This window comes from Planotetraspora mira, assembly GCF_016863275.1.
GTDB lineage: Bacteria > Actinomycetota > Actinomycetes > Streptosporangiales > Streptosporangiaceae > Planotetraspora > Planotetraspora mira.
The window spans coordinates 225306-282405 of record NZ_BOOO01000019.1; the positions used below are offsets into that span (position 1 = coordinate 225306).

Below are 57100 nucleotides of genomic sequence, written 5' to 3' on the forward strand. Positions count from 1 at the left end.
GAGACCACGGCGGCCTGGGGCCCAGGGAGATAGGCCGTGTGGTGCGTCTTGATGTAGCCCACGGTCCGTGGCAGGTGGGTGCGACCGCGGAGCGGCCCGTCGACGAGCAGCAGGTCGTCCTCACCGGCGTCATCGGCTCGGGCGCGAACCGAGAGATCCACTTCGAGCTCGGTGAGCCGCTGCTGAAGAGCGAGGGAGAGTCCCTCCATGGAGTCGTCGGCCGCGGTCTCCACTCGATAGATGCCGGCGGTCGTCTTGATGTCCGACGCGTACGGCGAGGCGGTGAACAGAGATCGGCGCACCTCGACGGCGGCGAGCGTCGCGGGCGCGGCCCCGCCGGGAGCGCAGCGGACGATCCCGGCGGCATAGGAGGCGGCGACGCCCGGCGAGGGCGGAGCGACGCCCGCGTCGTGGCTCCAGACGCGGGCGTCGATGCGGCGGACGCCGTCGGCTATCGACATCACCGCGGGTGGCGCGGCGTCGGGGGCGGGACTGACGGGACGCCAGTCGGCGGCGGGGAGCTCGACGTCCAGGTCGAGCTCAGCGCTCGTCGCGCCCAGTTCGGCGAGCGCGTCGGCGGCCAGTGCCGCCGAGTACCCGGGGTCCCACGCGTCGACGGTGAACCCGCCGTGTCCGATCGCGATGCTCACTGCGCCGCCTTCGTCAGATGCGAGCCCTTGGCGTCCCGGGTGATCTCGAAGCGGACCGGCACTCTGTCCGCGAGCGCGGGCACGTGCGTGACCACCCCGACCATCCGCTCTCCACCTGTGGCCAGGCGTTCCAGCGTGGTGGCGACGGTGTCCAGCGTGGCAGGGTCAAGGGTGCCGAACCCCTCGTCGAGAAAGATCGAGTCCAGGCTGCGGGCGGCGGCCGCGGACAGTCCCGCCACCTGGCTCGACAAAGCCAGCGCGAGGGCCAGCGCGGCTTGGAACGTCTCCCCACCGGACAACGTGCGAGCGCTGCGCCGCATCCCCGCCTCGCCGTAGTCGATGACCTCGATGTCGCTCTTGGGGCTGACCGCCAGCTCGTATTGGCCGTCGGTCAGGTCCCGCAGGGTGTCGGAGGCAGTGGCGACCAGCAGCTCCAGCGCTTCGGAGCACAGCCACCGTTCGAAGGCGTCGGCACGCAGCCGGAGCGCGAGTTCGTGGGCGACTCTCGCCTCCTGTTCCTTCGCGGCCGCGAACTCGGCCAGCTGCCTGGCGCGTTCGCGGTTCTCCCTCACCCGGTCCAGCTGCGCCGCCGCCTGGGTGACGGCGGCGGTCACGAACTCGCCGATCGCGCTGGGTGTGACCTCACCGGAAACGGCGACGTCGTGCTCCGCCAGCCGCCGGAGGAGCTCGGCCCGCTCCCCGTCCAGCCGCCGGCCTCCCTCGTCGATCTCCCCGTCCTGTACGGCCAGGGCGTCCCGCTCTCGGACGACGACCTCACCACGCCAGGCGAGCAGTTCGGCCCACGCGCGCCCGAGATCCTTTCGATCCAGGGGCGGCGCGCCGAACGCCACGACGGTGTCGCGAGCCGCGTCCAGGTCACGCCACGAAAGGTCGGCCCTGTTCCGCAGGTCTCCTGCGCGCCGCTCGGCCTCGGCCAGTTTCGCCCGGAACTCCCGTGTGCTCTTCCTGCACGCGGCGGCCCGGAGCTCTGCCTTCTGGCAGGCGACCAGGCGCTCCTCGAGGTCGGCCCGGTCTCCCGTGGCCTGCGGGGACTCCGCCAGCCGTTCACCGCAGATCTGCACCTGCTTCGCGGCGTGGTGGGCGTCGTTCTCGGCCTGACGGTGCCGGGAGGAGACCTCGGCCGCGCGCTTCTTGCGGACCTGAACCTCCTGCTCCGCCGTATGAAGATCGGACAGGGCGGCATGCCGGGGGATGTCGGTGACGGGGCTCAGACAGGTGGGACACGGCTCCCCGACGACCAACTTCTCGGCGAGCGCCGCGGCGGCGTGGGCATCACGCGATTCGTCCCGGCCGCGCTCGGCCGCCGCCAGCGCCGCGTCAGCCTGCTCGGCCTCGCCGGCGAGCCGTTCCAGCGCGGTCTGCGCCTCCTGTGCCTCCGCTTCGGCCTGCGCGAGGTCGGCTTCCCTCCGTGCCTGCTCCTCAAGGGCGGCCAGCGCGGCGGCGAGGGCCGCCCTGTCTCCCAGAGCGGTCAGTTCCTCGTCGGCACGCTGTTCCTCGGCCTCCAGCCGCCCGATCTCGATGCCGAGCGCGGCGATCCCCTTCTCCGCCTCGCGCTGCTCCCCCGCCAAGGTCGGGACGTCGTCGGGCATGCGGAGGCCGGTGAGCGCGGCCAGCCTTTCGGCGATCGCGTCCCTGTCGCGGATCTTCCTCTGCAGGGATTCCTCCTGGTCGCGCAGCGTGCCGAGGTCGCCCTGGATACGGTCACGCAGAGCGCGCAGCGCGGCGAGCCGCCGGGCGGCGGCGCGCTCGTCGTCCTCACCTGCGCCGCTGAGACCGGAGAGCTCGTTGCGAGCGAACTCCGCGGCCTGCTTCGCCAGGTCCTCCTCACGCCCGGCACGCTTCTGGATACGCTCGTAGACCTCTGCGTCGAGCAACTGGACCAGCAGGTCCTGCCGCTCGCGGGGCCGGGCATGCAGGAATTCCGCGAACTTGCCCTGCGGGAGCACCACGCACTGCGTGAAGAACTTGTACTCGAGACCCGTGATCTTCTGAACCTCGTCGCTGACCGCTTCGCCCTCGGCGACCGGGCGCACGACCGCGTCCATGATCTCGGCGAGCTCGGCGGTCGAAGGCACGCCGGGGTCGAGTTCGTCGAGCCTGGCCTCCTTGGTGTGCACCGTGCCCTTGGCGTCACGCCGGAGAGACCGCGCCACGGCATGGCGGCGGCCGGAGGACTCGAAGACCAGCACGACCTTGCCGTAGACAGCCGAAGGCGAGAGCGCATGGGCGATGACGTTCTCCTTGCCCCAGCGCGGGACGGTTCCGTACAAGGCGAAGCAGATCGCGTCGATGATCGTGCTCTTGCCCGCTCCCGTGGGCCCGACCAGCGCGAAGTAGTCCACGTCGGCGAAGTCGACCGTGACCGCCTCGCGGAAGCTGCCGAAATTGTCCAGGTGAAGCCGCAGAGGGCGCATCAGCTCGTCACCTCGTCATACAGCCGGTCGAACAGGGCGGCGACCTCGCCATCGTCCCTGCCGGTGTCCGCCAGGTAGTCGCGGAACAACTCGCGTGGACTGCGCGGGGACCCGTTGCCCGCGCTCCCTCTGCGCTGCGGACGCGTCGGGCGGAAGCGCTCGTCGATGTCGACGTCCAGGGCATTCGGCAGGATCTCCCGCACCGCCTCGGCGAGCCCGGGCCGGGGCCTCTCCTCAACGATCACGCGCAGCCAGGTCTCGCCCAACTCGTCCGCCATCTCCTCGAGCTTCTCCAGCGACCCGTTCACCGTGGCCAGGGCGCGGGCCGAGTCGACGACGACATCGCGGACCACCGCCGGACGGCTCGGTTCCACCGTGACGAGCAGCGCCCCCGGACTGTTCCGCTCCTCCCCGAAGTCGACCGCGAGGGGAGAACCGCTGTACCAGATCGGGCACGCCCCGGGAATCTGCTGACGCCGGTGGAGATGCCCCAGCGCGACGTACTGCGTCGACGCCGGGAAGGCGGTGGCCTCGAAGTAATAAGAGAAGATCGACTGAGCCTCGCGCTCGCCGCCGCCGAGTTTCCCGCCGGGCAGCGTGCCGTGTGTCGTGACCAGGTTGACGGTGTCGGCGGAGAAGTCCCTGGTGAGGGCGCCGATCAACATGGCGATCCGTTCGGCGTAGTCGCGATTGTGTTCCGCGGCGGTACCCGAGAGCACCTCGGCCGCGCGGACCACGTAGCGGCGTGACAGGAACGGCAGGACGGCCAACTGGACCGGCTCACCGGAGCGTGCCGTGAACGAGAGAGTTCCGCCCTGGCCGGGCCGCCGGAAGGTGCCGACGACGTGGATGCCCAACGCCCCCAGCACGGGCCGGTAGACATCGAACAGATGAGGGTTGTCATGATTCCCGGCGAGCACGACCACATCGCGCCCCTCTTCACGCAACTCCATCAGCGTGGGCATCACCAGGGACTGTGCCTCCGGCGTGGGCGCGGAGGTGTCGAAGACGTCGCCGGCCACGATGACCGCGTCGACGTCCTCTTCTCGAGCCACCTCGACGAGTTCACGCAGCACAGCACGGTGTTCGTCGATCCGGGGTCGGCCCTTGAGCACCTTGCCGACATGCCAGTCGGCGGTGTGCAGGATTTTCATCCGGCTCCTTCAGAAGGGGGGAATGTCGTCGTCGGCCCCGGGCAGCCCCGCGAAGGGGTCGGCGACCGTACGACGGGCGGCGGTGCTCGGGGCAGGGCCTGCCTCGGATGGCCGCGTCGCCCATGCGGGGAACGGAAAGGTGACCGCGAGGGGCACCGGGATTTCGGGCTGGGCGACGAACATCGTGCCCGGCTTGGCGATGGTGGCACGTTCCCGGGAGATCGCCGGCAGCCAGCCGTACTCGGGACGCGATGCCTCGGCGGGGTCGAGCCGGCCCGCCACCCGGACGGCGCAGTTCGCGACGATGCGCCGCTCGACCTCCGAGGCCGTCTGCTGGGCGCCGATGAGGATCACTCCCAGGGAGCGGCCACGCTCGGCCACGTCGAGCAGGATCTCCTTGATCGGTGAGTCGCCCTCGCGCGGCGCGTACTTGTTCAGTTCGTCGAGCACGACGAACAGCAGGGGGCGAGCGGTGCCGCTGCTCTCCTTGCGGGCGAACTCGCCACGCAGGACCACGCCGACGACGAACCGCTGCGCCCTCTCGGGCAGGTTGTGCAGATCAACGATCGAAACCTGCGCGTCCGAGGTGCTGATCGAGTGTGGCCGGCCGGAAGGCAGTTCCCCGCGAACGATCGGCGCCAGCGCGCGCACCGCGCCGCGGAGACGGCGCAGGAACGCGTTCACCGTTCCGAGCGGCACCTGCGCGCCCGCCCACGTCGCACGCGTTCCGTCGTCGGTGAGCTGATCCGCGATGTGGTCGACCAGGTCGGCGAAGGTGCGGCAGGTGACGCCGCCCCCTCCGGGGACCGTGATCACAACCGCTCCCCCGTCGCCGGCGGGAGTCGCCCAGGCCTGCAGGCGGGCCGCGACCGCGCCCACGAGCAGGGAGTATTGAGCGCGCTCGTCATCGGCGTCGGCGAACACGAAGCGGAGCAGTTCCTCGTCGCAGAACTCGCTCAACGTCCAGAAGAAGGCGCTGACCCCCTGCGTCCGGGCGGACACGTGAGGGACGCCGTTGGGATCGCCGGGACGCGGCGGCGCGAACACGTGAACGCTGTGGAACGGCCGGGCGGGCAGACCGAGCCGGCCGTACATGTTCGTGGCGGCCTCGTCGAGCCGGGCGTTGGGGTGGTCGAGGAACAACAGGTCCTCACCCTTGACCGAGAAGATCAGGGCTTTGGTGTTGGCCGACTCCGCTTCGAGAACACCCGAGTTGAAGATCGAATAGATGAGGAACGTGGCGAAGGAGGTCTTGGTCGCCACACCGGAGACCCCCGAGATCGACACGTGTGCGCCGCGCGTGCCGTCGAGGAAGTCGAAGTTGACGTACATCGGGTGCCCGTCACGTCCGAGTCCCATCGGAATGCGCCGGTCCATGACGTCGAAGTAGAGCGCCTGGTCCCGATCGGCGGCCTGGGCCCGGTAGACGACCGCTCCCGGCGACGGCGGAACGAAGACCTCCGGTTCGACCCGGGTGACCCGCACCTCCGCGCACTCCACCACGGCGGCGGGCAAGGTGCCCTCCGCGATGAGGAAGACGTCCGAATCGAAGCTGGCGCCTTCGTGCCGCGCCTCGACCGTCGTGACGATCCCCGCCATCAGCACGGGGCCGTGCCCGGGCACATCTCGCCGAGTGATGACGACCTCGTCAAGCTGCACGGCCTGTCCGGGTTCGATACCGATCCAGAACGACAGCGGTGACGCCGCCTGCGTGCCGAGCACCCGCCCGACCGCCACTCCGGAGGATGCGGACCCATTCGCCGACGTGAGTATCGGCGCTCCGTTCTCTACCACCGGGCCCTCCAACCTGGGCGTTCACATCGCCCCCACACGGAGCGTAGCGGCACAAAAAACACCTCTTGGCTCCTTTCGCAAACTGGAGCACCCCGATGCCCGGGCCGGCCGAGACGCAAGCAGGCTTACGACCACCTGCTGGCCGGGACATACATGGCCGGGCAACAGTGACTAACGAGGCACCACTGTATTGCGTGTGAGCCGAGTTAACAGAGAACCATGCAATTGAGCTAGATCCCGACCAACGACCCGCCGGCGAAGCCCTCGAATCCGAGCCGAACCAGAGCGGCGCCCTGTTCGTGCACGCCGTTGACGATCTCTTCGACCCGCTCAAGCCTCTCGAATGCCTCGCCGAGCCGGCGCTGCTCGCTCAGGGGCAGCCGAGGGATCTCGACCCGTCTGATATCGGAGCGGGAGGTGCCCGACTGGCCGCGTCCGGCGGTCTGCTTTCCCGCCAGTCTGAGGAAACCGGCCAGACATGCCGGGTCCACCCGTTCAGGGTCCACGCGGAGCAGGTGAAGCCCGCTGCCGAGTACGGCGCCGCCTTCGCGTACGACGCGCGCGACGAAAGTGCGCCCTCCCCAGGGGACGACGACGTCGCCGGATCGCAGGGTGACCATGTCCTCGAAGGCGGCGGTGCGCCCGCTGGGCTCCCGGCCCGCGATCACATCCTCCACTGTCAGCATGGGGAGACCGCCCGAGACAGGCTCGTGCTTGGGCACCTGCTGAAGGAAGATGGCCCCGGCCCTGGCCTGCTCCGCGATCGTCGCCTTGGGCAGCTCGGCCCGGTCCGGCGAGAACGCCCGCAACTCTTCCATGGCCTGCTGCAACGCGGAAACGGAGGCGACCATGGCGTCGACGGCGGCCGTGAACTCCTGCCCGGTGCTGTCAGGCGGTCCGCCTGCGACATAGCAGGCCGGAGTCAGATCGACGTCCTCGTCCAGCAGGTCAATGAGCGGCACGGCTCCGTCCACCTGGGGCGACGCGCAGAAGGCCTGCCACCGCTTGACCACCTCCGCACGTATCCGAGGCCACGGCAGCTCGGCGACGTCCATCATCAGGACGTGCGACGGGATGGGGTCCTCGGCTTCGGGCTTGCGCAAGATCCACAGGTGAGGGGATCCCAGGGCGTGCGGCGCCGCTCCGACCGGAAGCGTGACCACGCCTCGCAGGGTGCCGGTCCTGAGCAACTGGGCACGGATCCGGCGGCCCGAGCGGCGGTCCGCGGCGGCCGACGGCATCAGGATGACGACGTGCCCACCTGGTCTGACGTGGTGCAGCCCATGCTGAACCCACGGCAACTCCGGCTCGCCCCGGGGCGGCAGGCCGTACTGCCATCTGACGTCGCTGGCCAGCTCCTCATATCCCCAGCTGCGTTCGCCGAAGGGTGGACTGCAGACGACGCCGTCGGCCTGCAGGGGGCCGAACCGGTCGTCACGGAGCGAGTCTCCGACGTGGACGGTGGCGTCGTGACCGTGGAGCGTGAGCCGTACGGCGGTGATCCGGGCCACCGCCTCGTCCCGATCCTGGCCGGCCACCTTCGCCGCACCCGAGGACGCGGCCGCCAGCAGGAGCGTCCCGAGCCCGCAGGTCGGATCGAGGACGGTGCCACCATCGGACGCGACGAGGTCCACCATGAGATCCGCGACCCCGGCGGGCGATGTGGCGACCCGTCTGGAATGGGCTTCGAGGTAGCGGGTGTACAGGAAGTCGAAGGTCGCCGTGGTGCCCCGCTCCGCGGCCAGTTCGGCTACGGCGCGCAACAGGGAGAGGGTGATGTCGACCCGAGATGCACCGGGAAGCCTCTCCTCCGCGAACTCCTCGGAGGACAGTCCGGCATCCTTCCGCCGGGAGAGCTCCTGCCACTTCTTCGGATATCGGTCGAGGAAGAGCAGGAACGCGCCCACATGACCGAGGACGTCCGCCAGGCCGAGGTCCTCGACACCCGCCCGCAACTGCTGCCAGACACGCTCGTCCAGCGGGATCTCGGCGAGTTTGCCCTGGCGGCGGAGCCAGTCCTCCACGTCGAAGAGCGAGAACAACGGGCTGCTCGACGTCCCCCCGACCGGGGAGGGGAAGTCGTCGAACCTGCGACGCCAGTTGCTGACAGCGGCGCGCCCGACACCGGCCAGCCGGGCGATGTCGGCTGCCGCGACCGTGGCGCTGTCGTCGTACATGTGCGAATTACCCCAATTTCGGAACTACCGGATGAGCGGACCTTCGCCCCGTCCCGGCCGTGCAGGACGCTGAGGATCGGAGCGTTCTAACGGATCCACGCCCACCTGCCTCGACAGCGACCTCAAAGATCGATCCAGCACGACTCGCCCAGGATATGCAGGCAGCTCACGCCAGGTACCGGTTTCCCATCCCGGAGGCGCCTGTGTGCCCTGGATCACGCTCCGACACAGTAATAGATCGATGCATCTACGTCTACACACTATCGATGTGCATTCAGTTCACAGTTACGTCGATGACGGTTGGCCATCCATCGCCCAGGACCGCTCCATTGAGCCATGATCCGTATGATTCGCGCTGTGCCTCCAGCCACGCCCCCTTCGCCCCGTGCGCGTATCCCCGACAGGCCGTTCATCCTCGGCGTGCCGCTCAGCTTCGCCTGGGCGCTCTGCTCGCTCTGCTGCTGCGTAGGGCTGTCGACGCCGTTCATCATCGGCCATGCGGCCGTGCGGCTGAGGAGCCGCAACCTGGGCTACGCCGCGGTCGGCTACGGCGTGACACTGATCTGCTGCATGTCCCTCATCAACACCTACAGCGACCAGGACCCCGCCACGCCGGACCCTCCGATCGTGGACGTGGCCGCCGCCGTCCTGCTCCTGGTCGTGATGCTGGGCGGAACGATCCACGCCCTGGTCCTGCGGTCGACGGTGTTCGGGCCGGCCATGGCGGCCCCCATCCCCCATTCCGTGTCATGGCACAGCCCCATGCATGCTCCTCGAACCACTCCACAGGGACCGCCTCATCCCACCCCTCAACCGGCGTGGAGTCCCCAGCGTGCGCAACCCTCCCAACTCGGGTGGTTCGGCCACTACACGCTGATACGCACGCTCGGTGAAGGCGGTCAGGGGATCGTCTACCTCGGCCAAGGTCCGGACGGACGCCCTGTCGCCGTGAAAGTCCTGCGGGACCCCGTCGTCGGTGGAGACGACGGTCAACGACGTTTCCTTCAGGAGGTGTCGAACGCCCGGAGAGTGCCCGGATACTCCACCGCCAGGATTCTCGACGCGGGCATGATGGGCGATCGCGCCTACATCGTCAGCGAATACGTCCACGGGCCCTCGCTGGAGCGGCTGGTCGCCGACGAACGGCCCCTGGACGGTGACAGCCTCACCCGACTGGCCATCGCGACGGCGGCGGCGCTCAAGGGCATCCACGCGGCGGGCGTCGTGCACCGCGACTTCAAGCCCGCCAATGTCCTGATCGGCTCGGACGGCCCTCGGGTGATCGACTTCGGCATCGCACGGGCGCTCGACCACGTGACGCTGACAACCGGGGGCCTCCGGGGGACTCCGCCGTACATGTCACCCGAGCAACTCCACGGCGAACCGGCCGGCCCTGCCGGGGACATCTTCAGCTGGGCGTCGACCATGTTCTACGGAGCGACAGGGCAGTTGGCGTTCACAGGCTCCAGCTTCCCGGAGATCGTTCACAAGATTCTGTCGGTTCAGCCCGACTTGGCGGCCCTGCCGCTGCCGCTCAGGGCCCCGCTCGCCGGCTGCTTCGAACAGGATCCTCGCAACAGACCCACCGCCGCCGATCTGATGCTGGCCCTCACCCGGTGACGGGATGTCAGAGGTGGACGAACCCCTGGCTCCGGGCGAGCACCGCCGCATAGAGCTGGGTCGGAGCGACGGCCTGATCGACCACCCCGGGCAGCGGAGGAAGGTCCCGGGCGAGCGGGAGAAGCCGGTGCACGACTTCCTCTGCGGCCTGCGGGCGCTTCGCCGGTTCCTTCTCCAGTAGCTCCATGATCAATCGGTCGAGTTCGTACGGCATGGCCGGATCCATGTCGACCGGTGAGACCGGCTCGCTGTACAGGTGTCCCCTGACTTCGACGGCGATCGTGGGGGCCTCGAACACCCTTTGCCCGATGGCCATCTCGTAGAGGAGGCAGCCCACGCCGTACAGGTCGGTCAGTGCGTCGGCCCTCCCCTCGGTGACGTTTTCCGGGGCCATGTAGCGGTCGGTGCCGAGCCGGTCCATAGAGCGTGTGATCTTCGAGAAGTCGGTTGAGTTCAGCACCGTGGACAGCCCGAAATCGAGCACGACCAGGCTGCCGTCACGGCAGAGCATGAGGTTGCCGGGCTTGAGATCACGGTGAATGAGCTGCTGCGCGTGGGTGGCGGACAGGACCGCGCAGAGTTGCGCCCCGATCATCGCGACCCAGGGAATCGGCAGCGGCCGGTGCATGTCGAGCACATGGGCGACGGACCAGCCGTCGATGTACTCCATGACCAGGAACAGCCCGTCGGCGTCCTCACCGAAGTCGTACACCGTCGGCACACCGGGATGACGGAGCAACGCCATGAGCCTGGCCTCGCGCCGGAAGCGGCGGATCGTCTCCTCAGAGAGACGATCCCGGCGGATCCGTTTGACGGCCACCCGCCGGTTCAGGCGGATGTCGGTCCCCTCCCACAGGTCGCCCATCCCTCCACGCGTGATCGGCTGGAGCAGCTGATAGCGCTCGGCGACCTGCACCGTTCCTCCCAGGGGCCCGGAGAACACCCGCGCACGCGGACAGCCGGATCATAACCACCCCACGCTCACCCGAGATGTGAACATCAAACCGCGATACCAGTCAACACAAGTTCATGTTTGTGCGTTGAGTTCACAGACACTAGTGTGCTCCATCGAGACAGACCGCATTGGGGCGCGATGCCCCTTGCGCTCCCCTTCCCTCACTGTGGAGCTCCCCCATGAACGACAACCCCCAGAACCAGGCCCCGTACGGCTACCCTCAGCCGCAGCCGTACCCGCAGACCGTGATCGTGCAGAAGAAGGGCGGCGGCTGCTTCAAGGCGATGCTGATCGGCGCCGCCGTACTCGTGGGGCTGGTCGTTCTCGGCATGCTCGTGAACGGTGGCGGCTCCGACTCCGGCGCCTCCGGCAGCGGTCCCGATGCGACGTCGGTGGCCGCGCCCGAGCAGGAGACCTCCAAGGAGGAGGCCCCGCAGGAGGAAGCGGAGAAGCCGAAGGTGGCCGGCATCGGTGACGTGGTCAAGGACGGCAAGTTCTCCTTCAAAATCACCAAGGTCGAGAAGGGACTGTCCAAGGTCGGTCAGGGTTATACGGCCTCCAAGGCTCAGGGGCAGTACGTGCTGGTCCACGTGACCGTGAAGAACATCGGCGACGAGGCCCAGATGTTCAGCGACTCGGAGCAGAAGCTCATCGACACCAAGGACCGCGAGTACGACGCCGACTCCGGCGCCGCCATCTGGCTGGAGGACTCCAACGGGTTCCTGAAGAACATCAACCCCGGCAACACGGTCAAGGGCTTCGTACTGTTCGACGTGCCCAAGAACTTCAAGCTCAAGGCCATCAAGCTGCACGACTCGATGTTCTCCGGCGGCGTCACCGTGTCCCTCGCGGGATGACCGCCGGCCAGTCGGCGCCGCGGTGACTCCTCGGCCGGTTCGAGCCCGGTCACTACTCACGGAAGATCGCATACCGGTTGCGGTCTTCGACCGGTCGCATTTCGCGGTGAGTTTCCGAGGGGATGGCGCTCGAACCAACCGATGGGGTGAAATGTCCGGACACCTGTGACGCTTGGAGATCGCTGTGCCGCTGTTCGACCTTCCCCTTGAAGAGCTCCGTGACTACCTCCCCGCGCGTGACGAACCCGCCGACTTCGACGCCTTCTGGTCCAGGACCCTCGCTGAGGCCGCCGAGCACGACCTGTCCCCCACGTTCACGCCCTACGACATCCCTCTCACCGCCGTCGACGTCTACGACACCGACTTCGCCGGCTGGGGTGGCGACCGGGTGAACGCCTGGTTCCTGGTCCCGCGCGGCGCGCAGGGTCCGCTGCCGTGCGTGGTGAAGTACATCGGCTACAGCGGGGGGCGGGGCTTCGCGCACGATCACCTGACCTGGCCGTCGGCCGGCTACGCCACGCTCGTGGTCGACACCCGCGGCCAGGGCGCGGCGCACGTGCAGAACCCGGGCAGCACCGCCGACCCGCACGCGGGCGGCCCCCCGCATGCGCCGGGCATGATGACCAGGGGCGTCCTCGACCCCGACACCTACTACTACCGGCGGGTCTTCACCGACGCGACGCGCGCCGTCGACGTGGCGGCCGGGCATCCCGCGGTCGACGCCGGGGCGATCGTGGTGACGGGTGCCAGCCAGGGCGGAGGCATCGCCCAGGCGGTCGCCGCGCTACGGCCCGGCGTGCGGGCCGCACTGATCGACGTGCCGTTCCTCACTCACTTCCGCAGAGCCGTGGAGATCACGGGCCGCGACCCCTACCAGGAACTCGTTCGCTTCCTCGCCTCCCAGCGCGGCACGCCTGAGCAGGTGTTCCGCACGCTTTCGTACTTCGACGGCCTCAACTTCGCCTCCCGGGGCCAGGTCCCCGCGCTGTACTCGGTGGCGCTGATGGACGACATCTGCCCGCCGTCCACGGTGTTCGGCGCCTACAACCACTGGCGGGGACCGAAGGAGATCAGCGTCTGGCCGTGGAACAACCACGAGGGCGGCGGCCCCTTCCAGGTGGAGGAGCAGTTGCGCTACCTGCACAAGCTCCTGGCCGACCGCTGAGTCCTCGGAGTACGGCTCGGCGTTCTCGCGGAGTAGCCCTGCGCGGGATCGCCGGCCGCCACGACGCGAAGGGCCCGCGCCGGTCGACGGCGCGGGCCCTCCTTGGGTGACGGTCAGTGGCGGGGACGGGACTGGAGGAGACGGTCACCGGGGTTGCACAGCTCCCCGGTGAAGAACGTGCTGCCGGGCACGCACCGCCACATGCTCGGATTGGTGTAGCTGGGGGCGAGGCGGACGTTCGTCGCCTGCTCCAGGGCGTAACCGTCGGCGAGGAGGGTCGCCTCGCTGAAGGCCGTGCCGACGAGGGTGACGCCGATCGGGTTGTGGCCTGCGGAGCTGGCGGTGGCGCCGTACCCAGCGGGGATCGTCAGCGCCGGATAGCCCGCTCGGTCGGCGTACCCGACGAGAGCACTGCCGCTCGGCGCCATGACGGCGTCGAAGTCGTCCGACGTGTCGCCGGGCGTTCCGTTGGTGAGGATGCCGTCGATCAGCGCCCGGGTGGACGTCTTGCCCGCCTCCAGGTCGGCCTCGTACGCCGCGCGGGTGGCGGGGTCGGACAGGTCGACGGCCTGGGCGGCGAGTAGCTGACCCTGTTGGTACTTCAGTCCCTCCACGGGGTGGGCCTCGTTGTAGCCGATGACGGCCTGCAGCGACCGGGCTCCGGGACCCCGCCGGATGCCCGACAGGTAGGAGTTCAGGTCGCGCTTGAACTCGCTCGGCACGACACTCGCCGGGTCGGGGGTCGGCGTGCCGATCGTCACCTGGGTGGTCGTGGCGCCGAGCGCCTGCAGTGCCGTCACCGTCGCGGGGTACGGCGCGGCCGTGCCCGCCACGACGGCGATCCTCTTGCCCTGAAGGGCGGTCGTGGACAGACCCGCGGTGTAGTTCCTGACGGGCGCGCCCGCCGTCGCCGGATCGGCCCGGTCGGGACCGGCGATCGCCGTGAGCGCGGTCGCCGCGTCGTACACCGTGCGGGTGATCGGCCCCGGCGCGTCCTGCGATCGGGCGACCGGCAGGACGCCGGTGCGGCTGACCAGGCCGACCGTCGGCTTCAGCCCGACGACGCCTGCCGCGTCGGCAGGAGCCACCAGTTGGGCCGAGTCGGTGGACGTCTCCATTCCGATGGTGAACGCCGCCAGCCCGGAGGCCGTCGCCGCCGCCGAACCGCCGGACGAACCGGCCGGGGTCTTGTCGGTGTCGGACGGCAGGAGCACCTGACCGGCGAGCGAGGAGTACCCCTTCGGCATGTTCGCGTCGAAGACGCCGTTCAGCTCGGAGACGTTCGTCTTGCCGAGGATGATCGCCCCGGCGGCCTTGAGCTTGGCCACGACCGTCGAGTCGCGGCCGGGCTCGAGGTCCTGCAGGGCGATCGAGCCGCCTGTGGTCGCCAGCGAGTCCACGTCGAACCCGTCGTTGAGCAGCACGGGCAGGCCGTACAGAGGCCCGCGCGGCGGCTTGTGCCCCTTCTTGTCCTTCCTGTCCTGGTCTCGCTCCCGGTCGAGGGCGCGGGCCTCCTTGACGGCGTCGGTGTTGATCGTGCGGACCGCCTGGGTGGCCGGCCCCTCGGCGTTCGTCAGCGCGATCCGGTAGAGGTAGGCCTTGACGAGCTCCTCCGAGGTCAGCGTGCCGGCGGCGAGCCGGGCGCCGAGGCTCTGCGCCGACTCCGTCTCCAGCGAGAACGGCAACGGCCTGGGGGCGTTGCCGAGCATCCGCATGATGGTGTCGTAGTCGGGGTTGCAGTGCCCGCGAGCGGCGAAGGGCTCCGCCGGGACCGTCTTCGCGCAGCGGTACATGCTCGGGTTCACCGAACCGGCCGTCTGGCGCAGCCGGGTGGCCTGCTCGATGACGTATCCGACGCCGATCAGGTTGTACTCGTCGTAGGCGTTGCCGTGGACCTGCACGTTGACCGCGCGGCGCGTCGTGGCGGCGTACCCCATGGGGATCGTCATCGAGGGGTAGCCGGCCTGAGGCCCGTTCGGAACGCTGCCGAGGATCGCGATCACGGGGTCGGCGGGCTTGGCCGGGTCGGAATCGGTGTAGGTCATCATGTCGTCGATGGCCTTGTGCCAGGCGGCCTTGCGGATGGGCAGGTTCGCCCGATACGCGATCTCGTTGGCACCACCGGGGGTGATGTCGGCGGCCGCCGCGCTGAGGTGGCTGTTGTTGCCGTATTTCAGTGCTTGCTGGGCGTTGGCCTGGTTGTCGGCCACCTCCTGGACCAGCGACGTGATCGGCGCCTTCGGGCCGAGCCGGTTGTAGTACTCATCGATCGTCTTGTGCTGCTCGTACCCGCTGGGCAGGCTCGGGAGCGTGCCCACGGACACCGTCGGCCGCGGCACCATGATCGCGCCTGCGGCGGTCAGCGCGTCGTACGCGGTCTTGAGCGGGCTGCCGTCGGTGAGCGTGCCGTTGTAGCCGATCTTCTTGCCCTTCACGAAGTCGACGTTCAGGGCCGCCATGTAGTTCGGCAGCTTCGCGGGCGGCGTGGGGATGACGCCGGTGGCGAGGTAGTCGGGTCCGAAGATCGCACGGTACTCCGCGTCGCCGTCCGGATCGGGTCCGGCGATCGAGGCGAGCGTCATCGCCGCGTCCGACACACTGCGGACCATCGGTCCCGCCGTGTCCTGCGACGCGCTGATCGGCGCGATGCCGTACCCCGGCACGAGCCCGACGGTCGGCCGCAGCCCGACGAGGCTCTGCGTGCTCGACGGGCTGATGATCGAGCCCGACGTCTCCGTGCCGATCCCCAATGTGGCCATCGCCGCCGCCATGGCCGCGCCGGTTCCCGACGACGAACCGCTGGGGTTCTGGTCGGCGTCGATGCCGTTGAGCACCTGGCCGGTGAGGTTGCTGAAACCGGACGGCTGGCTGCCGAAGCTGTTGGCGAACTCCGAGAGCCCGACCTTGCCGAGGATCACGACCCCGCGCTCGCGCAGCTTCTTGGTGATGCCCGCGTCCGTCGCCGGATACGAGTCACGCAGCGAGTAGTTGCCGGCCGAGGTGTACATGCCCTTCACATCGACGAGATCCTTCAGAAGGATCGGCAGCCCGTGCGCGGGGCCGAGGACCTGCCCCTTCGCCCGCTGCCGGTCGGCCAGCGCCGCTTCCTTCAGCGCGTCCTCGTTGAGCTGCGTCACGGCGTTGAGGCCTGGTCCGCGCTTGTTCAGTGCCTCGATGCGGTCGATGTACGCCTGGGTGAGCTCGACGGAGGTGAGCCGCCCCTTCGCCATCATGGCCTCGGCCTGGGCGCCGGTGAGCGTTTCCAGGTCGAGTACGGGAGGCCGGCGGGTGTGGGCCGAGGCGGTCGTCGGCGCGAGCGGGATGGCGAGAGAGAGGGTGAGGAGTGCTGCCAGGGTGAAGCGGAGTTTGCGCACCACGTGCTCCTTGAGGGGTGATGCCCGCGACCGTATAGACGATCAGTTACGGCCAGATGTCCGGGATGTTCCCGTCCGGATAGCGAAGATCATGGGTCCGAATCCTGATATGTGACCCGATGGATCATCGTGGCCGCTGACAAATTAGACAAACTTCGGCTTGCTGTCTAATGTGTCAGGAGTGAGCAGTTCGGAGATGGAGAACGACGACCCCAAGCGCGGCGCCGTCCTCACGGCCGCCCTCGGCCTGTTCGGGCGGTACGGGTTCCAGAAGACGTCGATGGAGGAGGTCGCCAAGGCGGCGGGCATCTCCCGGCCGGGCCTCTACCTGCTGTTCCCGAACAAGGAACAGCTGTATCGCGCCACGATGCAGGGCGTCATGGAACGGGCGCAGCAGGCCATGGAAGTATCCTTCGCCGACGAGTCACTGGGCTTCGAGGAGCGGATCGTCACGGCACTGGACGCGCTGATGGGCCAGTACGTCGAGACCCAGGTGGCCAGGGACCTCAGCGAACTGCTGGAGAACAGTGAGCCGCAGCTCGGCTCGATGTTCCATGACTACCAGGAGAAGGCCAGGGCGACCATCAGCGCGCAGGTCGGCTCACTCGCCCCGCCGGGCGTCCTCACCGGGGACCTGGGTGCGGACGACGTCATGGACGTCCTGTTCTCCGCCGCCCTGACCTGGAAGCAGACGGCGGCCACCCGCGCCGAGTTCCGCGACAGGACCAGGCGCGCTGTTCGGCTGATCTGCCGCACCGCGGACTGAGCTCGCCACAAGCCGACCTCACGCCACGAACGACCCCACGCCGCGGGCCGACCTCACACCCCCGCGGCGCTTTCACCGACACATCGACCCACGGAGTACAGCCATGCCCGAAATCACGACCCCCTTCGACGCGAAGTCGACCGCCGCCGAGGTGATCGCCGGTGTCGACCTGACCGGCAAGCGCGCCGTCGTCACCGGCGGCACGTCCGGGATCGGCCTGGAGACCGCCCGCGCGCTGGCCTCAGCGGGCGCGCAGGTGACCCTGCCCGCCCGCGACACCGACGCCGGCGAGCGCGCGGCCGCCGACATCCGATCGGCGACGGGCCGCGACGACGTCCGCGTCGTCCCCCTCGACCTGCTGGAACGTTCCACCATCGACGCGTTCGTCGCCGGTTGGAACGGCCCCCTGCACATCCTGGTCAACAACGCCGGTGTGATGGCCCTGCCCGAGCGGACCACGACCCGGGAAGGCTGGGAAACGCAGTTCGCCACCAACCACCTCGGCCCCGCCGCCCTGACGCTGGGCCTGCATGGAGCGCTCGCCGCCGCGCGGGGTGCCCGGGTCGTCGCCGTCAGCTCCTCCGCCCATCTGATGTCCCCCGTCGTCTTCGACGACATCCACTTCACGTCCCGGCCCTACGAAGCCTGGTCCGCCTATGGCCAGTCGAAGACGGCGACCATCCTGTTCACCGTCGCCATGGCCGGGAGGTGGGCCGCCGACGGCATCACCGCCAACGCGCTCCACCCCGGCGGCATCATGACCAACCTTCAGCGCCATCTGGACGACGCCCAGTTGCGCTACGTGGGCGCGATGGACGAGCAGGGCCGCCTCCTCGACGTGCCTCCGGGCTGGAAGACCCCGCAGGAGGGCGCGGCCACCTCCGTCCTGCTGGCCGCCTCCCCCCACGTCCAGGGAGTGACCGGACGTTACTTCGAGGACTGCAACGAGGCCGTCGTCGTCACCGGAACGGGTGACGGCCTGCGCGGAGTCGCCCCCTACGCGCTCGACGCGGACGGCGCCGACCGCCTCTGGGACGAGACGATCCGGCTCCTCCGGCGCTGAAGCCACCTCGCAGAGGAGATCTCCGCCCAGGTCGGAACGGGCCAGGGTGAGCTCCTGGGCCAGAAGACGGGCGGTGCCCGCGACCGCGTGGACGTCCACCGGCGTCTCGTAGGCCATGCGCCGAGGAACCCGCTGTACTCGAGCAGGACCACCAGGCGGTCCTCGGCGTCGCGGCCGCTCGCCGCTGTTCGTACTCCTCGGCGAGCCGTGCGAATCGTGCGTCGAGGTCGGAAGGTCGATCACGCGTCCGAGGGGTACGTCTCCGGCCCCTGCGGCATGCCGGGCGAGACCTCCGTGCTGTAGAAATGAAGCCCGGCGAACCGAGAGTTCGGCGCGGCACCAGAACCCCCCGCCATCTGTGCACGGTGCACACATACCGGCTCCGGGCTGTGCCGATCGCATCGTGACGAGGACTGGGCCTGTTCCTACGCTCAGGGCACCACCCGCGGCCCGGCCCAGCGCTCTTCGCCCCCCTCGGAGGCAATGATGGCTTCTTCTCTCGGCACCGACGACTACGCGATATCCCGAGTCCCCGCCCGCGCCCGATACTCCTGGGTGTCGGTCGCGGTCCAGCGGTTCGGGCAGATCTCCGCCCTCAGCCAGTTCCTGTTAGGAGCGACCCTCGGCTTCGGGATGAGCTTCTGGAGCGCGTTCTGGGCGATCACGCTCGGCGCGGTCATCCTCGAACTGGTGGCCATCGCGCTGGGCGTCATCGGCATGCGTGAAGGGCTGACGACCTCCATGCTCGCCCGGTGGTGCGGCTTCGGCCAGGCCGGGTCCGCGCTGATCGGCCTGGCCATCGGGATCAGCCTCGTCGGCTGGTTCGGCATCCAGTCCGGGGTGTCGGCAGAGGGTCTGCACCAACTGCTTCCCGGGCTGCCCGTGTGGGCCTGGTCCCTGTTGTTCGGGCTCGCGGTCACGGCCATCGTCGTCAAGGGCTTCCACTCGATGGCGTGGACCGCCTACCTCACCGTGCCCGCGTTCATCCTGCTGGTCGCCTGGTCGGTGGGGAGCGAACTGTCCCATCGCTCGCTGTCCGAACTGGCCGCGGCGGCCCCCGCCGGCCCTTCGCTGTCGCTGCTGCAGGGCACCACGCTGGTCGCCGGCGGGTTCATCGTGGGGGCCGTGATCACTCCGGACATGACCCGGTTCAACCGGTCGGTCGGCGACGTGGTCAAGCAGACCCTGCTGGGGATCACCCTCGGCGAGTACGTGATCGGGCTGGTCGGCGTGCTGCTGGCGCACGCGATCAAGTCGGCGGACATCATCACGATCATCACCTCCACCGTGGGCTGGGTCGGCGTGCTGGTCATCGTCGTCGGAACACTGAAGATCAACGACTGGAACCTGTACTCCTCCGGGCTCGGCCTGGTGAACTTCGTCGGCACGGTCTTCGGCCGGCAGGTCAACCGCGCGGTGGTGACCCTGCTCATCGGCCTGGTCGGCAGCGTGCTGGCCGCGGCGGGCATCCTCAACAGCTTCACCGACTTCCTCACGGTGCTGGGCGTGGCGTTCCCCCCGATCGCAGGCATCATGATCGCCGAATACTTCGTGGTTCGGACCTGGCGGCGCGACCTGGACAGCGGCAAGGCCGCGGACGGAGTCCCGCCCGAGGCGCCCCGCTGGGTGCCGGCGACCCTCGTGATCTGGCTCGTCGCGGGCCTGATCGGGAAGTTCGTGACATGGGGCCTGCCCAGCATCAACTCACTGGTCGTCGCGTTCGTGCTGTACGCCGTCGTGGGCCGGCTCGGCCTGATTCGGGGATACGGCATCGCGCGCACCGAGACGGCGGACGGCCAGACGGCCGCCGCGTCCGCACCCTCGGCCGCCTGAAAGGACCTGTAATGCGGATCGGAATCGACGTCGGCGGGACCAACACCGACGCCGTGCTCATGGACGGGCAGAGCGTCCTGGCCGCGGTCAAGACCGCGACCACGCGTGACGTGACCAGCGGCATCAACACCGCGCTCGCCGAGCTGAAGCGCCAGCGGGCCTTCGACCCACTGGCGGTGAACGCGGTGATGATCGGCACGACGCACTTCATCAACGCGCTGGTCGAGGCCGACCGGCTGGCGCCGACCGCCGCGGTGCGGCTCGGGCTGCCCGCCACCGCGTCGTTGCCGCCCATGGTCGACTGGCCCGATCGGCTGGTGAACGCCATCGCGGGCCGGGCCTACCTCTGCCACGGGGGGCACGAGTTCGACGGGCGTCACATCGCCGAACTGCGCGAGGACGAGATCCTGCGGGTGGCGGAAGAGCTGCACCGGCACGAGATCCGCAGTGTGGCCATCTCGAGTGTGTTCTCCCCGGTCAACGCCGAGTTCGAGCAGCGCGCCGCCGACATCCTCACCGGGCAGCTGCCCGCGATCGCCGTCTCGCTGTCATCGGAGATCGGCCGGATGGGGCTGCTGGAACGGGAGAACGCCACCATCATCAACGCCTCGCTGCGCGAGCTCGCGACCCAGATCGTCGACGGGCTCTCCCAGTCCCTCGAAGGCGCGGGCATCAGCGCACCGCTGTATCTCAGTCAGAACGACGGCACGTTGATGGACGTCGACTTCGCCCGCCGCTACCCGGTCGCCACCTTCGCCTCGGGTCCGACCAACTCGATGCGCGGCGCCGCGTTCCTGTCCGGTGTCGAATCGTGCGCGGTCGTGGACGTGGGCGGCACGACGAGCGACATCGGCGTGCTGCAGCACGGCTTCCCGCGGGAGGCCACCACCGAGGTGAGCGTCGCCGGGATCCGCACCAACTTCCGAATGCCCGACGTGCTCAGCCTCGGCATCGGCGGGGGCAGCCGGATCCGCGGCGACGGCGGGGTGACGGTGGGGCCGGACTCGGTCGGCTACCGCCTCGCCGACGAGGCGCTGGTGTTCGGCGGGGCCACCCTCACCGCCACCGACGTCGCGGTGGCGGCGGGTCGCGCCGTGATCGGCGACCCCGGCCTCGTGAAGGAACTGGACCGGTCGCTGGTGCAGGCGGCGCTGCTCCGGATCGGCCGCGACATCGGCGACGCCATCGAGCGCATCCGCACGTCCCCCGAGCCGCTTCCCGTGGTCGCGGTCGGCGGCGGGTCGATCCTGCTCCCGGACGAGATCGGCGACTCCGGGCCGGTGCACCGGCCCGAGCACTTCGCCGTGGCCAACGCCATCGGCGCCGCCATCGCCCAGATCGGCGGAGAGGTCGACCGGATCTTCCCGGTGGAACCCGGCCAACGGCAGGCGGTGCTGGACGACGCCAAACAGGAGGCGGTCGACAAGGCGATCGCCTCGGGAGCCAAGCCCGGCAGTGTCCGGGTCGTCGAAGTGGACGAGGTGCCCCTGGCGTACCTGCCGGGAAACGCGACCCGGATCCGCGTCAAGGCGGTCGGCGACCTGCAACTGGAGGCGGGTCGTGGCTGAGCGGCTCATCACCGGTCCGGACCTGGACGACATCGCGGTCGGCGCGGCCATTCTCGGCACCGGCGGCGGCGGGGATCCCCACATCGGCCGGTTGCTCGCGCACGCGGCCGTCCGCGCCGACGGCCCGGCCCGGCTCATCCCCCTGGAGGACGTCCCGGACGACGCGGTCGCCGTGGTGGTCGCCATGATGGGCGCACCCACGGTGATGCTGGAGAAGGTGCCCTCGACCGAACAGGCGAAGCTCGCGGTCCAGGCCCTCGCCTCCTATCTGGGCAAGTCCCCCACTCATCTGGTGTGCGCGGAGGCCGGCGGCGTCAACGCCCTCGTGCCGGTCGTCGCCGCCGCCCAGCTGGGGCTCCCCCTGATCGACGCCGACGGCATGGGACGGGCCTTCCCCGAGCTGCAGATGGTGATGCCCACGTTGTACGGCCTCGGCGCCACCCCGATGTCGATCGCCGACGAGAAGGGCAACCGCGGGATCTTCGACACCGTGGACAACCACTGGGCGGAACGGCTCGCCCGCTCCGCCACGATCGACATGGGCTGCTCCGCGATGATCAGCCTCTTCCCGATGACCGGGGCGCAGGCCCGCGAGGCGCTCGTCCCGGGCACCCTGTCCCTCTGCGGCGAACTGGGCCGGCTGGTGCGCGAGGCACGCGCCGCACACCAGGACCCGGTCGCGGCCGTCGTCGACCGGCTGGACGGGGCCGAGCTGTTCAGCGGCAAGGTCGTGGACGTCAGCAGGCGGACCGAGGGCGGATTCGCGCGCGGCGAGGCGACGCTGGAGGGGCTGGACGGCAGGTCCGGCGAGCGGTTCCTCCTGCGATTCCAGAACGAGCACCTCGTCGCCGTCAGGGACGGCGTCGTCGTGGCCACCGTCCCCGACCTGATCTGCGTGCTCGACGCCGAGGTGGGCACCGCCGTCACCACCGAGACGCTCCGGTACGGCCAGCGGGTGCGGGTCATCGCGGCGCCGTGCGACCCCCGATGGCACACCCCCGAAGGACTGGAGCTCGTCGGGCCCCGGTACTTCGGCTACGACCACGACACCGTCCGTGTCGGCTCTGGAGCGCTCACGTGAGCTACACCCTCGAGATTCACGACCTCGCCGACCTGGCCCGGGGGGCGGCGTTGCTCGGCACCGGCGGCGGAGGTGATCCGTACATCGGGAGGCTCCTCGTGGAGCAGGCGCTGCGCGACGGTCCGGGCACGATCACCGTGCTCGACCCCGCCGAACTCGGCGACGACGACATGGTCATCCCGACGGCCCAGATGGGCGCCCCGACGGTGATGGTGGAGAAGATCCCCCGGGGCGACGAGGCCGTCGCGGCGCTGCGGGCGCTGGAGGGACACCTGGGACGCCGGGCCGACGCGACCATGCCGATCGAGTGCGGCGGGATCAACTCGATGATCCCCCTGCTGGTCGCCGCCCGCACGGGCCTGCCCGTCGTGGACGCGGACGGGATGGGCCGCGCCTTCCCCGAACTGCAGATGGAGACCTTCTCCGTGTACGGCGTGCCGGGTTCACCGCTCGCCATCGGCGGCGAGAACGGCGAGACCGTCATCATCGACACCGGCGCCGACAACAAGCGCCTCGAGTGGCTCGCCCGCGGGATCGCCATCCGGCTCGGCGGCGTCGCGCACATCGCCGAGTACGCGATGAGCGGCGCGGACGTGAAGCGGACGGCGGTGCCGAACACACTCAGCCTCGGACTGCGGATCGGGCGCGCCCTGCGCACCGCGCGCGAGGAACACCACGACCCGGTCGCGGCGCTCGCCGACACGATGTCCGGCACCCTCTATGACAAGGTCCGGGTGCTGTTCCGCGGCAAGGTCGTGGACGTCGAGCGGCGTACGGTCGCCGGGTTCGCCCGCGGGAGCGCCACCCTCGCCGCCTTCGAAGGCGACGGCAAACTCGAGCTGATCTTCCAGAACGAGAACCTGGTGGCGCGGGCCGACGGCGAGATCCGGTGCGTGGTCCCCGATCTGATCTGCGTGCTCGAGGCCGATTCGGGCGAGCCGATCACCACCGAGGGGCTCCGGTACGGCCAGCGGGCCGTCGTCGTGGGGATCAGCACCCCGGACCTGATGCGCAGCCCCGAGGCCCTCGCGGTGTTCGGACCTCACGCGTTCGATCTCGACGTGGAGTTCCAGCCGGTGGAGGATCTCGTGTCACTCTGAGTGCATGCCTATCCGCTACCTCGGTGAGCCGGACATCGATCACCTCGCCCGGGGCACCACGCTGCTCGGCTCGGGCGGCGGCGGGCAGACGGACACGGCCGCCCGACTGCTCAGGCGGAGCCTGGCGGGCAGCCGGATCGAGCTGCTGAGCAGCGACGCCGTCCCCGGCGGCCACGTCGTCCCCGTGGGGATCGTCGGGGCGGTGTCGGCGTTCACGGAGAGGCTGCCGTCCGGTGGAGAGTGGGCGCCCGTGCTCGCGACGATCACGGACCGGACGGGGATCAGCCCCGCCGGGCTGATCGCGATCGAGGCGGGCGGGGTGAACGGCATCGTCGTGTTCGTCGCCGCGGTCGAGCTCGGCCTCCCAGTGATCGACGCGGATCTGCAGGGCCGGGCACTGCCGCGGCTGGACCAGATGTCCGTGGCTGCGGTCGGCGAACCGCTCACGCCCCTGGCCATCGGCGACGCCGGCGGCCGGTTGCTCATGCTGGACTCGCTGTCTCCCCAGGCCGCCGAGCGGATCGTCAGGTCCGCGCTCACCGAATTCGGCGGCTGGGCGGCGATCGCGCTGCGCCCGCTGCCCGTGGAGCTGCTGGACCGCCTGACCATCCTCGGCTCGTTCAGCCGCGCCCTGCACCTCGGATCTCGTCATGCGGCCTGGACCCTGAGCGCCGATCCACGCGAGGCGGCCGCGTCACTCGGGGCCCGGATCCTGGTCACCGGCCGCGTCATCGAGGTCGTCCGGCACCGGGCGGCGGCGGGGTTCGGCCGCGGATCCGTGATCATACGAGCCGGCCGTGACGGGACCCTCGTACGGCTGGAGATGGAGAACGAGTACCTGCTCGCTCTCATCGACGGCGAACCCGTCGCGTCCACCCCCGACATCCTGTGCGTCCTCGACAGGACCAGCGGTCTGCCCATCTCCTGCGACACCGTGCGCGGCGGCGCGGAGGTCGTCGCGCTGCACCTTCCCGGCCCGCCGTTCTGGTGGCGGCCGGAGGCCGTGGACATCGTCGCGCCCCGCGCCTTCGGGCTGGACATCGACCCGGTCCCTCTGCGGGGGGCGACATGACGGACGCTCCGCCGACCCTGCGCGAGCTGATCGGCCATCCGCACCTGGCCGCCACGCCGCTGTCCGGAGACGACGACCTCGACCGGCGCGTCACCGGGATCACGCTGATCGACCCGGCCGACACCGGCCTCGTCCAGGCAGGCGAGATCGCGGTGTGCCCGGTGATCCCCGCCGGTTACCTGAGCAGCTGGCGCCTGGACGCCACGATCCGCCGGCTGTACGACCAGCGGGCCGCCGCCCTCGCCGTCCCTCTCGAGGGCCCCGGCGGCGAGACGCTCCTGGACGGCAGCCGCCGCCTCGCACGGCATCTGCACCTGCCGATCCTGGGCATCAGCGGGGCGCCGCTGCGCTGGGCGGGGACCGCCGCCGCGTTCGTGCACTCCCCCGCCGTGGACGCGGCCGATCATCTGCGCCGCGCCCACCGCGCGCTGACCCCCCGCCTGCTCAGCCCCCAGGACGTCGCCCGGGCGCTCACCGGAATCCTGGACCGGCCGGTGGCGGTCCTCGGCCCCGACGGCACACCGATCACCGTGTCCTTCGAGTTGCCGTCCGGCTTCGATCCGCACGCCCCGGTGGCGCAGATCCTCACCGCGGACGGCCACACGACCGTCGCCGTACCCGTGCCGGGAACGCCGAGCGGGACCGCCGACCTGTGGATGGCGGCCGCTCTCGGGCCCGCGCCGTCCGCCTGGGCGCGCGCCGTCCGCGACGTCCTCCAGTTCGCGACGCTCGCCGTCCAGCGGTGGCAGGCCACCCGCCGGGTCGTCCTGGAGCGCGACGCCCGGCTGCGCGCCGGCCTGTTCGGCGATCTCCTCGAGGGCAGGCTGGACAGCGGAGGCACCGCGCACCAGCGCGCGGCCGAAATCGGCTGGCGGCTGGACGGCTGGCATGTGGCCTTCCACATCGCGGCTCTGGGACAGGTCGACCTCCTGGGGCACACCGACGCCGTCGCGGCCGCCATCGCGGCGGAACAGATCGACGTCACCGTGGTGGAACGCGGTGACGGCTGGTCCGCGTGGACGACCAGCAGAGCCGAACCGGACGAGGACACCAGCCGGGACCTGCTCGCCTCCCTTCAGCGGATCCGCCGGCGACTGGCCGGCCGGTTCGACTGCGCGATCGGGGTGGGACGCGGCCATCCCGACACCGGCGGGCTGACCCGGAGCCTCGCCGAGGCGTGGGACGCGGCCAGGCTCGCCCGCGGCCGGCCGCAGACCGGCCGCCTGGTGCACATCGACCGTCTCGGGCTGGCCCAGTTGCTCGTCGCCTGGGCGAGCACCGAGACCTTCGCCCCCACCGCGACCCGGCTGCTCGCCCCTCTGGAGTCACAACCCGGCGAGCTCGTCGCCACGCTGTCGACCTATCTGGACGCCGGAGGATCGGCGGCCGACACCGCGGCGATCCTCGGCGTGCATCGCAACACCGTCGCGGCACGGCTGCACCGGATCGAGGAACTGCTCACCGTCGACCTGAACAACCCGGACGACCGCCTCGCCCTCCACCTGGCCTGCCGGGTCACCCTTGACCGGAACACCGGCTACTGACCGGCGGCGCGGCGCAGGGGCGGCCGGCGTGCCCAGGTGGCCCAGCGCCAGAGCCACTCCAGGGGGCCCTGACGGTATCGGCGCAGCCAGAGGGTGGACCACACCCATTGGGCGGCGAGGATGGCGCCGGCGATCAGGAACACCGTCGGGACGGACCATTCGTCCGGAGGAGCGTCGAGGAACCGGCTGACCGCCAGGACGAGCACGGTGGCGGTCAGGTAGTTGGTCAGCGCCATCCGGCCCAGCGGTGCGAAGACCGTCTCCAGCGCCGGCCGGACCCGCGTCCTGAGCAGGACCAGCAGGGCGCACACGTACACACCCGCGACCAGCAATCCGGCCACGGCCATCGCGCGGGCGGTGTCCTGGCCGGACAGGTCCCCGGTCTGCCACCACAGGGCGGGCGCCGCTCCCGCCGCCAGGACCAGGCCCAGTACGGCCGGCACCCGGGTGGACCGCTCGATCCGGTCGGCCACTCCGTATCGGACGAGCGCCGAGCCCAGCAGGAAGAGCCCGGGGACCAGCGAGAAGGAGCCACCGGTCAGAAGCAGCGACGGCGGGATGAGCACGACGGCGAGGCCGGCCACGGCCCACCGCGGCAGCCAGGTCGAGGGCAGCAGCACCACCAGACCGACGATGGCGTAGACGGTCAGGATGTCGCCCTGCCACAGCAGCACGTGGTGCACCAGTCCGACCCCGAGCAGCACCAGAAGCCGGCGCAGCAGGATCAGGCGCGGACGAGGGGCGCGGCCCGCGGCGGAGCCCAGCAGCAGCGAGAACCCGATGCCGAACAACACGGAGAAGATGGGGAAGAAGCGCTGTGGGACGAGCAGCCCCACCCAGTCCCACTCCGGGTCCGCCGATGAACCCGCCGCGATGACGACCTTGCCGGCGTTGGCTATCGGCTGGATGTTGGCCAGCAGGATCCCGCACAGTGCGAACCCGCGAACCACGTCGAGCGCGGCGATCCGCGGCCGGCCGAGGAAGGGCGTCGCAGAGCTTCTCGGCGCGTCGTCTCGGCCCTGCCTGCGGGCATCTCGGTCATTCGGCTCGGCACTGTCGTGACGTACGGCTCGGCCTGCGGCTTTCAGCACGGGGAGGTTTTCAGGTGACATGGGCCTCATCCTGCGGATCCGGCCCGTCGCCGGCATCGGCTCAAAGCACGGTAAGCGCCGTTCGTGACCGTACTTTCGGCCGGTTGAGCACCGCGAAGCAGCCCGACGGCACGCATACGGGCAGTCGGTTGAGCGCCGCGAAGCGGCCGACGACACGAGGCAGAGCGAACGGCCGCATGATCCGGCTCACGGCCGGCTGAGAAATCGTCAGCCGATGGAAAGGCCGCATGCCGCGATGACCCGGTGGATCTCCTCCAGCGGGTACGGAGTCTGCCTGCTCTCTTCCTGGAGCTTGCGATAGAAGTCCGCCATCACCACGGCGAGGGGGCTGTAGCGGGTCAGGATCGCCGCGGCCGCCGCCGGGATTCCTGTGGGGCACTCGCCCTCGGCGCACGCGCGGACCAGCGCGTCACGCTCTTTCCTTCCGTACCCGTAGAAGGCGGTGACCAGCCAGTTCACCAGATGCGTGCTCGCATAGCAGCGGTCGTAGGTTCGATGCCGGTCGAAGAAGCCGATCTCGGCCTGCGACAGGTCGAACCGGGAAGAGAGTGCGAGGCCGTAATCGGCGAAGTAGAGACGGCGCCCGTCGGTGAGGATGTTCTCGAAGTGCGCGTCGAAATGCAGGAGCCCGCGGGTGTTCATGAACGAGACGCCGGCCTCCAAGCCCTCGTCCACCAGGGAACAGGCCAGGTCGGCGGCCTCCTCCCCCGCACGCACCTGCGCTCCCAGCCACTCGTGCAGGTTCTGCGGGATGTACTCCAAGAACAGGGCGACACTGGCCGAGGCCTGCCGGAGGGCCTCGATCCGGTGCCGGACCTCCGGTCCGCCTCCCCAGTAGGCGACGGCCCGTTCCTCCGGAGGGGGCGGCGGCGGCGTGTCCGGCAGCACGCGCCAGTGGTACATCAGCGGGAACCCCTGGAACTGCCCCGCGAGCACCCAGTTCGTGGTCATGGTGTGCACAGCGAGCTCCCGCCAGGCCCCGAAACCGGGCCCGCCGATGCCGTACTGGCAGAAGGTCGGAAGCCCGAACACGTTCGCGGTGGACCGGGTGTTCCGCAGCAGCCTCTCCGGATCGGTGAGAGGCACCCGCTTCACGAAAACCGGGGTCCCGGCGACCTCCATCAGCGCCGACCTGCCGCCGATGCCGGAACCGAGCGGGACGGCCGCGTCCACCAACTCGCGCAGCCCATGATCACTGCACAGGGCGAGGGCGGTGGAGACCGCGCTGTGAGCGGTGAGACGCCCGCCCGACGTGTCAGGGTGCTCCATCGCCGTCTCCCGTCGAGCCTGTGGCCGGCTCAGCGATCAAGGTCGCCTCGCCGCGGCGAGCAGGGCGGCGACGCGTTCGGTCTCGCGGCTCAACGCGGCGGCGGGCACGTCTTCGAAGAGGTCGAGGGCGATCTCGCCGTCCTTGGCCTCCCACACGCCGGCGACCCGCCCCTGGAAGACCACGACGGGTGAGATCCATCCGGCGGCGCGGCTGACCTTGGGCTTGGCCGCCCCGGGCAGCAGCGGCTCGAGGTCACGCGGCGCGCCCATGATGTATTGGTCGAAGCCGGGGAGAAGGCGGACGGTCTCGGATGGGCGGGTGGCGGCCAACGCCTCGACATGCTCGGTGAGCGCCGGCATCGCGCGCCCCTCGACCTCCACCTCGGTGACGTCGGGGCCGAGGTCGTGAAACCAACCGCGCAGCGCCGCCTTGGGGGTCTTGCCGCGGAACAGCCAGGTGTCGAACATCTCGGGCGTCGCGGGTCCGTGAGCGCCGAGGAAGGACCGGACCAGCCGGGTGCCCGCCTCCGCCACAGGAAGCGGCACGATGCCCGGCGCGGTGAAGGTGACCCTGCCCTCGCGCGGCGGGCCGTAGCACAGCTCGCCGAGGAAGCTCAGCGGCTTGAGCAGCATTCCCCAGCCGGAGGTGAGCGCCTCTCTCAGATGGGCGTCACCGGTGGAATCGATCACCGCCTCGACCAGCTCGTCGCGGGTCAGCGCCCGCTCCCCCAGCACCCGTGGCACCGTGTCGACGATCGCCTCGATCTCGGCGGCGGTGACGCCGTGGCCGCGCTGCCACGATCCCTTCTCCCACAACCGCAACGATCCGAGAGCACCGCAGTACATCGCCAACTCGTCGGCGGGAACCAGGTGCAGGGTGCCGCGCATGAGCCAGGTCTTGCGCAGCGTGCGCTCCCCCCACAGGGCGGTCTCGACCTCGCCGGGCCGCGGGTCCGCCTGCCGTATGGCGATCGCCAGATCGGCCGCCGAGGCCACCTGGCTCTGCACGCCGCAAAGCCTGCGAACCACCGATACGGCGTCGGCCCCGGTGCCGCCGACGAACTGGCGCTCCAGCCGCCAGGCGAGCACCTGCGGCCACGTCAGGGAAATGCTCACGACCCATGACTACACGAGACACGCGACAAGTGGCGCACGAACGATCGCGGAAACAAGCAGTCGCGTCCCTCTGCCAGGCCCCCGGACATGGCCCGCCGGTGTTTCGAGGGGCCCCGCCGGGATGCGAGAGTGTGGCGATGACGTGCCCGACGCTGATAGTCGTGAGCGGCCCCCCAGGCAGTGGAAAGACGACGCTCGCACACGAGATCGCCCGATCGCTCGGCTGCCCGGCGCTCTGCCGCGATGAGATCAAGGAGGGGATGGTTCACAGCACCCCCGGGTTCGAGGCGAGCGCCGGCGACCCGCTCACACGACGGACACTCACGGTGTTCTTCGACGTCCTCGCGACGCTGCTGCGTGCCGGCGTGACCGTGGTGGCGGAGGCGGCGTTCCAGGACAAGCTGTGGCGACCGAACCTGGAACCTCTCGGTGAGATCGCGGCGATCCGCGTCGTACGCTGCACGGTCGGCACCGGCGTCGCCCATGAGCGGATCGTCCGCCGCGCTCGAGAGAACGCGCACCGGGCGGCGCACGCCGATCGGGATCTGCTGAGGGCGATCGCCGACGGTGAGCGCCCCATCGAGTCGTGGGTTCCCATCTCCCTGGATGTTCCGACACTGATCGTCGATACGACGGACGGCTACAAGCCATGCATCGAGGACATCACCTCCTTCGCCGGGCAGTCGCCGACCGACAGGCGTGAACGAACGGGGATGACGCGCCGACCGACCCGGTAGGTCCTCGCGCCCGGTCGGACCGGCGCATGCCAGAGCCTTTCAGTCGAGGCCCGCGACGACTCCGAGGCGGTCGAAGGCCGCGGCCACGCTCGGCCACAGCGCGTCCGGGTCGCCGGCCGCGATCTCGTGACCGGTCTTGTAGCAGGCCCACGCGAGCTGGGGCGCCAGCGCGGCCGTTTCCGCCGATGCTCCCCGCTGCCGCAGATCCTCGCCCATCATCTCGACGATACGGCGCTGCTTACGGGCCGCGCGGTCGCCGAGCTCGGGGTTTTCCGCGATCAGCCTCTCGCGCAGGACATGGCGCGCGGTGTCCCGGGTGGCCGACGCGCAGACGGCCTCCGTGGTGTCGCGCAGCAGAGCCAGCGCCTCCGGCAGCGACGGCGGGTGGCCGCGCCGCAGTTCCCGTTGGCGCCGCGCGACGTCGTCCAGCCATTCCTCCTCGCCGGCGAAGACGACCTCCTGCTTGTCGCCGAAGTAGCGGAAGAACGTGGTGCGGCCGACCTTGGCCCGATCGGCGATGTCCGCGACCGTCACGTCGGCGTAGTCGCGTTCGGCGAACAGTTCGTAGGCGGCCGCGATGATCTCGTCGCGGGCCCGCTGCTGGTTGCGCGCGCGGAGGGTGGGTCGGGACACCGGGTCAGTCTAGCTCTGATGAATATCGATCCATTATGGTACTCAGTACCATCTAGGGACTTAATCCCAAGGAGTGAACGTGCGAGCAGTGCAGATCACCGAGTTCGGCGGGCCCGAGGTCGTGGCCGTGCGGGACGTGCCCGAACCCCGGCCGGGAGCCGGTCAGGTCCTCATCGACGTCGCGCGATGCGGAGTGAACTTCGCCGACACGCTGCTGCGCGAGAACGCCTACCTCGCCTCGGCAACGCTGCCGGTGATCCCCGGCATCGAGGTCGTCGGCCGGACCGCGGACGGCCGGCGGCTGGCCGCCATGATCCCCAACGGCGGGTACGCGGAGAAGGCCGTGATAGCCGAGGACGCCGCCTTCCCGGTGCCCGACGGTGTCGACGACGTCGCGGCCGTCGCACTGCTCGCCCAGGGGTTGACCGCCTGGTGGCTGGTCGACCACACCACCCGCGTGCGGCCGGGTGACAGCGTGGTCGTGCACGCGGCGGCGGGCGGCGTCGGCTCGCTTGCCGTACAACTGGCCAAGCTGCGCGGCGCGGGCCGGGTCATCGCCACGGCGAGCACGCCGGAGAAACGAGAGTTCGCGCTCTCCCTCGGCGCCGACGCGGCCGTGGACCCCGCGACAGAGGACCTCACCGGAGCGTTGTGCGCGGCGAACGGCGGCGAACCCGTGGACGTGGTCCTGGAGATGACGGGCGGGCGCGTCACCGACCAGAGCATCGCCGCTCTGGCCCCCTTCGGCCGACTCGCCTTCTACGGAATGGCCGGGAGGATCGAGCCCGAGCGGGTGTCACCGCGCGAACTGCAGCGCCGTTCCATCACCGTCAGCGGCTTCTGGCTGATGAACGCCCTCACCCGCGCGGAGACCCTCGTCAAGGCGTACACGGAGATGTCCGCGCAGGTGACCGCAGGCGAGTTGCGCGTGGTCCACGGTGGCGACCACCCGATGTCGGAGGTACGGCGCGCGCACGACGACCTCAGCGGCCGCCGAACCATCGGCAAGCTCGTCCTCGATCCACACAGATAGCACCGATCGGTTCGCTCTGTGCCGGAGAGTGCCCGGGGATCATTTGAAGACGGCGGCGGGCGGGAGACCGCCGAGGCGTCCGAGAGCTACGACGTCGCCTCGGCCCTCGCCCGCCGGGCGTCGCGTCGCTCCTCGAAGCGAGTCGCGGCCACGTCGAGCTTCGCGAGGAAGTCCGACAGCTCCTCGCGAGCCTGCTCCCCCTCGGCGTCGAGCCCTTCGATGTCGAAGGTCTTCCACTGCCGCAGCACCGGCAACAGGACCTCGTCGGAGTGCTGGCGCAGGTCGTAGATGCCCGCCATGGCGATCGTCACGGACTTGCGGGCGAAGCCCTCCATGCCCTGGCCCGGCATCTGGAACGAGGTCACGACATCGGTGACGGCCCGCATGGTCTGCGACGGGGCCAACTCGAACGCCGCGGCGAGGAGGTTCCGGTAGAAGAGCATGTGCAGGTTCTCATCAGCGGCGACCCGCGTGAGCAACCTCTCGCAGACCGGGTCCCCCGACACCTTCCCGGTGTTCCGGTGGGCGACGCGGGTGGCCAGTTCCTGGAACGAGACGTAGGCCAACTGCCGCAGCATGCCGTCGTACTCCGTGGTGAAGCCGTTCTGCATGTGGATCATCCTGGCTCGCTCCAGCGCGACCGGATCGACGGCCCGGGAGACGGTGAGGTAGTCGCGGATGGCGTACGCGTGCCGCCCCTCCTCCGCCGTCCACCGGTGCACCCACGTGCCCCAGGCGCCGTCCCTGCCGAATGTCGTGGCGATCTCGTGGTGGTAGCTCGGCAGGTTGTCCTCGGTCAGGAGGTTGACGATGAGCGAAACGCGGGCGGGTTCGGGAATCGAGGAGTCCTCCGGCGACCAGGCCTCGCCCTCCAGCACACCGTCGAACGTCCGGCCGTCGCTCCACGGGACGTACTCGTGAGGGAACCACTCCTTGGCCACCGCGAGGTGGCGGTCCAGCTCTCGCCCTACGACGGGTTCGAGCTCCACGAGAAGCTCCGTCTGGGTGAGCAGGCGAGACGCGACAGACATGCGGGACCTCCGAGTCAGCAAACCTACTATGGCGTAACCTACGCTAGCGTAGGTTACGGTTCAGCGAGCCGAACACCACACTCACTTCCGTCCATCGATCCAGCCGGCCGCATCGGCTTGCACGCCATCTCGATCCTCCAGAAGACGAACGGACATCCCGCAGGAGTTCCGTCGCTCTTCTCTCCGGATTGGCCCTTACACAGTGATAGGCCGTAGAACGGGATCATGAGCAGTCACATCCTCGCCGGCCGTCTCGCGCAGGCCATCGAGCAGAATCGCGTGCCCGATCTCCACGCCGTCGTCGCCGTCCGTCACGGACACGTGCTCCTCGAGCACTACGGCGAAGGCGAGGACTTCAAACTGAACGAAGCCCTCGGCCACGTGCGCTTCACGCCCGACACGCTCCACGACGTCCGCTCGGTCACCAAAAGCGTCGTCGGCCTCCTGTACGGCATCGCCCTGGCCGACGGCCGGGTGCCGGAGCCGGACGAGCCCCTGCTACGGCACTTCCCCGAGTACCCGGACCTCGCCGAAGACCCCCGGCGCGCCGCGTTGACGGTCGAGCACGCGCTCACGATGACGCTCGGGCTGGAGTGGAACGAGAACGTCCCCTACACGAGTTCGGCCAACAGCGAGATCGCCATGGAACTCGCCCCCGACCGCTGTCGCTACATCCTGCGGCAGCCGATCGTGGACGAGCCCGGCACCCGATGGTCCTACTGCGGAGGCGCGTCGGCGCTGGTGGCACGGCTCATCGAGAAGGGCACCGGACTGGCGCTGGAGGACTTCGCGCGCGCTCGGCTCTTCGAGCCTCTGGAAATCACGTGCTCGGAGTGGTCGACCGGCGAGGACGGGGTGGCCCTGGCCGCCTCCGGACTGCGGCTGACCCCTCGCGGCCTCCTCGCGATCGGGCGACTCGTGCTCGAAGGAGGCCGCGGCATCGTGCCCGGGCCCTGGCTCGCGAGGGCGCTGCGCCCACGCGTACGGATCGACGAGGGCTTCCACTACGGCTACCAGTGGTACGTCGGCGACACGTGGGCGGGCGGGTTCGGCAACGGCGGTCAGCGGATCCACGTGTCACCCGACCTGGACCTCGTGGTCGCGATCACAGCAGGACAGTACGACAGGGCAGATCAGCCGACCGCCTCGATCGTGCTCGACGAGGTGATCCTCAAGGGGATCGAGCACTGAATCGCCGCCCAGAGGGCCCTCAGCCGACAGGGAGCAGGCCGCGCTCGCCGAAGACCTTCTTGGCGACGAAGGTGGCGTTGACCGCCTTGGGCATGCCGCAGTAGACCGCGGAGTGCAGCAGCGCCTCGACGATCTCTTCAGGGGTCAGACCCACGTTCAGGGCGGCGTTGATGTGGACGTCGAGTTGAGGCTCACAGCCGCCGAGGGCGGTGAGCATGCCGAGCGTGACCAACTGCCGGTCGCGGGGGGCCAGACCTGGACGGTCGTAGATGTCGCCGAAGGCCCAGGCGACCACCTGATGGCCGAGTTCGGGAGAGATGTCGGCCAGGGTGTCCACGACCTTCCGGCCTCCCTCCCCGTCGACGCGGGTGAGGACCTCCATGCCGCGGTCGAATCGGTCCTGGCGGGTCTCGGCGGGGGCGGTGCTCATGTGCGTTCCGTTTCCGGCTGCGGGGACAGCAGCCGTTCGTAGTGGTCGATCTTTTCGTCCAGCGCGTCCGCGTTCTGCTGGAGGACCCGGATGCGCTCGCCGAGCCCGCTGCGGTGCTCGCGCAGGACGACCAGCCGATCGGCGACGGTGGCCCCGCCGTCGGCGCGCAGCCGGGCGAACCGCTGCATGTCGGCGATGGACATCCCGGTCGCCCGCAGCCGCAGCAGGAACTCCACCCAGTCGAGATCGGTCGCCGCGTAACGGCGCTGATTACCGGCGCTGCGCCTGACCGGCTCGATCAGCCCTGCCTTCTCGTAGTAGCGCAGAGTGTCGGCCGACAGCCCGGTGCGCTCCGCCATCTGGGCGATGGTGAGCGTCTCCTCCCCCAGCGAGAGGGCGTCTTCGCTGTTCACGAGGAGACACTAGAACTTGGAGTGCACTCCAGGTCAAATGGAGCGTGCGGAGCAGCGGAGACCGGGCCGGACGACGTCTGTGGTACACACCGTTCCATGAGCTCACCCGCTGCCCAGCACCTGGGCGTCGTGCCGTCCGTGTTCGCCGTCGAGCACCTCCCGCAGGCCACGTTCCCCGAAGACGACGAGTGGATCGCGCTGGTTCGCGCCCCGGAGGGCCTCACCGTCGTCCGTGAGACCTGGCCGACCGGCTCCCGCGAGCGATGGATCGGTCTGTACGGCGGAGCGCACGGCCTTGGCGTCCCCGGCATGCTGGCCGCGGTCGTGGGACCGCTGGCCGATGCGGCGATCCCCGTTTTCGTCGCCTCGACCTTCCATGCCGATCTGGTCCTGGTGCCCGAACCGAGGGTCAAGGAGGCCGTCGCCGTCCTGGAGGAGGCAGGGCATCGGGTGGACACCAGGAATCTGCGGTCAACCGACATCTAGCGGCCGCCCCGGTCGGAATATTCGGTCGCCGACGCGGCGGGAGCCGTTCAAACTGGCGGGATGGGACGGACAGTCAGCGCGTGGGTGACCGCGGGCGAGGAGTGCCTCGGCGTCCTCGGGCCGTTTCCGGTGAACGTCCCCTGGTGGTCGCAGGTCGAGCCGGTCGTCACGCACGTGGGACACGTGCTGGAGGTTCCGGTCCTGGTGCTGCGACTGCTGTCCGTCGACGGCGGGGAGGGCGGCCGCGACGGTCATGTGACCTATCACGTCGAAGCGCTGGAGCGGCCCGCGCCCGGGCGGCTGGCCGCACCGCCCGTCGATCAGGCCGCCCTCACCAAGCCCGAGGCCCTGCGTTCGCCGTGGGCCGGGATGAAGAGTCTGCGGGAGGTCCTCACCTGGGCGTCCGACGCGCTGGCCGCCGTGGGGCGCCCGGTCACCGGGCCGGTCGAGCAGCACAAGACGTGGAATCTGGCCGGGCTGTTCCGCCTGCCCACCGGTCAGGGCCCGGTCTGGCTGAAGGCCACGCCGCGCTTCGCCGCGGACGAGGCCGGCGTCATCGCCGCCTTGGCTCGCGTGGACCCTGGCCTGGTCCCGGCGGTCATCGCGGCCGGGGAGGGACGGGTCCTGCTGGAGCACCTGCCTGGCGAGGACTGCTGGCAGGCCTCCCCTGAGACGATCACCAGTGCGGTGAGCCGCCTCGTCGCCGCGCAGGCAGCGGTGGCGGATGGACTTCCGCCCGATCTGTGCGACCGGCGCACGCCCGTCATCGCCGAGCAGGCGCGCAAACTCCTCGCTGGCGAGGTCGCCCGCGAGCTCACCGCCGACGAGTTGCGGGCCGCGCGCGCACTGGTCGAGCGGTGGCCGACGCTGGACGAGTGCGGGCTGCCGGACACGCTCGTGCACGGCGACTTCCACCCCGGCAACTGGCGCAGCGACGGCGGCCCGCCGGTCGTGGTGGACTTCGCCGACGCGCATCTCGGCAACCCGGTGCTGGACGGGCTGCGGGTCTGCGACTTCCTGCCCGAGGCGAAGCAGGCCGCGGCCACCCGCGCGTGGATCGACGCCTGGGAACTCCAGGTCCCCGGCTGCGACCCGGCCCGCGCGCTGGCCGTCGCCGAGCCGCTCGCGCACCTGTCGTACGCGGTGCGCTATCAGGAGTTCCTGGACGGCATCGAGCCCTCCGAGAGGATCTACCACCTCGGCGACCCCGCCGCGACGATCCGTGCCGCCCTGCGCTGCGCACAGGGGTGAACCACCAGGCTCGGATCAGAAGGCCACGATGGTGGCCGCACCGCACAAGATCAAGCACATCGGGGTGTACGCGGTGAGGTTGAGCCGGTAGAACGCCGAATTCCGATCGGCTCCGATGCCCAGTGCCCAGACGATGCCGGCGCCGCCGCGCAGGAGTGCCCCGACGGCGACGGCGGCCGCCCCGGCGGACGCGATCCAGCCGGGCACCCAGTCACCCACCTGGCCGGCCTTGGCGAGGACCGCGGTCGCCCCGGCGACCAGGATGAGAACGATCGGCGCCAGCACGCGGGGGGTGAACGGCACCTCGAAGTTGAGCACCATCTGGGACAGCGTGCGTGTGTCGCGGGCCGGCCAGGTGCGGCCGGTCATCCAGTAGACGTGCACGAGGGCGTCGACGCCCAGGATCGCGGCCACCACGATGGCCGCCAGTTCGTGAATCCTCATACCTGGGAGAGGGATCCACCGGCCGGAACACTCCGGTGACGTGGCTCACATCGGCCGGCCTCCGGAGTCACCGTCGCGGTCGAACCGCGTGATGAAACGGCGGACGACGACTCGGCCGAGCAGCCGGTTGGCCGGGACCAGCAGCGGCCCGAGGATCCGCATGCCCGGAAACCGGAAGCCTGACATGTAGCCGAGCCGGGTGCCGTCTCCGTCCGGTGCGACGGCGATCCCGAACGACACGAAGCGGCTCTGCATGAGACACCAGCCGGGCCGCAGGATGCCGTCGAACGGCGCGCGGAGTCCGGACCGGCCTCGAATCATCGCCCGGAAGCGTTCGCCGTGCTGCTCGGTGACGCGAACGGATCGGACATCGGGCACCAGGCCGGGGAGCGCTCGTTCCAGGTCGCCCAGCACCTGCCACACGTCGTCGAAGCGGGCCGGCAGGTCGGTCTCGACGTACATGGCGCCGGGGATCGCCGCCGCCAGCACGCGCAGCCGGCGCAGGTCGTCGATCTCACCGATGGGCCAGGTCATCGGTCGCCCCCTTCTGTCCGCCATGCTCGCCGGAAGCTCTCACGGGCCCGGAACAGCCGGGACCGTACAGTGCCCGCCGGGACGCCGAGCATCTCTCCCGCGGCCCGCTCGTCCAGCCCCTCCAGGTCGCGGAGCGTCAACACCGCGCGGTGCTCGGGCGACAACCGGTTCAACACGTCACGGATGTCGGCGGTCAACGCCGGATCGTCGGGGGCGGGAAGTTCGATCAGCTCGGCCGGAGCCGTCCGGGATGACTGCCGGGCCACCCGTACGGCCTCCCGGACGGCGATCACGCGCACCCAGCCGAAGAGCGCGGCGGGCTCCCGCAGCGTCCCCAGTTTGCGCAGCACCACGATCAGGGTCTCCTGGGTGGCGTCCGGAGCGTCCTGCAACGCGATCGGCCAGCACAACCGGCGCACGTACGGGGTGATCGCCTCAAGCAGGTCATGCAGGGCGATCAGGTCGCCACGCTGGGCACTTCGTATCGTGGCGTCGGGCACACGGACAGGACCGGCGGTGGCCGATTCCGCCCGCTGATCGTCGAGCATGGTCACCTTCGTACGCGCTGTCGCAGGAACGAGATCACCGTACGCCGCGTCGTGCCGCGTGAAGGACCGCCCACGACCCGCTGGGACGGGCCTGCCTCACCTTCGCCTACGTGTCCACGCATTCCGCGCTCCTTCCGCCGTTCCTCACACCGGAAGGAGGCTCGCAATCGCCGTATCACTCCCGGCTGTGACACGGATCACGGAAATCAGCACAGGACCGGCACGCCGGCGGCTCGGCCTCAGGTCCCGATGACGCACTGCGGGTGTCGTCACCAAGGGCTGCTGCGATCCTGTTCGAGTTGCCGCACCATGACCCGGCAGACCTCGGGGCGACGCTCGCGAACACCATCAGGGTGGTAGACGACCTCCGTCGTGGCCAGCAGGCCGTGCGGCCATTCGGTGTAACCGAGGCGAAGGTACAGACGCTGGGCAGCGTGGTTGTCCAGATTCACGCCCAGGGCGACGTGTTTGTAGCCCCTCTCCCACAGTTCACGCTCGGCCACCTGTAGGAGTTCGGTGCCGATCCCCTGGTTGCGTCGTCCGGGAACGACTTCCAGGTGAGTGAGCAACGGGACGTCAGGCAGACGCGCCCGGAGTTCCGGCTCCTCGGCGGCGGCCAGCCACACGTAGACGTCCCCCACCGCGGTGCCGTCGTCCCACGCGAGCAGCAGCTGACCGTGCCCCGATGCCTGCCGGACGAGCCGGTCGGCGAAGTAATCCTCTTGCCCGAGCGACCGGACCACGGCGGGGAGATCCCCATCAACAGCCTGACGAATAGCCGATGCCCCCACAAACAAACACATTCCCGGCTAAAGGGCTGGTAAATCAAGACCCATCTACATCCGGCATCTCACCACATTCAGCGGGCTCTCCCCGCCCTTGACCAACCATTTCAGGGCACCCTCGACATCGGCCGGGGGCACAGGAACCCGATTGAGGTGATCCGTCCACCGGTCACGGTCTTCCGCCCACGCCTTGATGTAGGCGACGCAGAACTCGGCTTTGATGATCCTTAGCCGGCCGAGAGCCGCGAGCAACGAGGCCTCCATGGCCCGGGGGTTCGGATCCGACCCCGCCGGAAGGCTCCTGACCCGCCGCAGCACATCTTCGATGAAGCGTTCCCGATTGACGAGGAAGTGCTTCCAGTGCAGCAGATCTGCGGCCTCCTGCCAGCTTGTGTCCGTCTGCCCGTCGAGGAGCCAGTAGATGCCTTCCGCAAGTACATCGCCGAACTCCTGGTCTCGGGCTCGGCCGGGACGGTCGAAGGGATCGTACGGCCGTTGCTTCACCATGCCCGTCACCGCGAGAGGGCGCAGCGCCTTGTCGTCCAGTAGGTAGAACCAGTCCTCGTTGTACACGTTCGGAAAGAAGGAGGGGTTACTGGTTGCCTGCACCGCGAGAGCACCGCCCCCCACGAATGAGCCCTGAGGTCCCCTTGTCAGCCTGTGGGCATGGCACACCACCGAGTTGTCGGGATAGCCGCCGATGCGCATCCCGACCGCGTCGTAGTCGCTCAGCAAACCCGCGGCTCGCGCGACCTCCTCATGGCCGCCGACCTCGATGTCGTCGTCCAGGAAGACGATGCGCTGCCAGCCCATGAGACGCGCGAGGAGGAGCCCGACATTGCGTTTCGCGCTGAGATCGGTCCGCCTGTCGAACCGTATGCCGCGCAGGAGAGCGGTCGTCGCGAGGTCCGGCAGATTCAGCCGATCCACGTCGTCGATGTCGACGGCTATGAGTTTCACGTCGGCAGGCAGGCAGGACGCTGCCAGCCGTGCGCTGCTCCGACTCCGGCTGTGCAGGGATACGAGAGGACAATCCAGCTCGACGGCCAGACGAGCGGCGTGTCTCAGCCAGACCGGATGCCTGATCGTGGGGACCACGATGGCGTCGACGGTTCCGGTCGCCGCGGAACCGGACACTTCGTCGGCCAGGTGCCGGTGATCGCCGTGATGATTCTCCGACACGACCTCGTCTATCTCGTTCTCCCGCAGTCGATTAAGGCCATTCGTGCAGCCGGACGGCATCGAGAGTCCAGTCCGGCGTGACGACCACCCGGCCCTCGATCTCGACCCGCATGAGAATGCCGTAGGACTGCACATCGCCGAAGCGTTTTCTCAGGAACTCCGCGTTCCGGTCACGGAACCGTTCGTCGGTCAGCGCCCGGACCGCCCCGTACACGCCGCGAGGGTACATGCCGTTGCACATGGTCAGAGTGCGCTTGACGTTGTAGGGATTCTCACCGCGATAGAAGAACGCGACGTCCTCGAGCAATCGCAGGCTATCGCCTGACCCGTCAACGAGCGGGTGATGCCGACGCGTGTCGTCACCCTCGTCGACCTCGAAATACGTCCCTTTCTCTCTGTCCCAGTCGGCCACCTGCCGGACCGGAAGTTCGATCCGCTGAAGGACCGACTTCGTGATCCGGTTCCAGTCCACACCACCCAGCAGCACCAGATGGGTGGTGAGGTCGTCCGACGTGAGCTCCTCGGTCGCCGCACGCACGGTCACCAGGCTCCGGGGATTGGCCGCCCGAAGATGCCCGTGCAGTTCGAACAGCGAATCCAGATCCGAATATTTGTAGAGGTCGATGTAATCGGGCTTCTCGGGGTCCGCGTACGGGATCTTCACCCGGTCCGCGTCGGGGACCTCCGAACAGATGATCGTGATCGGCTTGCCGTCGCCGAAATGCAAGGGGCCCTCGATGAAGGCGGCCGGCAACGACGGGGACTCGTCATCCGCGGCCGCCACGGCGTTCTGTGACCGCTGCGCGTCCCGGCGCAGCCGGGTCAACTCGTCGAGCAGTACGGCGCGCTCGCCCAGTTCGTCCTCGGTCAGATCGGACAGGGACAACAGCCGCGGCGTCTCATCCGCCATCGATCTCTGCGTCGCGAAGAACGACGCGTATCCCTCGACCCTGTCCATAGGGGGGATCTTGGGCGCGCGCACGGACTCCCACGACGAGATCAGCGGGACGCTGACGCCGAGCGCCTCGCTGAGCTGCGCCTGGGTGATCCGGGTTTCGCGCCATCGGCTGAAGCGAAGTTCGCGCAGGCGCCGCGCCAGCCTGCCCTCCGCAGTGTCGTCGCCGCTCATCTTTCGCCTCATTCATCTGAACTTCAGTCATCTAACTAAACACTAAACCAAAGAGGGTCCGATGAAGAATCCGCAGCTGATGCGTAACGAAAGGATCCAGCTAGCGGACCGACGCGCAAGCGGAGCCCAACTGTAGCCAGTTCCCCACACCAATCGCACAGGAATGCCTGGGTTCAGCAAGGGGAATCAAAACTACAACAGGTTCGGTAAAGCAAGTGAACTTAACTGAAGTTAAGGAAGGAGGAAACCCGTGCTCGAGGCCGGAGACGACAAGACGTAGCGGCGAGCAGCGCTCGCCAGACGGCACAACGACCCGCGGACACCTCCTGGCGTCCACACGGAAGGGCTCCCATCCAGCACATATCCCCACCGGAGATGACCGATGAAAGCATTGAGCGCCCTCCACCCGATGGTGGAAACCCTCAACCCCGAAGACAGCCGAACCCTGACCCTCCTCATTCTCACGATCATGATCACGCTGGTGGTGGCGGCCATCCGGTGGACGGTCCGGCGAACGCGCGTCGTCCTCATGATCAGCGGCGGCAGCGTCCTTCTCGTGGTCCTCACCATTCTGATCACGGCCTACCTCGTCGCCTACGGGACGATCTGACCGCCGGTACGCGCACGCCGAGGCCCTGGGCAAAGGCGCCCAGTGAGCCCGGCTCGGTCCGGCGACGCGACGTCCGTCGCGACACGCCCGCGGCTGAGGTGATCGGCGGGTGGCCGACGGTCGTGATGACCTTGAGTCCATGGGTGAGTGCCGCCCGCGCATGAGCCGCGATAGCCGTAGAAAAGAGATCATTGACCGGGACTTGACAAAAAGTTACATTACGTCGGCAGATCGGGGGTCCCAGATGCTCGAAGGGAGAACCGTTCTCATGGTCCGACGCGTTCTGATCGCCGTCGCAGCCGTACTTCTGCTCGTCTGGGGTGTCCAGCCGGCCGCATCCGCGGCGGACGGCACTCGAACTCCATCGGCTCCCTCGTACACGGTCACCCTGACCAGTAACGCCTCGGGCAGCACGTGGACGGGACACGAGAGCGTCACCTTCACCAACCCCTCCGCGGACCCGTTGACGGAGGTCTACCTCCGGCTGTGGGACAACTACCACGGCACGTGCCCGTCCACGCCGATCACCGTGACGAACGTGACCGGGGGGACGCCGTCACCGTTGTCCGTCTCCTGCACCGCGCTGAAGATCACGCTCCCCACTCCGCTGAACCAGAACCAGAGCGCCTCGGTCGGATTCGACCTGAGCATCGTGGTGCCCGCCGGCGCGGACCGGTTCGGCCGCGACGGGTCCTACAACTTCATCGGCAACGCGCTGCCGGTCCTGGCGGTACGCGACGCGAGCGGCTGGCACCTCGACCCGTACTCCAACAACGGTGAGTCCTTCTACTCGCTCATCAGCAACTACTCGGTCACGCTCGACCACCCGACCTCGCTGCTCGTGCCCGCGACCGGCACCTCCGTCGACACGCCGGGGACGTCCGGCCGTACGGTCACCAAGGCCACCGCCGCCAACGTCCGCGAGTTCGCGTGGGCGGCCGGGCCGTTCGTGAAGACCACCAGCACCACCACCACGGGCGTCAGGGTGAACGTCTACCGGGTGAGCGCGATCAGTTCGAGCAGCGCCAACTCGATGATGACCACCGCGAAGAACTCGCTCGTCGCCCATGCCGGCCGCTTCGGGGCCTACCCGTACGGCGAGGCGGACGTGGTGCTCGACAACAACTTCTGGTTCGGCGGCATGGAGTACCCCGGCTTCGTGCTCGACGTGGTCAGTTCCACGGCACTGGCGCACGAACTGGCCCACCAGTGGTGGTACGGCATCGTCGGCGACGACGAGTACAACAGCCCCTGGCTGGACGAGTCGTTCACCGACTACGCGACCGACCTGTACAACAACGTCTCGGGCACCAACTGCTGGAACAACGTCACCTGGCAGTCGTCGGCCGAGAAGATCAGCAACTCGATGGCCTACTGGGACGCCCATTCGAGCCGGTACGGAACCGTCGTCTACACCTACGGAAAGTGCGCACTGCACGACCTGCGGCGCACGATCGGCACGACGGCGATGACGAACCTGCTGAAGAACTACGCCACCGCCCACTGGTACGGGATCTCGACCACCGCGGACTTCAAGGCCGCCGCCCAGGCCGCGACCACGGTCAACCTGTCGTCGTTCTGGACCACCCACCGCATCGACGGCTGAGCGGCGCGGCCCACCGGGCTCATCGGCTCAGCCGAATGGACAGCAAGCCGGCCTGGGCACCTCCGAACGGGCAGTCGTCACGCGAACCAGGCGATCGACTGCCCGTGCCCTCGGGTCCAGGCCAGCGGTGTCCCGTCCAGCGCGAGCACATTGTGCAGCGCCTCGTCCGGTGGCTGCGGCAACGCGTCATAGGACAGCACGTCGGGAGCCTCGTTCGCGATCCAGTGCCCGGGCAGCCCCCGTACCACCTCGGCGAACGCCTCCCGGCGCCGAGCCGGCACCTGGTACAGCACGGACGTGTGGAACACCACCAGCATCGCACCGGCCGGTGCCCGCCCGGCCAGCGCCGGCAGGTCGTCCACCAGGTCGCCGCGCACCAGCAGCGGCGGGTCCGCCGCCGCGACGGCCGCCGCGGCGCGCAGCCGGTCCCGGCGGTGGGCGTGCTCCGGCCAGATGAGTGCGTCGAGCCAGGCGACGTCCGCCGGGTCGGTCACATCGAGCGGGTTCAGATCGAGGCCCGCCCGCCACACCACATCCGGCAGGCCCGCCGGTGGCGTGAGTCCGGTGGCCGTGCAATCGAGGATCGGCCGGCCTGAGCCGACCACGTGATCGCCGTAGCGGTAGGCGTACCGGTCGGGGTAGAGGCACAACCCGGCGGACGCGCCGACCTCCAGCAACGCGAGCGGCTGCGGCAACGCCGCGAGCACCGGCAACAGGAGGGCACACCGTCCGGCCTCGTTCGTCTGCGTGGCCCGGGTGCGCGACTCCGCCTCGATCGCCCGCCAGTTCTCCACCACGAACTCGTGGAACGCGGCAGGGTCGTCGACAGGACCGCCGAGGAACCGCACGACGCCGAACAGCAGAGTCGGCTGCCTCTTGCCCGGCGGCAGCGTGCCGAGCAGCGCCACGACCTCGTCGTCGCGGGAGACCGCGAGCGACAGACGCTCGTAGGCGGGTGACACGCCGCGCGCCTCACGCACGGCGAACTCGGCGTAGGTCATGGCGATCGTCATGTCGTCATGCTTTCAGTGATGCACGCCTCCTGATTCCATCGAAGATCACAGACACTCGATCATGCCGGGCCGATGCGAAGCGGAAGCGTCCGCGGTCCGCGAACCTGACCCGCCGCCCAGGTCACCGCCGCCGGGTCGTGGAGACTGAAGTCCGGGATCCGCTCGAGCCAGACCTCGAGGGCGACCCGAAGCTCCATGCGGGCCAGGTGCGAGCCCACACAGCGGTGGATGCCGAGGCCGAACGCCACATGCCGGTTGACCTCACGGTCGATGACCACCTCACCGGCCCGGTCGAACTGGGCCGGGTCGCGGTTGGCCGCCGGGAACGACAGCAGAACCCAGTCCTCGGCCTTCATGTCGACACCGTTCCAGTGCATGTCCTCCTTCACCAGCCGCGCCATCGTCACCGGGGCATAGACCCGCAGGAACTCCTCCATCGCGGTCGGCAGCAACTCCGGCTCCGCCACCAGGCGCTCCCGATCGGACGGAGTCTTCGCCAGGTGCCACAAGGACGCGCCGATCGCGCTCCACGTCGTGTCGATGCCGGCGATGAGCAGCAGCGCCATCGTGCCGGCCACGTGGGACGGGTCGAGCTTGCGGCCGTAGAGCTCCGCGTTGATGAGATGGGTCGTCAGGTCGTCGCGGGGGTTGTCGACGTGGTCGCGGATCTGGGCCAGCAGATAGTCGAAGAGCTGCCCCATCCGCTCCATGCGCTCCTCCGGCGGGAGGTTGACGCCTTCGAGCGAGTTCTCGATGAACTCGCGGAAGTGCGGCCCGTCCTCCGGCGGGAAGCCGAGCATGTCGGCGATGACCCGCATGGGGATGTACTGCGCGTAGTCACGGGCGGCGTCGACGACGTCCCGTCCCTCGAACGCGTCGATGAGCGAGTGGCACAGCGCTCTCGTCGCCTCCTCCCGCTTGGCGACCGCGGTCTTGGTGAACACCGGGAGTAACAGCTTGCGCGCGTCGTGGTGGAACGGCGGGTCGGAGGAGATCGGCGGTGTGCCGCCCACCGGCGCCAGCTCGCGGGGCGGCCGGAAGTTGCTCATGATGATCGACCGTGAGGAGAAGCGCTCGGTGTCGTAGGCGACCGCCGCGACGTCCTCGTAGCTCGTCGGCAACCACCCGCCGCCGAAACGCTCGGTGTGCGCGATCGGGCAGCGCTGCCGCAGGTCGTCCTGGATCGGGTACGGGTCGGCGGCCCACTCGGGCTCGAGGTGGGAGAAGTCGGTCGCCCAGTCCGTGACCGGGCCGGTGACGATCTCGTTGCGCGTGCCGAGGGGCTGGTCTCCCCTCGTCTCGCGGAAGTCCCGGGTGAAGCGGTCGTCGAGAGTCATGTCAGGCCTCCTCGACCAGGTCGATCGCTCTTTCCGGACAGTTGGACACCGCCAGGCGCGCCACGTGCTCCTGGTCCGGCGGCACGGCGCTGTCGCCGGCGACTTGCCCGTAGCCCTCGTCGTCCTCGCTGAAGAGGCCGGGGGCAAGGTCGTAGCAGCGGCCGTGTCCATGGCACCGCTGGGGGTCGATCTGCACTTTCACTGAGTAGCTCTCCTCTGTGCAGTGATGTCGGTGGGGGCGAGGGCGGCCACGACCCGGGTGAGCAACGCGGTCCACTCCTCGTCGTCGACCGCGTGCAGGTCCGGCGGGATGAGCGCGCTGCCCATCGAGAGCAGGAGGCAGAAGTGGGCGAGCGCGTTCGGCGACAGCGCCGAGTCGAGCTCGCCGCCGGCCTGACCGGTGCGCACCAGATCCGCGACCCAGTCGGCGCGTTCGCCGACGTAGTCGCGCATCGGCCGGGCGACGTCCTCGTCGCGACGCGCGGCCACCAGCGCCTCGACGATGAGGTAGCCGCGGGCGTCGCGACGACGGGGAAGCCAACGGCCGATGACGAGAAGCAGCTCCGTGATCGACCGGTCGGGGTCGGCGGCGAACACGGTGGCGAGCATCCGCCGCCCATGAGCGCGCAGCGCCGCCACGAGCAGTTCGCCCTTGGAGCCGAAGTGCGCGTACAGCGCACCGTTGCTCACCCCTGCCGCAGCGGCGATGTCGGCCACGCGCGTGCCGTCGTACCCGCGCTGGGCGAAGACGTCGGCCGCCGCGCGCAACAACCGATCGCGCGTTTCAGCCGCCGTGACGCCCGCTATCCGCCCCATGATCGAATTAAAAGACCGTTCATTTCATTCGTCAAGGGAGCCGGTGGGAGTCTCCGGCGAGGAATTTCCGGGGCGACGCGCCGTCCCGCGGGCGAACCAGGCTGCTGAGGCCGCGCATACCAAGGCCGCGAGCAGGAACGCATACGCCGATCCGGCCCCGGCGCCAAGGCTGACGCTCGCGCCCATCGCGGCGACGCCGAGAGTGGCCCCCGTCTGCCGGGTGGCGTTGAGAAGACCGCTGACGGCTCCGGCTGTGCCTTCCGGGGCGACGCCCATGACCGCCGTGACCAGCGCGGGCAAGGCGAACGACACACCGAGTCCGGTGAGCAGCAGGCCGAGTGCCAGCCAGCCGTATCCGGCACCGAACCGGACGGCGCAGCAGAGCACCGCGCCTCCCCCGGTCATCAGGGTCATCCCCGCCAGGATGGGCGGGCGCGCGCCGAGCCGTACCACGATTCTGCCGGTGATCGGCGGGTTGAGCGCGAACGGCAGCGTGAGCGGGAGGAACGCCAGACCGGTGGCGATCGGGCCGAGCCGGCGCTCCTGCTGGAGCAGCAGTGGCAGAACGAAGAGTCCCCCGGAGAGCGTGAAGTTCACCGCTGCGCCGACGGAGAGGCCTGCCCCCACTCCTTTGGCCCTCAGCAGTGCCCGGTTGAGGACCGGAGCGGGGCTGCGCCGCTCCACCAGCACGAACACGGCCCCCGCGAGCACCGCCGCCGCCCCGGATGCGGCGGCATGCGGCCACGAGCGCGAACCCGCGGCGATGAGCGCGTCGGTCGACAAGGCCAGGACGATGCAGGCCGTCACCTGTGCGGCCCAGTCGATCCGCCGATCACCGCGCGGGCGGTGGACCGCCCGCCCGGCGGTGAGCACCAGCACCAGGATCGCGATCGGGACGTTGACGAGGAAGATCGCCCGCCAGCCCGCCAGCCCGACCAGGGCTCCGCCGACGATCGGGCCCGCGGCCATCGCGGCTCCACTCGTGGCCGCCCACGTCGCCACGGCGCGGGTCCGTTCCGCCGCGTCCGGATAGAGTCGCGTGATCATCGCCATCGAGGCGGGTACGCAGGCCGCCGCCGCCATACCGAGCACCACTCGCAACGCGACCAGGATCCCCAGTGTCGGCGCGAGGGCACACAGCAGCGAGCCGGCCCCGAACACGGCGACTCCGGAGCGGAAGACCCGGTCCGCGCCGTAGCGGTCGGCGACCGCCCCGGAGGACAGCAGCAGCGCGGCGAACACCACCGTGTAGCCGGTGGTGGCCCACTGCAGACCGGCGATCGAGGTGTGCAGTGAGGCGGCCAGATCCGGCTCGGCGACCGAGAGCACGGTCATGTCCAGCAACACCATGAAATATCCCAGCGAGATGCCGAGCAGCGTGGCCGCCCGACGACGTGGCCGCAGAGCGGCCCGCGCATGCTCGCCGGGGAGAGCGGATTCGAGGGTGGTCATGCAGCCCACTGTCCGGCCCCGGCGCCGGGGGCTCCACCGGAGCGCCCGTACACTCCGTTCGGAAATCCCGAATCCTGCTCGCGGGGCTGGAGAGTGGCATGGAACTGCGTCAGTTGCGGACCTTTGAGGCGGTGGTCCGGCACGGTACGGTGACCGACGCCGCCAACGTCCTCGACCAGGCGCCCTCCACCGTGTCCGAGCAGATTCGCCACCTGGAACGATCGCTGGGCGTGGCGTTGTTCGAGCGGACGGCCAGAGGGATGCGGCCGACCGAACAGGGAGAGGTGCTGCTGCGCTGGTCCCGCAGCATCCTGGACCAGGCCGAACAGGCGCGCCGCGAGGTGACCGGCCGAGGCCGGGCGGTACGGCTCGGCGCACTGGAGACCATCGTCGCCACCTACGTGCCGCGGGTGCTGGCCAGAGTCGCCGGACGCCGGCCGGACATCACCGTCGACGTCCGTTCGGCAACGAGCCGGGACACGCTGCTCGCCGAAGTGACCGCCGGGCAGTTGGAGGCGGCGCTTCTCCTGGACACCGGGGACGCGCTCGGCGATCTCGGCTTCCCTCTCCCTGCCGCGCCGCTGACCTTTCTCGACCTCGATCCGGTGCCGCTCGTCCTGGTCGCCGCACCCGATCACCGGCTCCGTGACCGTCACCACCTGGGGCCTCAGGATCTGACCGGCGAAAAACTACTGGTCAATGTGCCGAACTGCTCCTTCCGGATGGCCGCCGACAAACTCCTCGGCCCCGGCCCGCAGCGCATCCAAGCAGGCGGGGTCGCGGTGATGCGCGCCTGGGTGGAGCAGGGCCTGGGCATATCGCTCCTCCCCCGATTCGCCGTGTCGGCCGCCTTGGAGTCCGGCACACTCTCCGGCCTCGACTTCGCCGCCCCGGACCTCAGCCTCCGGTTGATCTGGCGCTCCGACAGGGAGGACCTCCCCGGATTGCGTGACGTCCTCTACGCCGCCGGCGCCTGACGACTGGTCGGGATCGGAGACTCAGCACAACGGCGTGATCAGCCTCCATGGGTCGCGGTGACCAGCCAGTGACTGCCGTCCAGTCGGACGCCGCCGGGTCCCTCATGGGACACGAGGCCGGCCGTGACCTCCTCGCGCGCCTGGGCGACCGCCCGGGGATCGGCATCGCGGAGGTTGAACCGCATCGGTCCCATGTCGAAGATGAACCGGGCCGCGTCGGCGGCGTCCCTGCCGAAGATCATGGGTGCCGTGACGTCGTCGTGGGTCACGCCGGTGAAGCCGGCGTTCGTCAGGACATGGCGGATCCGGTCCGGGTCGGCCAGCGAGGCCGGCCCCTGCTGGGGGTCGCCGGAACCGCCCGCGGGTGCCCGCTCGGCCAGCAGCGCGTACAGGGGACGAAGCGCGCGGGCGAAGTCCTCGCCGGCATCCGCGCTCCGCATGCAGATGAAGGCCAGGCGCCCCTCTGGCCGCAACGCACGCCCGATGTTGGTGAACGCGGCGACCGAATCGGTGAAGAACATGATCCCGAACCGGCTGACCGCGACGTCGAAGGCGCTGTGCGCAAAGGGGTGAACCTGGGCGTCGCCCTGCTCGAAGGTGACATTGGTGATCGCCTCCTCGGCCGCGGTCGCACGCGCCCGCTCCAGCATGGGAGCGGACAGGTCGACGCCGAGGGCTCGTCCCTGTGGTGCCCGGCGAGCCGCCAGCCGGGTGATCTGCCCGTTGCCGCATCCGATGTCGAGCACGTGGTCGCGTTCGCCGATCGACGCCGCGGCGAGAAGCGGTTCGTTGAAGCCGCTGTTCATGGCGTCGTAACGGTCCTGGTGCTGAGCCCAGTGAACCCCTTCGTAGCCGTTCCACGCCTCGGCCTGGTGGGTGTTGACGACGACTGCGTCCTGGGCGCTCATCGGGCCATCTCCCTCTGTGACTCCTCGGCGAAGACGTGACGGCACCCGGTGCCGCAGAACGCGTAAAGGGTGCCGTCACGCTCCAGGGTCATGGCGATGGTGGCCACGGAGTGATTCGCGAGCAGCGGCGTGCGCCGGCGTGCGGACAGGTCCATGACAACGATGCTGACGTCCCGGCCGGTCGCCGTCATCGCACGTGGGGAGGCGGTCGCGGCTACTTCGAGGGGTCGCGGTTCCACGGGGGTGCTACTTCACCGGTAGTAGCGCCGGGCTCGTCCCATCGCGCGGGTGGCCCCTCCGATACGGGAGTCACTCACCGGCGGAGCGGGCCGGCTCCATTCGACCGCCGTCGGGCGGTCGGCGTCAGCCGAGTCTCCGGTCACGTCGACGAACTCGTCAGTTTTACCTGATCAGAGGCGTGGCAGCGGGTAGCGCGGCGCGGCGGTGGCGTGATCCTCCGAGATGTGATCGCTTTCCGGCCGCCGTCTCTCAGCGCCGCCGAGAGACGGACATCCCATGCGAAGGAGGCAGGACGATGAACCAGAACAAGGACGTCACACCGCGAGCACCCGGTGCCCGTCACGGCGAGTGGATCGGCGGAGAGCCTTCCGTCCTCGTGTTCGACGTCAACGAAACACTGATCGACTTCGAGTCGATGAACCCTCTTTTCGAGAGGATCTTCGGCGACAGGCGTGTGATGCGCGAGTGGCTCGGCCACCTGATCACGTACTCCATGACGATCACCCTGTCCGGCCTGTACGAGGAGTTCTTCACTCTCGGCCAGGGACTGCTAAGGATGGTCGGCGACATCCACGGCGTCGAGGTCACCGACGCCGACATCGAGGAGATCAGGAAGGCGATGCTGACGATGCCGGCGCACCCCGACGTCGAGGCGGGCCTGAATCAGCTGAAGGACGCCGGATTCCGCATGGTGACGCTGACGAACTCCCCGCCGAACCCGAAGGGCCGGAGCCCACTCGAGCACGCCGGCCTCGCCCACTTCTTCGAGCGGCAGTTCACCATCGAGACCACCCGCGCCTACAAGCCCGCCCCGCAGACGTATCACCTGGTGGCACAGAGCCTGGACGTTCCGCCGTCCACGTGCTTCATGGTCGCGGCGCATGTCTGGGACACGGTGGGAGCACAGAGCGCCGGATATACCGCGGGTCTTGTCACCCGGCCGGGCAACGCTCCCCTGCCTGTCCGCTCGCTGCCGCAACCCAATCTCGTCGCGCCGGATCTCCCCGCCCTGGCGACCCGGCTCATCGAACGATGGCGTTCCTGAGCGCATGCCGCCGGGATGGTGCTCTGGGGGATCGGAGGCCGGCTCGTGCTCGGGCGGCCGTCGCGGGACTGCCCGTCGCGTACAGCGGCTGGCCTGCCTGTGGCGTCGGCAACCGGGCTCAGCCTGGCACCCCCGCGGACGACGCGGGCGCGGTCGACCCCCGCACGACCAGTTCGGTGGCCAACTCGACGTGGTGAGAGTCGATCTTCTCCCCTGCCGCCAGGCGCAGCGCCGTACGCAGAGCGACGCGGCCCATCTCCCGCAGGGGCTGCCGAACGGTGGTCAGCGGCGGCGAGCCCATCCGGGCGACCTGGGTGTCGTCGAACCCCACGATGCTGAGATCTTCGGGGATGCGCAGGCCCCGCGCCCGGGCGGCCTCGATGATTCCGAGGGCGGTCTCGTCACTGCCCGCGAAGATCGCCGTCGGGGCCTCCGGCAGGTCGAGCAGCTCCGCGCCCAACTCCACGCCGTCGTTGTAGAGGAAGTGCCCCTCCCGCACGTAACCGGGGGCCACGGGCGCCCCCGCCCCCTCCATGGCGGCCCGGTAGCCGTGCATGCGCGCCTGGTTGCACGCCGCGGTCGCCGGGCCGCCCAGGTAGGCGATGCGGCGGTGACCGAACGAGAGCAGGTGCTGGGTCGCCGCGAGGCCGCCGGCGAAGTTGGTCGAGCCGACACTGGTCACGTCGGTGCGCGGCAGGTTGAGCGGGTCGATCACCACCAGCGGCAGGTTGGCCCGCGACAGCGCGGCCAGCTGCCTGGCGGTCATCTCGGCGGTGACGGCGATCACCGCCCTCCGTCCGGCGGACACCAGGTCGCGGGCCCATCCGGTGGTCCGCTCCGCGCCCCTGCGGATGCTCACGACGACCCCGACGCCGACCTCGGCCCCGGCGTCGACGGCGCCCTGGATGATCTCGGTGGAGTACGCGTTGATGTCCGTGTCGAACTCGACCTCGATCGTGCCGGCCGCGGCCGCGTCACCCCGCCGCGGCGACGGGGCGACGTAGTCGTGCTGCAGCAGCAGCGATTGCACCAGGGACCGCGTCGTCGGCGCGACGTCGCTGCGGCCGTTGAGCACCTTGGAGACCGTCGCGACCGACACCCCGGCCGAGGCCGCGACGGTGGCCAGTGTGGCGCGCCTAGGAGTGACCGGCATCTCTTCCCTCCTGCTGCCCGGCGGCTGCGTCAGACGCCGGAACCACGTCCACCGGTGTGACGAGCCGCCTGTCGTGGCCGACGACCCGCAGCGGCCCGGTCAGCCGAACGGCCCCGCGGCACGGGAGGTCGCCCGCCGAGGTGCCGACGAGCACCTCGACGTCTCCAGGCTCGACGATCCGCCGCAGGTCACGGCCCGTGAACGCGGTCCGGTCCGCGTGCACGTGGAACCGCACGTCCGCGCTCGCGCCAGGCTCGAGATGAACTCGCTTGAACCCGGTCAGCTGCTTCACCGGCCGGGTGACCTGGGCGACGACGTCGCGCAGGTACAGCTGGACGACCTCGTCACCCGCCCTGGCGCCCGTGTTGCGGACGCGGACCGACACGATGAACTCGCCGTCGGTGGGGACCTCCGTGCCGTCGACGCGCAGGCCGTCGACCTCGAAGGTGGTGTACGAGGTGCCGTACCCGAACGGGAACAGCGGGGTCGGGTCGACGTTGCTGATGCCGTGGCTGTCGTCCCCCAACGGCGGCTGCAGATAGGTGCCCGGCTGCCCGCCGGGCCTGCGGGGGATCCGCACCGGCAGTTTGCCTCCCGGCTGGACACGTCCGGAAAGGACGCCGGCGATCGCCGCCGCACCCTCCTCACCGGGCATGAACGCCTGAACCAGCGCGGCGGCCCCGGCGTGCACGTCGCCCAGGGCGTACGGGCGGCCGGAGACGACGACCACGACGACCGGGGTCCCCGTCGCGGCGAGATCGGCCAGCAGGTCCGCCTGCACGCCGGGCAGCCGGAGGTCCTCGGCGTCGCAGCCCTCGCCCGAGGTGCCGTGCCCGAACAGGCCCGCGAGGTCGCCCACGACGGCGACGCACAGGTCCGCGTCGCGGGCGGCGGCCGTCGCCGCGCCGAAGCCCGAACGGTCGGCGTTCTGTACGTCACAGCCACGTTCATGGACGATCTCGGCGTCCGGCAGTTCCGCCCGGAGTGCGTCGAGCACGGTGGGCGCCGCGATGCCCAGCCCGAGGCCGGGGTGGCGGGGCAGGACGTGGTTGGGGAAGGCGTAGCACCCCATGAACGTGCGCGGGTCGGCCGCGGCCGGTCCGACCACGGCCACGCGGCGAAGCTCCGGACGTCCCTGTCCGAGCAGGGGCAGCGCGGTTCCGGCGTCGAGCAGGACGATGGAGCGTTCGGCCATCTCGAGGGCCAGGGCGCGGTTGGACGGCGAGTCCAGATCCGTCGCGTCGGCCGCGGCCACCGACCCCTCAGGCGTCCAGTCCTCGTCGAGCAGCCCGAGTTGCACCTTCTGGGTGAGCAGGCGGCGCGCCGCGCGGTCCACCAGGGACTCCGGCACCTCTCCCCGGCGCACCCGCTCGACCAGGTGCTGGCCGAAGCCGAGGGTGTCGGGGAGCTCGACGTCGACGCCCGCGGTGAGCGCCTGGACGCCGGCGTCGTCGGTGTCGGCTGCGATCCCGTGCATCGACGCGAGGAACGGTACGGCCCAGTAGTCCGACACGACGGTCCCGGTGAATCCCCACTCGTCGCGCAGCACCTCGGTGAGCAGCCACGGGTCGGCCCCGGCCGGGACACCGTCCACGTCGGAGTAGGAGCACATCACCGAGCGGGCGCCGCCGAGGGCGACGGCGGCCTCGAACGGGGGCAGGATCATGTCCATGAGCTCGCGGCGTCCCATCGGGACGGGACCGTGGTTGCGGGCCGCCCGCGACGCGGAGTATCCGGCGAAGTGCTTGAGGGTGGCGATGATCCCCGTGCTCTCCAGGCCGCGGACGTATGCGGCGCCGAGCATCGCGACGAGATGGGGGTCCTCGCCGATCGTCTCCTCGACCCTCCCCCAGCGGTAGTCGCGGACGACGTCGAGCAGCGGCGACAGCCCCTGGTGCACTCCCACGGCCCGCATGTCCCGCCCGATCGCGGCGGCCATCCGCTCCACCAGGTCGGGATCGAACGTCGCACCCCAGGCGATGGCCGCCGGGTAGACGGTCGCACCGTAGGTGGTGAATCCGGTGAGGCATTCCTCGTGGACGAGGGCCGGGATGCCCAGCCGGGACCGCTCTATGACCGCGCGCTGCAGCCGGACGACCTCCGCGCCACCCTCCGCGGCGGTCACCGGCCCGCTGCCGAACACCCGTGTCAGGTGACCGAGCCCGAAGCGGGCTGCCTCCTCGATGGGGATGGTCCCCGAGGCCGCGAACACGTCCTGCATCGGTGCGACGTTCAACGCTCCGGCGGCATCGGCGGCCTCCGTCTCCGGACCGGCGTCGGCACCCGGCTCGGGCTCGCCGGCCTGCATGTCGTTGCCGACCCACCGGCTGCCGAGCTGGGCGACCTTCTCCTCCAGGGTCATCTCCGCAAGGAGGGCGTCGACCCGGGCGGCCACGGGAAGCGTCGGGTCCTGCCACGAGCGGAGGACCTGGTCCGACGTCGGGGTCCGGTCTAGAGCCGTCATGTGCCGCTCTCTTTCAAAGGGGGGTTTCTGTCGCAAATTCTCGCAACATTTCGGCGCCGTGAAGCGATCCCGCGCGCGAGACCTCCTTGACCAAGTCGACCAGTTTGACGCCCGTGCGAGCGTACCCCACAGGCCTCACCGAACCCAGTCCAATCCTGTGAGTCAGAGGTATTGACACACCATCAGCCGAAATCTAAATTGACGACCCGCGCGGTCATGTCGCAAATGTTTCGAGAAGCTTGCTCAAGGAGGAATTGAAGAGCGGCATCGGGGGGTGCTGATCCATGACCGCCGGCCGACGCATCCGATGGTCAACGAGCCGCGGCCAGCCCCCGGCATTCAAGTACGGAGATCAGCGTGGATTCCAATACAACCTCTCGCCGTAAATTCCTCCTCCTCTCCATGGGCGTCCCCCTGGGTGCCGCGCTCGCCGCCTGCGGCGGCACCGCCGGCCCCGGCAGCACCAGTGGCAGTGGTGGGGGCGCCAAGGCCACCTACTGGTACCTGTCGGTGCAGCCGCAGGAAGGCGTGCGCACCAGGGCCGTGGAGCGGTTCAACAAGGCCAACCCCGGCGGCACGATCACGGGGACGCCCTTCCAGAACGACGCTTACAAGACGAAGATCAAGACGGCGATCGGCGCGGGTCAGGCGCCCACCATCATCTGGGGCTGGGGCGGCGGAACCCTGCGCACGTACGTGCAGGCCGGACAGGTCGAGGACCTCACCTCCTGGTTCGACCAGAACGCGGCGGTGAAGGACCGGCTGTTCCCCTCGTCCTTCGGCGCGGCGACGATCGACGGCAAGATCTACGCGATGCCGTGCGAGACGGTGCAGCCCATCGTTCTGTTCTACAACAAGACGGCGTTCGAGAAGATCGGTGCCCAGCCGCCCACGTCGTGGGGCGACATCATGGACCTGGTCCCCAAGTTCAACAAGGCCGGCATCGCCCCGTTCTCCCTCGGCGGCCAGTCCCGCTGGACGAACATGATGTGGCTGGAGTTCCTCCTCGACCGCATCGGCGGCACCGAGGTGTTCCAGGCGGTGTTCGACGGCAAGAAGGACGCCTGGTCGCACCCCGCGGTCCTCGACATGCTGACCAAGGTGCAGGACCTCGTCAAGGCGGGCGGGTTCATCAAGGGCTTCTCCTCGATCACCGCCGACTCCAACGCCGACCAGGCCCTGCTGTACACCGGCAAGGCGGCGATGATGCTGCACGGCACCTGGACGTACGGCGGCATGTCCCAGGACGGCGGCGACTTCGTCCCCGGCGGCCACCTCGGCTACATGAACTTCCCGCCGGTCGAGGGCGGCAAGGGCGACCCCAGCAACACCGTCGGCAACCCCGGCCAGTACCTGTCGATCTCCTCCAAGGCGACCCCGGAGCAGAAGGAGATCGCCAAGAAGTTCTTCGCCACCGGGGTGCTCACCGACCAGGAAGGGAAGGAGTGGGTGGAAACGGGCGGCGTGCCCATCGTCAAGGGCTCTGACGCGGCGTGGGCCGGCTCCAAGGACGCCGACTTCCTGAACTTCGTCTACGGCATCGCGAGCAACGCCAAGGTGTTCGCCCAGTCCTGGGACCAGGCGCTCAGCCCGACCGCCGCCGAGGTGCTGCTGGACAACATCGCCAAGCTGTTCCAGCTGTCGATCACACCGCAGCAGTGGGTGGACAACATGAACGCGGTCATCGGCCAGTGACAGCGTTCGCACCCCCCGCCCGACCAGGGCCGCCGCCCGCCGCCACGCGTGAGGCGCGTGGCGGCGTCCTGCCGTGGCTGGCCGTGCCGGCCCTGGTGATCTTCGTGGGCTTCGGAGTGATCCCGCTCCTCGGGGTCCTGTTCCTGAGCTTCACGTCCTGGGACGGGCTCGGTGAAATTCACCTGTCCGGGCTGACGAGCTGGCGGGCCGTGCTCGCCGACCCCGGGCTGCCGCACGCGCTGTGGGTGACGT

General features: G+C 69.7%; 51 protein-coding genes (2 of these 51 only partly in view). 22 read left to right on the forward strand and 29 right to left on the reverse strand.

The genetic code is table 11. The features are described 5' to 3' along the window. From Pmi06nite_RS19070 to Pmi06nite_RS19090, 5 genes are all read right to left on the reverse strand, one after another. A protein-coding gene (locus Pmi06nite_RS19070) for a hypothetical protein (protein ID WP_239114015.1) crosses the window boundary here: on the reverse strand, positions 1 to 650 show its 5' portion. Its footprint begins 331 nt before the window's first position; 650 of the gene's 981 nt are visible here — the first part of the coding sequence; it begins with the start codon at positions 648 to 650; its stop codon lies beyond the left edge, outside the window. After that, entirely contained in the window at positions 647 to 3085 is a 2439-nt protein-coding gene (locus tag Pmi06nite_RS19075) for an AAA family ATPase (RefSeq protein ID WP_203954392.1), read from the reverse strand. The genes Pmi06nite_RS19070 and Pmi06nite_RS19075 overlap by 4 nt, the downstream gene beginning before the upstream one ends. Next, the gene (locus tag Pmi06nite_RS19080) at positions 3085 to 4239 is read right to left on the reverse strand and encodes an exonuclease SbcCD subunit D (RefSeq protein WP_203954393.1); all 1155 of its coding nucleotides are present in this window, start codon (positions 4237 to 4239) and stop codon (positions 3085 to 3087) included. Before Pmi06nite_RS19080 ends, Pmi06nite_RS19075 begins: the two co-directional genes overlap by 1 nt. A gap of 9 nt (positions 4240 to 4248) precedes the next feature. Next, on the reverse strand, positions 4249 to 5976 hold the full coding sequence (locus Pmi06nite_RS19085; RefSeq protein WP_203954394.1) for an ATP-binding protein: 1728 nt from the start codon (positions 5974 to 5976) through the stop codon (positions 4249 to 4251). Between the two features lie 287 nt (positions 5977 to 6263). Further along, positions 6264 to 8210 carry an N-6 DNA methylase gene (locus Pmi06nite_RS19090; RefSeq protein ID WP_203954395.1) on the reverse strand — a complete coding sequence of 649 codons (1947 nt, stop codon included), beginning with the start codon at positions 8208 to 8210 and terminating at the stop codon, positions 6264 to 6266. A gap of 357 nt (positions 8211 to 8567) precedes the next feature. Between Pmi06nite_RS19090 and Pmi06nite_RS19095 the strand changes: the two genes are divergently transcribed. Then, complete coding sequence (locus tag Pmi06nite_RS19095; protein ID WP_203954396.1) at positions 8568 to 9830, forward strand: serine/threonine-protein kinase; 1263 nt, start codon at positions 8568 to 8570, stop codon at positions 9828 to 9830. Between the two features lie 7 nt (positions 9831 to 9837). Here the strand turns inward: Pmi06nite_RS19095 and Pmi06nite_RS19100 are convergent, their stop codons facing one another. After that, positions 9838 to 10746 carry a serine/threonine-protein kinase gene (locus Pmi06nite_RS19100; RefSeq protein WP_203954397.1) on the reverse strand — a complete coding sequence of 303 codons (909 nt, stop codon included), beginning with the start codon at positions 10744 to 10746 and terminating at the stop codon, positions 9838 to 9840. Between the two features lie 218 nt (positions 10747 to 10964). On the opposite strand from Pmi06nite_RS19100, the gene Pmi06nite_RS19105 reads away from it, so the two are divergent. Both Pmi06nite_RS19105 and Pmi06nite_RS19110 read left to right on the forward strand, forming a co-directional pair. Then, positions 10965 to 11642, forward strand: a complete 678-nt coding sequence (locus Pmi06nite_RS19105; protein ID WP_203954398.1) for a DUF4352 domain-containing protein — start codon at positions 10965 to 10967, stop codon at positions 11640 to 11642. 184 nt (positions 11643 to 11826) lie between these two features. Next, positions 11827 to 12807 (forward strand): acetylxylan esterase, encoded by a 981-nt coding sequence (locus tag Pmi06nite_RS19110; RefSeq protein WP_203954399.1) that lies wholly within the window; start codon positions 11827 to 11829, stop codon positions 12805 to 12807. A gap of 113 nt (positions 12808 to 12920) precedes the next feature. Here the strand turns inward: Pmi06nite_RS19110 and Pmi06nite_RS19115 are convergent, their stop codons facing one another. Continuing rightward, on the reverse strand, positions 12921 to 16181 hold the full coding sequence (locus Pmi06nite_RS19115) for an amidase family protein (protein ID WP_203954400.1): 3261 nt from the start codon (positions 16179 to 16181) through the stop codon (positions 12921 to 12923). A 181-nt stretch (positions 16182 to 16362) separates the two neighbouring features. On the opposite strand from Pmi06nite_RS19115, the gene Pmi06nite_RS19120 reads away from it, so the two are divergent. From Pmi06nite_RS19120 to Pmi06nite_RS19155, 8 genes are all read left to right on the forward strand, one after another. Then, positions 16363 to 16947 (forward strand): TetR/AcrR family transcriptional regulator, encoded by a 585-nt coding sequence (locus Pmi06nite_RS19120; protein WP_203954401.1) that lies wholly within the window; start codon positions 16363 to 16365, stop codon positions 16945 to 16947. 103 nt (positions 16948 to 17050) lie between these two features. Next, complete coding sequence (locus tag Pmi06nite_RS19125; protein ID WP_203954402.1) at positions 17051 to 18010, forward strand: SDR family NAD(P)-dependent oxidoreductase; 960 nt, start codon at positions 17051 to 17053, stop codon at positions 18008 to 18010. Between the two features lie 486 nt (positions 18011 to 18496). After that, positions 18497 to 19843, forward strand: coding sequence for a purine-cytosine permease family protein (locus Pmi06nite_RS19130; protein ID WP_203954403.1), 1347 nt, complete (start codon positions 18497 to 18499; stop codon positions 19841 to 19843). Positions 19844 to 19854: 11 nt separating this feature from the next. After that, positions 19855 to 21411, forward strand: a complete 1557-nt coding sequence (locus Pmi06nite_RS19135) for a hydantoinase/oxoprolinase N-terminal domain-containing protein (protein ID WP_203954404.1) — start codon at positions 19855 to 19857, stop codon at positions 21409 to 21411. Continuing rightward, positions 21404 to 22492 carry an S-methyl thiohydantoin desulfurase family protein gene (locus Pmi06nite_RS19140; RefSeq protein ID WP_203954405.1) on the forward strand — a complete coding sequence of 363 codons (1089 nt, stop codon included), beginning with the start codon at positions 21404 to 21406 and terminating at the stop codon, positions 22490 to 22492. Before Pmi06nite_RS19135 ends, Pmi06nite_RS19140 begins: the two co-directional genes overlap by 8 nt. After that, positions 22489 to 23592: an S-methyl thiohydantoin desulfurase family protein gene (locus Pmi06nite_RS19145; protein WP_239114016.1), complete on the forward strand. Its 1104-nt coding sequence runs from the start codon at positions 22489 to 22491 to the stop codon at positions 23590 to 23592. The genes Pmi06nite_RS19140 and Pmi06nite_RS19145 overlap by 4 nt, the downstream gene beginning before the upstream one ends. Positions 23593 to 23596: 4 nt before the next feature. Further along, positions 23597 to 24664: a DUF917 domain-containing protein gene (locus Pmi06nite_RS19150; RefSeq protein WP_203954407.1), complete on the forward strand. Its 1068-nt coding sequence runs from the start codon at positions 23597 to 23599 to the stop codon at positions 24662 to 24664. Further along, positions 24661 to 26208 carry a helix-turn-helix domain-containing protein gene (locus Pmi06nite_RS19155; RefSeq protein WP_203954408.1) on the forward strand — a complete coding sequence of 516 codons (1548 nt, stop codon included), beginning with the start codon at positions 24661 to 24663 and terminating at the stop codon, positions 26206 to 26208. The genes Pmi06nite_RS19150 and Pmi06nite_RS19155 overlap by 4 nt, the downstream gene beginning before the upstream one ends. Here Pmi06nite_RS19155 and Pmi06nite_RS19160 read toward each other — a convergent pair. The 3 genes from Pmi06nite_RS19160 to Pmi06nite_RS19170 all read right to left on the reverse strand — a co-directional run bounded on the left by Pmi06nite_RS19160 (position 26202) and on the right by Pmi06nite_RS19170 (position 29705). Next, on the reverse strand, positions 26202 to 27320 hold the full coding sequence (locus tag Pmi06nite_RS19160) for a DUF418 domain-containing protein (RefSeq protein WP_203954409.1): 1119 nt from the start codon (positions 27318 to 27320) through the stop codon (positions 26202 to 26204). The genes Pmi06nite_RS19155 and Pmi06nite_RS19160 overlap by 7 nt on opposite strands. Positions 27321 to 27527: 207 nt before the next feature. After that, positions 27528 to 28589 carry a protein kinase family protein gene (locus tag Pmi06nite_RS19165; RefSeq protein ID WP_203954410.1) on the reverse strand — a complete coding sequence of 354 codons (1062 nt, stop codon included), beginning with the start codon at positions 28587 to 28589 and terminating at the stop codon, positions 27528 to 27530. Positions 28590 to 28625: 36 nt separating this feature from the next. Further along, positions 28626 to 29705, reverse strand: a complete 1080-nt coding sequence (locus Pmi06nite_RS19170; RefSeq protein ID WP_239114017.1) for a winged helix DNA-binding domain-containing protein — start codon at positions 29703 to 29705, stop codon at positions 28626 to 28628. Positions 29706 to 29866: 161 nt separating this feature from the next. Here Pmi06nite_RS19170 and Pmi06nite_RS19175 point away from each other — a divergent pair, with 161 nt between their 5' ends. Next, a complete protein-coding gene (locus tag Pmi06nite_RS19175; RefSeq protein WP_203954411.1) occupies positions 29867 to 30442 on the forward strand; it encodes a P-loop nucleotide/nucleoside kinase family protein in 576 nt (191 codons plus the stop codon). A gap of 39 nt (positions 30443 to 30481) precedes the next feature. Here Pmi06nite_RS19175 and Pmi06nite_RS19180 read toward each other — a convergent pair whose 3' ends face one another. Then, the gene (locus Pmi06nite_RS19180; RefSeq protein ID WP_203954412.1) at positions 30482 to 31075 is read right to left on the reverse strand and encodes a TetR/AcrR family transcriptional regulator; all 594 of its coding nucleotides are present in this window, start codon (positions 31073 to 31075) and stop codon (positions 30482 to 30484) included. A 79-nt stretch (positions 31076 to 31154) separates the two neighbouring features. Between Pmi06nite_RS19180 and Pmi06nite_RS19185 the strand changes: the two genes are divergently transcribed. After that, positions 31155 to 32108, forward strand: coding sequence for a quinone oxidoreductase family protein (locus Pmi06nite_RS19185; RefSeq protein WP_203954413.1), 954 nt, complete (start codon positions 31155 to 31157; stop codon positions 32106 to 32108). Positions 32109 to 32194: 86 nt separating this feature from the next. Here the strand turns inward: Pmi06nite_RS19185 and Pmi06nite_RS19190 are convergent, their stop codons facing one another. Beyond that, positions 32195 to 33139, reverse strand: a complete 945-nt coding sequence (locus Pmi06nite_RS19190) for an acyl-ACP desaturase (protein WP_203954414.1) — start codon at positions 33137 to 33139, stop codon at positions 32195 to 32197. Between the two features lie 225 nt (positions 33140 to 33364). Between Pmi06nite_RS19190 and Pmi06nite_RS19195 the strand changes: the two genes are divergently transcribed. Then, a complete protein-coding gene (locus Pmi06nite_RS19195) occupies positions 33365 to 34330 on the forward strand; it encodes a serine hydrolase domain-containing protein (RefSeq protein ID WP_203954415.1) in 966 nt (321 codons plus the stop codon). Positions 34331 to 34349: 19 nt separating this feature from the next. On the opposite strand, the gene Pmi06nite_RS19200 is transcribed toward Pmi06nite_RS19195, so the two are convergent. Continuing rightward, entirely contained in the window at positions 34350 to 34760 is a 411-nt protein-coding gene (locus Pmi06nite_RS19200) for a carboxymuconolactone decarboxylase family protein (protein WP_203954416.1), read from the reverse strand. Beyond that, positions 34757 to 35173, reverse strand: a complete 417-nt coding sequence (locus Pmi06nite_RS19205) for a MerR family transcriptional regulator (RefSeq protein WP_239114018.1) — start codon at positions 35171 to 35173, stop codon at positions 34757 to 34759. Before Pmi06nite_RS19205 ends, Pmi06nite_RS19200 begins: the two co-directional genes overlap by 4 nt. 96 nt (positions 35174 to 35269) lie before the next feature. Here Pmi06nite_RS19205 and Pmi06nite_RS19210 point away from each other — a divergent pair, with 96 nt between their 5' ends. Together Pmi06nite_RS19210 and Pmi06nite_RS19215 are read left to right on the forward strand one after the other, a co-directional pair. Continuing rightward, entirely contained in the window at positions 35270 to 35659 is a 390-nt protein-coding gene (locus Pmi06nite_RS19210) for an ACT domain-containing protein (RefSeq protein WP_203954417.1), read from the forward strand. Positions 35660 to 35719: 60 nt separating this feature from the next. Continuing rightward, on the forward strand, positions 35720 to 36910 hold the full coding sequence (locus tag Pmi06nite_RS19215) for an aminoglycoside phosphotransferase family protein (protein ID WP_203954418.1): 1191 nt from the start codon (positions 35720 to 35722) through the stop codon (positions 36908 to 36910). Between the two features lie 15 nt (positions 36911 to 36925). On the opposite strand, the gene Pmi06nite_RS19220 is transcribed toward Pmi06nite_RS19215, so the two are convergent. The 6 genes from Pmi06nite_RS19220 to Pmi06nite_RS19245 form a co-directional block, all read right to left on the reverse strand. Beyond that, the gene (locus tag Pmi06nite_RS19220; protein ID WP_203954419.1) at positions 36926 to 37354 is read right to left on the reverse strand and encodes a DUF3995 domain-containing protein; all 429 of its coding nucleotides are present in this window, start codon (positions 37352 to 37354) and stop codon (positions 36926 to 36928) included. Positions 37355 to 37399: 45 nt separating this feature from the next. Beyond that, positions 37400 to 37888, reverse strand: coding sequence for an SRPBCC family protein (locus Pmi06nite_RS19225; RefSeq protein ID WP_203954420.1), 489 nt, complete (start codon positions 37886 to 37888; stop codon positions 37400 to 37402). Next, complete coding sequence (locus tag Pmi06nite_RS19230; RefSeq protein WP_203954421.1) at positions 37885 to 38436, reverse strand: RNA polymerase sigma factor; 552 nt, start codon at positions 38434 to 38436, stop codon at positions 37885 to 37887. The genes Pmi06nite_RS19225 and Pmi06nite_RS19230 overlap by 4 nt, the downstream gene beginning before the upstream one ends. Before the next feature lie 269 nt (positions 38437 to 38705). Then, on the reverse strand, positions 38706 to 39179 hold the full coding sequence (locus Pmi06nite_RS19235) for a GNAT family N-acetyltransferase (RefSeq protein WP_203954422.1): 474 nt from the start codon (positions 39177 to 39179) through the stop codon (positions 38706 to 38708). Between the two features lie 93 nt (positions 39180 to 39272). Further along, a complete protein-coding gene (locus Pmi06nite_RS19240) occupies positions 39273 to 40181 on the reverse strand; it encodes a hypothetical protein (protein WP_203954423.1) in 909 nt (302 codons plus the stop codon). 253 nt (positions 40182 to 40434) lie between these two features. Then, positions 40435 to 41532, reverse strand: coding sequence for a helix-turn-helix domain-containing protein (locus Pmi06nite_RS19245; protein WP_203954424.1), 1098 nt, complete (start codon positions 41530 to 41532; stop codon positions 40435 to 40437). Between the two features lie 382 nt (positions 41533 to 41914). On the opposite strand from Pmi06nite_RS19245, the gene Pmi06nite_RS19250 reads away from it, so the two are divergent. Next, on the forward strand, positions 41915 to 42142 hold the full coding sequence (locus Pmi06nite_RS19250) for a hypothetical protein (protein ID WP_203954425.1): 228 nt from the start codon (positions 41915 to 41917) through the stop codon (positions 42140 to 42142). Between the two features lie 268 nt (positions 42143 to 42410). Further along, the gene (locus Pmi06nite_RS19255; protein ID WP_203954426.1) at positions 42411 to 43748 is read left to right on the forward strand and encodes a M1 family metallopeptidase; all 1338 of its coding nucleotides are present in this window, start codon (positions 42411 to 42413) and stop codon (positions 43746 to 43748) included. 77 nt (positions 43749 to 43825) lie between these two features. Here the strand turns inward: Pmi06nite_RS19255 and Pmi06nite_RS19260 are convergent, their stop codons facing one another. Genes Pmi06nite_RS19260 through Pmi06nite_RS19280 form a run of 5 tightly spaced genes read right to left on the reverse strand, consistent with a single transcriptional unit; the run spans position 43826 to position 48366 of the window. Then, complete coding sequence (locus tag Pmi06nite_RS19260) at positions 43826 to 44761, reverse strand: DUF2332 domain-containing protein (RefSeq protein ID WP_203954427.1); 936 nt, start codon at positions 44759 to 44761, stop codon at positions 43826 to 43828. 59 nt (positions 44762 to 44820) lie between these two features. Further along, positions 44821 to 46098: a cytochrome P450 gene (locus Pmi06nite_RS19265; RefSeq protein WP_203954428.1), complete on the reverse strand. Its 1278-nt coding sequence runs from the start codon at positions 46096 to 46098 to the stop codon at positions 44821 to 44823. 1 nt (position 46099) lies between these two features. Further along, entirely contained in the window at positions 46100 to 46300 is a 201-nt protein-coding gene (locus Pmi06nite_RS19270) for a ferredoxin (protein WP_203954429.1), read from the reverse strand. After that, positions 46297 to 46914 carry a TetR family transcriptional regulator gene (locus Pmi06nite_RS19275; RefSeq protein WP_203954430.1) on the reverse strand — a complete coding sequence of 206 codons (618 nt, stop codon included), beginning with the start codon at positions 46912 to 46914 and terminating at the stop codon, positions 46297 to 46299. Before Pmi06nite_RS19275 ends, Pmi06nite_RS19270 begins: the two co-directional genes overlap by 4 nt. A gap of 24 nt (positions 46915 to 46938) precedes the next feature. Beyond that, on the reverse strand, positions 46939 to 48366 hold the full coding sequence (locus tag Pmi06nite_RS19280) for an MFS transporter (protein WP_203954431.1): 1428 nt from the start codon (positions 48364 to 48366) through the stop codon (positions 46939 to 46941). 98 nt (positions 48367 to 48464) lie between these two features. Here Pmi06nite_RS19280 and Pmi06nite_RS19285 point away from each other — a divergent pair, with 98 nt between their 5' ends. Next, positions 48465 to 49343: a LysR family transcriptional regulator gene (locus tag Pmi06nite_RS19285; protein WP_203954432.1), complete on the forward strand. Its 879-nt coding sequence runs from the start codon at positions 48465 to 48467 to the stop codon at positions 49341 to 49343. 38 nt (positions 49344 to 49381) lie between these two features. Here the strand turns inward: Pmi06nite_RS19285 and Pmi06nite_RS19290 are convergent, their stop codons facing one another. Both Pmi06nite_RS19290 and Pmi06nite_RS19295 read right to left on the reverse strand, forming a co-directional pair. Then, the gene (locus Pmi06nite_RS19290; protein WP_203954433.1) at positions 49382 to 50251 is read right to left on the reverse strand and encodes a class I SAM-dependent methyltransferase; all 870 of its coding nucleotides are present in this window, start codon (positions 50249 to 50251) and stop codon (positions 49382 to 49384) included. Further along, on the reverse strand, positions 50248 to 50490 hold the full coding sequence (locus tag Pmi06nite_RS19295; protein WP_203954434.1) for a hypothetical protein: 243 nt from the start codon (positions 50488 to 50490) through the stop codon (positions 50248 to 50250). Before Pmi06nite_RS19295 ends, Pmi06nite_RS19290 begins: the two co-directional genes overlap by 4 nt. A 296-nt stretch (positions 50491 to 50786) precedes the next feature. On the opposite strand from Pmi06nite_RS19295, the gene Pmi06nite_RS19300 reads away from it, so the two are divergent. Continuing rightward, entirely contained in the window at positions 50787 to 51536 is a 750-nt protein-coding gene (locus tag Pmi06nite_RS19300; protein ID WP_203954435.1) for a haloacid dehalogenase type II, read from the forward strand. Between the two features lie 118 nt (positions 51537 to 51654). Here Pmi06nite_RS19300 and Pmi06nite_RS19305 read toward each other — a convergent pair whose 3' ends face one another. Continuing rightward, a complete protein-coding gene (locus tag Pmi06nite_RS19305; protein WP_203954436.1) occupies positions 51655 to 52689 on the reverse strand; it encodes a substrate-binding domain-containing protein in 1035 nt (344 codons plus the stop codon). After that, positions 52673 to 55153 carry a glycoside hydrolase family 3 N-terminal domain-containing protein gene (locus tag Pmi06nite_RS19310; protein ID WP_203954437.1) on the reverse strand — a complete coding sequence of 827 codons (2481 nt, stop codon included), beginning with the start codon at positions 55151 to 55153 and terminating at the stop codon, positions 52673 to 52675. Before Pmi06nite_RS19310 ends, Pmi06nite_RS19305 begins: the two co-directional genes overlap by 17 nt. A gap of 357 nt (positions 55154 to 55510) precedes the next feature. Here Pmi06nite_RS19310 and Pmi06nite_RS19315 point away from each other — a divergent pair, with 357 nt between their 5' ends. Further along, positions 55511 to 56848, forward strand: coding sequence for an extracellular solute-binding protein (locus tag Pmi06nite_RS19315; protein ID WP_239114019.1), 1338 nt, complete (start codon positions 55511 to 55513; stop codon positions 56846 to 56848). Next, positions 56845 to 57100: the 5' end (the start) of a carbohydrate ABC transporter permease gene (locus tag Pmi06nite_RS19320; protein ID WP_239114020.1), read on the forward strand. It continues 671 nt past the right edge of the window; only the first 256 of its 927 coding nucleotides appear in the window; it begins with the start codon at positions 56845 to 56847; its stop codon lies off the right edge, out of view. Before Pmi06nite_RS19315 ends, Pmi06nite_RS19320 begins: the two co-directional genes overlap by 4 nt.

Bases quoted from the DNA above. Each gene is read 5' to 3' on its own strand.
- Pmi06nite_RS19215 (WP_203954418.1), top strand. From the start codon at position 35,720: ATGGGACGGACAGTCAGCGCGTGGGTGACCGCGGGCGAGGAGTGCCTC.
- Pmi06nite_RS19090 (WP_203954395.1), bottom strand. From the start codon at position 8,210: ATGTACGACGACAGCGCCACGGTCGCGGCAGCCGACATCGCCCGGCTG.
- Pmi06nite_RS19310 (WP_203954437.1), bottom strand. From the start codon at position 55,153: ATGACGGCTCTAGACCGGACCCCGACGTCGGACCAGGTCCTCCGCTCG.
- Pmi06nite_RS19305 (WP_203954436.1), bottom strand. From the start codon at position 52,689: ATGCCGGTCACTCCTAGGCGCGCCACACTGGCCACCGTCGCGGCCTCG.
- Pmi06nite_RS19285 (WP_203954432.1), top strand. From the start codon at position 48,465: ATGGAACTGCGTCAGTTGCGGACCTTTGAGGCGGTGGTCCGGCACGGT.
- Pmi06nite_RS19195 (WP_203954415.1), top strand. From the start codon at position 33,365: ATGAGCAGTCACATCCTCGCCGGCCGTCTCGCGCAGGCCATCGAGCAG.
- Pmi06nite_RS19150 (WP_203954407.1), top strand. From the start codon at position 23,597: ATGCCTATCCGCTACCTCGGTGAGCCGGACATCGATCACCTCGCCCGG.
- Pmi06nite_RS19255 (WP_203954426.1), top strand. From the start codon at position 42,411: ATGGTCCGACGCGTTCTGATCGCCGTCGCAGCCGTACTTCTGCTCGTC.
- Pmi06nite_RS19190 (WP_203954414.1), bottom strand. From the start codon at position 33,139: ATGTCTGTCGCGTCTCGCCTGCTCACCCAGACGGAGCTTCTCGTGGAG.
- Pmi06nite_RS19075 (WP_203954392.1), bottom strand. From the start codon at position 3,085: ATGCGCCCTCTGCGGCTTCACCTGGACAATTTCGGCAGCTTCCGCGAG.
- Pmi06nite_RS19275 (WP_203954430.1), bottom strand. From the start codon at position 46,914: ATGGGGCGGATAGCGGGCGTCACGGCGGCTGAAACGCGCGATCGGTTG.
- Pmi06nite_RS19280 (WP_203954431.1), bottom strand. From the start codon at position 48,366: ATGACCACCCTCGAATCCGCTCTCCCCGGCGAGCATGCGCGGGCCGCT.
- Pmi06nite_RS19135 (WP_203954404.1), top strand. From the start codon at position 19,855: ATGCGGATCGGAATCGACGTCGGCGGGACCAACACCGACGCCGTGCTC.
- Pmi06nite_RS19260 (WP_203954427.1), bottom strand. From the start codon at position 44,761: ATGACGATCGCCATGACCTACGCCGAGTTCGCCGTGCGTGAGGCGCGC.
- Pmi06nite_RS19225 (WP_203954420.1), bottom strand. From the start codon at position 37,888: ATGACCTGGCCCATCGGTGAGATCGACGACCTGCGCCGGCTGCGCGTG.
- Pmi06nite_RS19265 (WP_203954428.1), bottom strand. From the start codon at position 46,098: ATGACTCTCGACGACCGCTTCACCCGGGACTTCCGCGAGACGAGGGGA.
- Pmi06nite_RS19200 (WP_203954416.1), bottom strand. From the start codon at position 34,760: ATGAGCACCGCCCCCGCCGAGACCCGCCAGGACCGATTCGACCGCGGC.
- Pmi06nite_RS19125 (WP_203954402.1), top strand. From the start codon at position 17,051: ATGCCCGAAATCACGACCCCCTTCGACGCGAAGTCGACCGCCGCCGAG.
- Pmi06nite_RS19220 (WP_203954419.1), bottom strand. From the start codon at position 37,354: ATGAGGATTCACGAACTGGCGGCCATCGTGGTGGCCGCGATCCTGGGC.
- Pmi06nite_RS19160 (WP_203954409.1), bottom strand. From the start codon at position 27,320: ATGTCACCTGAAAACCTCCCCGTGCTGAAAGCCGCAGGCCGAGCCGTA.
- Pmi06nite_RS19230 (WP_203954421.1), bottom strand. From the start codon at position 38,436: ATGCTCGACGATCAGCGGGCGGAATCGGCCACCGCCGGTCCTGTCCGT.
- Pmi06nite_RS19130 (WP_203954403.1), top strand. From the start codon at position 18,497: ATGGCTTCTTCTCTCGGCACCGACGACTACGCGATATCCCGAGTCCCC.
- Pmi06nite_RS19210 (WP_203954417.1), top strand. From the start codon at position 35,270: ATGAGCTCACCCGCTGCCCAGCACCTGGGCGTCGTGCCGTCCGTGTTC.
- Pmi06nite_RS19155 (WP_203954408.1), top strand. From the start codon at position 24,661: ATGACGGACGCTCCGCCGACCCTGCGCGAGCTGATCGGCCATCCGCAC.
- Pmi06nite_RS19105 (WP_203954398.1), top strand. From the start codon at position 10,965: ATGAACGACAACCCCCAGAACCAGGCCCCGTACGGCTACCCTCAGCCG.
- Pmi06nite_RS19080 (WP_203954393.1), bottom strand. From the start codon at position 4,239: ATGAAAATCCTGCACACCGCCGACTGGCATGTCGGCAAGGTGCTCAAG.
- Pmi06nite_RS19165 (WP_203954410.1), bottom strand. From the start codon at position 28,589: ATGGAGCACCCTGACACGTCGGGCGGGCGTCTCACCGCTCACAGCGCG.
- Pmi06nite_RS19250 (WP_203954425.1), top strand. From the start codon at position 41,915: ATGAAAGCATTGAGCGCCCTCCACCCGATGGTGGAAACCCTCAACCCC.
- Pmi06nite_RS19245 (WP_203954424.1), bottom strand. From the start codon at position 41,532: ATGAGCGGCGACGACACTGCGGAGGGCAGGCTGGCGCGGCGCCTGCGC.
- Pmi06nite_RS19290 (WP_203954433.1), bottom strand. From the start codon at position 50,251: ATGAGCGCCCAGGACGCAGTCGTCGTCAACACCCACCAGGCCGAGGCG.
- Pmi06nite_RS19300 (WP_203954435.1), top strand. From the start codon at position 50,787: ATGAACCAGAACAAGGACGTCACACCGCGAGCACCCGGTGCCCGTCAC.